Annotated in this window: 43 protein-coding genes and 2 pseudogenes (2 of these 45 running past the window's edge); 21 read left to right on the forward strand and 24 right to left on the reverse strand. The window is 63.2% G+C overall.

The annotated features are described in order from the left end of the window. The 3 genes and pseudogenes from HBO12_RS00255 to HBO12_RS00265 form a co-directional block, all read right to left on the reverse strand. A protein-coding gene (locus HBO12_RS00255) for a GNAT family N-acetyltransferase (protein ID WP_170041593.1) crosses the window boundary here: on the reverse strand, window positions 1-63 show its start. It extends 375 nt beyond the left edge of the window; only the first 63 of its 438 coding nucleotides appear in the window; the start codon lies at window positions 61-63; its stop codon lies beyond the left edge, outside the window. Between the two features lie 117 nt (window positions 64-180). After that, window positions 181-408, reverse strand: a pseudogene (locus HBO12_RS00260) (ASCH domain-containing protein); the annotation flags it as partial. A 28-nt stretch (window positions 409-436) separates the two neighbouring features. Then, a complete protein-coding gene (locus HBO12_RS00265; protein WP_169957117.1) occupies window positions 437-1,039 on the reverse strand; it encodes a LuxR C-terminal-related transcriptional regulator in 603 nt (200 codons plus the stop codon). A 113-nt stretch (window positions 1,040-1,152) separates the two neighbouring features. Here HBO12_RS00265 and HBO12_RS00270 point away from each other — a divergent pair, with 113 nt between their 5' ends. Further along, a complete protein-coding gene (locus HBO12_RS00270) occupies window positions 1,153-2,754 on the forward strand; it encodes an ATP-binding response regulator (RefSeq protein WP_170041034.1) in 1,602 nt (533 codons plus the stop codon). Here the strand turns inward: HBO12_RS00270 and HBO12_RS00275 are convergent. After that, entirely contained in the window at window positions 2,751-3,083 is a 333-nt protein-coding gene (locus HBO12_RS00275) for a hypothetical protein (RefSeq protein ID WP_169957120.1), read from the reverse strand. The two genes, HBO12_RS00270 and HBO12_RS00275, sit on opposite strands and share 4 nt — an antisense overlap. Before the next feature lie 193 nt (window positions 3,084-3,276). Here HBO12_RS00275 and HBO12_RS00280 point away from each other — a divergent pair, with 193 nt between their 5' ends. After that, entirely contained in the window at window positions 3,277-3,747 is a 471-nt protein-coding gene (locus tag HBO12_RS00280) for a GNAT family N-acetyltransferase (RefSeq protein ID WP_169957121.1), read from the forward strand. Here the strand turns inward: HBO12_RS00280 and HBO12_RS00285 are convergent. Then, on the reverse strand, window positions 3,728-4,222 hold the full coding sequence (locus tag HBO12_RS00285) for an HIT family protein (protein ID WP_169957122.1): 495 nt from the start codon (window positions 4,220-4,222) through the stop codon (window positions 3,728-3,730). The genes HBO12_RS00280 and HBO12_RS00285 overlap by 20 nt on opposite strands. Before the next feature lie 49 nt (window positions 4,223-4,271). Here HBO12_RS00285 and HBO12_RS00290 point away from each other — a divergent pair. Then, a pseudogene (locus HBO12_RS00290) lies at window positions 4,272-4,478 on the forward strand (DHCW motif cupin fold protein); the annotation flags it as partial. Between the two features lie 824 nt (window positions 4,479-5,302). Here HBO12_RS00290 and HBO12_RS00295 read toward each other — a convergent pair. Beyond that, window positions 5,303-5,773 (reverse strand): copper chaperone PCu(A)C, encoded by a 471-nt coding sequence (locus HBO12_RS00295; RefSeq protein WP_170041036.1) that lies wholly within the window; start codon window positions 5,771-5,773, stop codon window positions 5,303-5,305. Then, complete coding sequence (locus HBO12_RS00300; RefSeq protein ID WP_169955790.1) at window positions 5,773-6,378, reverse strand: SCO family protein; 606 nt, start codon at window positions 6,376-6,378, stop codon at window positions 5,773-5,775. The genes HBO12_RS00295 and HBO12_RS00300 overlap by 1 nt, the downstream gene beginning before the upstream one ends. A gap of 328 nt (window positions 6,379-6,706) precedes the next feature. On the opposite strand from HBO12_RS00300, the gene HBO12_RS00305 reads away from it, so the two are divergent. From HBO12_RS00305 to hemN, 3 genes are all read left to right on the forward strand, one after another. Next, window positions 6,707-7,150, forward strand: a complete 444-nt coding sequence (locus HBO12_RS00305) for a CopD family copper resistance protein (RefSeq protein WP_169955789.1) — start codon at window positions 6,707-6,709, stop codon at window positions 7,148-7,150. Window positions 7,151-7,232: 82 nt separating this feature from the next. Beyond that, window positions 7,233-8,558: an oxygen-independent coproporphyrinogen III oxidase gene (locus HBO12_RS00310; protein ID WP_169955788.1), complete on the forward strand. Its 1,326-nt coding sequence runs from the start codon at window positions 7,233-7,235 to the stop codon at window positions 8,556-8,558. Then, on the forward strand, window positions 8,545-9,930 hold the full coding sequence (hemN, locus tag HBO12_RS00315) for an oxygen-independent coproporphyrinogen III oxidase (protein WP_463671596.1): 1,386 nt from the start codon (window positions 8,545-8,547) through the stop codon (window positions 9,928-9,930). Before HBO12_RS00310 ends, hemN begins: the two co-directional genes overlap by 14 nt. 44 nt (window positions 9,931-9,974) lie before the next feature. On the opposite strand, the gene HBO12_RS00320 is transcribed toward hemN, so the two are convergent. From HBO12_RS00320 to HBO12_RS00330, 3 genes are read right to left on the reverse strand one after another with little or no spacing between them, the layout of a single operon-like run. Next, complete coding sequence (locus HBO12_RS00320; protein WP_169955795.1) at window positions 9,975-10,814, reverse strand: metal-dependent hydrolase; 840 nt, start codon at window positions 10,812-10,814, stop codon at window positions 9,975-9,977. Then, the gene (locus HBO12_RS00325) at window positions 10,814-11,710 is read right to left on the reverse strand and encodes an SDR family NAD(P)-dependent oxidoreductase (protein WP_170041038.1); all 897 of its coding nucleotides are present in this window, start codon (window positions 11,708-11,710) and stop codon (window positions 10,814-10,816) included. Before HBO12_RS00325 ends, HBO12_RS00320 begins: the two co-directional genes overlap by 1 nt. Further along, the gene (locus tag HBO12_RS00330; RefSeq protein ID WP_170041039.1) at window positions 11,707-13,263 is read right to left on the reverse strand and encodes a flavin-containing monooxygenase; all 1,557 of its coding nucleotides are present in this window, start codon (window positions 13,261-13,263) and stop codon (window positions 11,707-11,709) included. The genes HBO12_RS00325 and HBO12_RS00330 overlap by 4 nt, the downstream gene beginning before the upstream one ends. A 300-nt stretch (window positions 13,264-13,563) precedes the next feature. On the opposite strand from HBO12_RS00330, the gene HBO12_RS00335 reads away from it, so the two are divergent. The 10 genes from HBO12_RS00335 to HBO12_RS00380 all read left to right on the forward strand — a co-directional run bounded on the left by HBO12_RS00335 (window position 13,564) and on the right by HBO12_RS00380 (window position 27,253). Further along, window positions 13,564-14,562, forward strand: a complete 999-nt coding sequence (locus HBO12_RS00335) for an alpha/beta fold hydrolase (RefSeq protein WP_262376859.1) — start codon at window positions 13,564-13,566, stop codon at window positions 14,560-14,562. A gap of 326 nt (window positions 14,563-14,888) precedes the next feature. Beyond that, on the forward strand, window positions 14,889-16,166 hold the full coding sequence (locus tag HBO12_RS00340) for an alkane 1-monooxygenase (protein ID WP_169955783.1): 1,278 nt from the start codon (window positions 14,889-14,891) through the stop codon (window positions 16,164-16,166). Window positions 16,167-16,313: 147 nt separating this feature from the next. Beyond that, entirely contained in the window at window positions 16,314-16,808 is a 495-nt protein-coding gene (gene praA, locus HBO12_RS00345; protein ID WP_170041041.1) for an alkane oxidation protein activator PraA, read from the forward strand. 129 nt (window positions 16,809-16,937) lie between these two features. Beyond that, window positions 16,938-17,444 carry an alkane oxidation protein activator PraB gene (gene praB, locus HBO12_RS00350; protein ID WP_170041042.1) on the forward strand — a complete coding sequence of 169 codons (507 nt, stop codon included), beginning with the start codon at window positions 16,938-16,940 and terminating at the stop codon, window positions 17,442-17,444. 114 nt (window positions 17,445-17,558) lie between these two features. Further along, window positions 17,559-19,004: an outer membrane protein transport protein gene (locus HBO12_RS00355; RefSeq protein ID WP_170041043.1), complete on the forward strand. Its 1,446-nt coding sequence runs from the start codon at window positions 17,559-17,561 to the stop codon at window positions 19,002-19,004. A gap of 305 nt (window positions 19,005-19,309) precedes the next feature. Further along, window positions 19,310-21,835, forward strand: a complete 2,526-nt coding sequence (locus HBO12_RS00360) for an acyl-CoA dehydrogenase (RefSeq protein WP_170041044.1) — start codon at window positions 19,310-19,312, stop codon at window positions 21,833-21,835. Window positions 21,836-21,978: 143 nt separating this feature from the next. Beyond that, entirely contained in the window at window positions 21,979-23,322 is a 1,344-nt protein-coding gene (locus HBO12_RS00365) for a 3-oxoacyl-ACP reductase (protein ID WP_170041045.1), read from the forward strand. Window positions 23,323-23,324: 2 nt separating this feature from the next. Then, window positions 23,325-24,227: a MaoC/PaaZ C-terminal domain-containing protein gene (locus HBO12_RS00370; protein WP_170041046.1), complete on the forward strand. Its 903-nt coding sequence runs from the start codon at window positions 23,325-23,327 to the stop codon at window positions 24,225-24,227. After that, window positions 24,224-25,522 carry an acetyl-CoA C-acetyltransferase gene (locus tag HBO12_RS00375; protein WP_170041048.1) on the forward strand — a complete coding sequence of 433 codons (1,299 nt, stop codon included), beginning with the start codon at window positions 24,224-24,226 and terminating at the stop codon, window positions 25,520-25,522. The genes HBO12_RS00370 and HBO12_RS00375 overlap by 4 nt, the downstream gene beginning before the upstream one ends. Window positions 25,523-25,549: 27 nt before the next feature. After that, window positions 25,550-27,253, forward strand: coding sequence for an AMP-binding protein (locus HBO12_RS00380; protein ID WP_170041049.1), 1,704 nt, complete (start codon window positions 25,550-25,552; stop codon window positions 27,251-27,253). A 122-nt stretch (window positions 27,254-27,375) separates the two neighbouring features. Here the strand turns inward: HBO12_RS00380 and HBO12_RS00385 are convergent, their stop codons facing one another. Then, window positions 27,376-28,491 carry a Gfo/Idh/MocA family protein gene (locus HBO12_RS00385; protein WP_170041051.1) on the reverse strand — a complete coding sequence of 372 codons (1,116 nt, stop codon included), beginning with the start codon at window positions 28,489-28,491 and terminating at the stop codon, window positions 27,376-27,378. Between the two features lie 328 nt (window positions 28,492-28,819). Between HBO12_RS00385 and HBO12_RS00390 the strand changes: the two genes are divergently transcribed. Together HBO12_RS00390 and HBO12_RS00395 are read left to right on the forward strand one after the other, a co-directional pair. After that, window positions 28,820-29,860, forward strand: a complete 1,041-nt coding sequence (locus tag HBO12_RS00390) for a WD40/YVTN/BNR-like repeat-containing protein (protein WP_170041594.1) — start codon at window positions 28,820-28,822, stop codon at window positions 29,858-29,860. A gap of 15 nt (window positions 29,861-29,875) precedes the next feature. Further along, window positions 29,876-32,251: an efflux RND transporter permease subunit gene (locus HBO12_RS00395; protein WP_170041053.1), complete on the forward strand. Its 2,376-nt coding sequence runs from the start codon at window positions 29,876-29,878 to the stop codon at window positions 32,249-32,251. A gap of 65 nt (window positions 32,252-32,316) precedes the next feature. On the opposite strand, the gene HBO12_RS00400 is transcribed toward HBO12_RS00395, so the two are convergent. After that, the gene (locus tag HBO12_RS00400) at window positions 32,317-36,978 is read right to left on the reverse strand and encodes a hypothetical protein (protein ID WP_170041054.1); all 4,662 of its coding nucleotides are present in this window, start codon (window positions 36,976-36,978) and stop codon (window positions 32,317-32,319) included. A gap of 45 nt (window positions 36,979-37,023) precedes the next feature. Beyond that, window positions 37,024-41,877 (reverse strand): DUF6543 domain-containing protein, encoded by a 4,854-nt coding sequence (locus tag HBO12_RS00405; protein WP_170041055.1) that lies wholly within the window; start codon window positions 41,875-41,877, stop codon window positions 37,024-37,026. A 141-nt stretch (window positions 41,878-42,018) separates the two neighbouring features. Between HBO12_RS00405 and HBO12_RS00410 the strand changes: the two genes are divergently transcribed. From HBO12_RS00410 to HBO12_RS00420, 3 genes are all read left to right on the forward strand, one after another. Next, window positions 42,019-42,309, forward strand: a complete 291-nt coding sequence (locus HBO12_RS00410) for a DUF5629 family protein (protein WP_169955770.1) — start codon at window positions 42,019-42,021, stop codon at window positions 42,307-42,309. After that, window positions 42,296-43,471, forward strand: coding sequence for a lactonase family protein (locus tag HBO12_RS00415; protein ID WP_170041056.1), 1,176 nt, complete (start codon window positions 42,296-42,298; stop codon window positions 43,469-43,471). The genes HBO12_RS00410 and HBO12_RS00415 overlap by 14 nt, the downstream gene beginning before the upstream one ends. Before the next feature lie 155 nt (window positions 43,472-43,626). After that, window positions 43,627-43,806, forward strand: coding sequence for a hypothetical protein (locus HBO12_RS00420; protein ID WP_169955768.1), 180 nt, complete (start codon window positions 43,627-43,629; stop codon window positions 43,804-43,806). Between the two features lie 21 nt (window positions 43,807-43,827). On the opposite strand, the gene HBO12_RS00425 is transcribed toward HBO12_RS00420, so the two are convergent. From HBO12_RS00425 to HBO12_RS00475, 11 genes are all read right to left on the reverse strand, one after another. Continuing rightward, window positions 43,828-44,436 (reverse strand): glutathione S-transferase, encoded by a 609-nt coding sequence (locus HBO12_RS00425; protein WP_170041057.1) that lies wholly within the window; start codon window positions 44,434-44,436, stop codon window positions 43,828-43,830. After that, window positions 44,433-48,071 carry an AAA family ATPase gene (locus HBO12_RS00430; protein ID WP_170041059.1) on the reverse strand — a complete coding sequence of 1,213 codons (3,639 nt, stop codon included), beginning with the start codon at window positions 48,069-48,071 and terminating at the stop codon, window positions 44,433-44,435. The genes HBO12_RS00425 and HBO12_RS00430 overlap by 4 nt, the downstream gene beginning before the upstream one ends. After that, window positions 48,068-49,309, reverse strand: a complete 1,242-nt coding sequence (locus HBO12_RS00435) for an exonuclease SbcCD subunit D C-terminal domain-containing protein (protein WP_169955765.1) — start codon at window positions 49,307-49,309, stop codon at window positions 48,068-48,070. Before HBO12_RS00435 ends, HBO12_RS00430 begins: the two co-directional genes overlap by 4 nt. A gap of 209 nt (window positions 49,310-49,518) precedes the next feature. Then, the gene (locus HBO12_RS00440; protein WP_170041060.1) at window positions 49,519-49,818 is read right to left on the reverse strand and encodes a DUF6124 family protein; all 300 of its coding nucleotides are present in this window, start codon (window positions 49,816-49,818) and stop codon (window positions 49,519-49,521) included. A 483-nt stretch (window positions 49,819-50,301) separates the two neighbouring features. After that, complete coding sequence (locus tag HBO12_RS00445; protein WP_170041061.1) at window positions 50,302-51,942, reverse strand: BatD family protein; 1,641 nt, start codon at window positions 51,940-51,942, stop codon at window positions 50,302-50,304. Next, window positions 51,939-53,675: a tetratricopeptide repeat protein gene (locus HBO12_RS00450; RefSeq protein WP_170041065.1), complete on the reverse strand. Its 1,737-nt coding sequence runs from the start codon at window positions 53,673-53,675 to the stop codon at window positions 51,939-51,941. Before HBO12_RS00450 ends, HBO12_RS00445 begins: the two co-directional genes overlap by 4 nt. Continuing rightward, a complete protein-coding gene (locus HBO12_RS00455; RefSeq protein ID WP_170041066.1) occupies window positions 53,672-54,760 on the reverse strand; it encodes a vWA domain-containing protein in 1,089 nt (362 codons plus the stop codon). Before HBO12_RS00455 ends, HBO12_RS00450 begins: the two co-directional genes overlap by 4 nt. Then, a complete protein-coding gene (locus HBO12_RS00460) occupies window positions 54,753-55,247 on the reverse strand; it encodes a DUF4381 domain-containing protein (RefSeq protein WP_169955761.1) in 495 nt (164 codons plus the stop codon). Before HBO12_RS00460 ends, HBO12_RS00455 begins: the two co-directional genes overlap by 8 nt. After that, window positions 55,244-56,176, reverse strand: a complete 933-nt coding sequence (locus HBO12_RS00465) for a DUF58 domain-containing protein (RefSeq protein WP_169955760.1) — start codon at window positions 56,174-56,176, stop codon at window positions 55,244-55,246. The genes HBO12_RS00460 and HBO12_RS00465 overlap by 4 nt, the downstream gene beginning before the upstream one ends. Before the next feature lie 5 nt (window positions 56,177-56,181). Then, complete coding sequence (locus tag HBO12_RS00470; protein WP_003218556.1) at window positions 56,182-57,141, reverse strand: AAA family ATPase; 960 nt, start codon at window positions 57,139-57,141, stop codon at window positions 56,182-56,184. Between the two features lie 245 nt (window positions 57,142-57,386). Further along, on the reverse strand, window positions 57,387-57,671 hold the 3' portion of the coding sequence (locus HBO12_RS00475; protein ID WP_170041068.1) for a hypothetical protein. Its footprint extends 69 nt past the window's final position; the window shows 285 of its 354 coding nt (coding positions 70-354); the start codon falls outside the window, past its right edge; its stop codon occupies window positions 57,387-57,389.

The raw sequence follows: 57,671 nt of genomic DNA on the forward strand, positions 1-57,671 counted from the left end.
GGTGCGAATGTCGAAGATGGCGTTGATGTCTGCCGGGGTAGCGACTCTGATCTGACTGTTCATACAGTTCTCGCGGTTTTCCATGAATTCAACCTCGTAGATCCCCCGTGCCGCCAGGGCGCTAAAGGGGCGTGCGAGCGGCCGTACGTCAGTCAGTTCCCAGGCGAACCAGCCTTCTTCGAAATAGCTGGCGCAGGCTGCTGGCACGTCCTCTGGGGCAAACGCACGCACTGCCTTTACGCGTACGATGGCGACGGCCACACCGGCTTCGTCTTCATCGCCATCGGTATGCAGGAAGCGCCCGTTCTCGACAATCAGCAGGTCCTGGGACGGCTCCAGCTGGGGCTGCCAGCGGCGGATTTCCAAAGTTTTTTCGCCTGCGGCGATCCGGCTGCCGCTGGGGCGCACGATGGAGAGGGCTTTGATGGTGCTGCTCCTACAGGGGTGGGCTGTATTTAACGGCTGCCGCTGCCCGCGATGGCACGTTCAGGCTTCTCAACAACCCCGACACATGGATGCGCACAGTAAACGGCGAAATATCCAGGGCCTTGGCGATTTCCTTGTTGGTCTTGCCTTGGGCGATCAGCCGCAATACCTCCTGCTGGCGTGCAGTCAGGGTGTTGGTGTCCAGGGGCAACAGCCCGGAGGGGGCGAATTTGACCAGCACCTCGCCCTGGCGGATGGCGAGCAGGGCCTGGCCGATTTCTTCGGGGGCGATGTTTTTGCCGATAAAACCGTCGGCCCCCAGCGCCATCACCTGTTCGATCAACAACGGGTCATCGACCATCGACACCACGATCAATGTGGTGCGCCGCAGTTGCTGGCGCAGTTCGCCCAACTGGCTGATGCAGGTCAGGCCGGGGAAGCGCAAATCAAGGATCAGGGTGTCGACTTCGCTGCCGCTCTTGAGCATCTGCAGCACGGTGTCCAGGTCGCCGGCCTGTTCCACGCAGGCCTCGGGCAGCAGGCGTTGCACGGTGCGCAGCATGCCTTCGCGAAACATTGGATGGTCGTCGGCGATGATGATCCGGCATGTCATGGGGTGCTCCTCCCTGGGGCCAGGTTGTCCTGTGGCGTGCTACTTTACCACTCTGTTCACCGCCTGCCTGCCGGGTACACAGATAAGACGATGACCGTACAAGGACGTTGCCCATGAAGTTCGTGAAAGACGCCGAACTGGACCAAGCCAACCTGCGTATTGTGGTGGCCGCCTGCGCCATTGTGTACATCGGCCTGCTGGGCTTTTTGCCGGGGCAGTCGATGGACCGCTATGTGCCGGTGATTATCTACATCTGCGGGTTCCTGCTGGTCTCGATTGCGCTGCGCCAGGTGATTGCACGCTGGCCCGGGCATTATCCGGCGCGGCGGGTCTTCGGGATGATCCACGACTACACCGGCACCTCGTTCGGCCTGGTGGTGGGCGGTGAGGCGGCGTTGCCGCTGTATGCGGTGATGGTCTGGGTCAACCTCGGCAACGGCATGCGCTACGGTTCGCGCTACCTGGCGATTGCCACGGGCCTGGCGTTGCTGGCGCTGCTGATTGTGTATCGGCTGACCCCACTGTGGCAGGCGCAGCCCTTTATGGTGCTGATGCTGATGATCACCAGCACGGTGATCCCGGTCTACGCCCACCTGCTGCTGGAGCGCACGCGCAAGGCGTCCGAAGAAGCCATCGCCGCCAACCTGGAAAAATCGCGCTTCCTCGCCCAGGCCAGCCATGATCTGCGCCAGCCCATCCACTCCATCGGCCTGTTTACCGCCTGCCTGCGTGAAGCGCGCTTGGGCGATGAAGAACGGCGGCTGGTGGACAATATCGACCGTTCGCTGCTGAACGTGTCGCAATTGTTCCGCTCCATTCTCGACCTCTACACCTTGGACAACGGCCGGCTGCTGCCCAAATACCAGGTGGTGCACCTCGGTGAGTGGCTGGCCGACCTGCTGCGGCAAAACGCTGAAGCCGCCCGCTGGGCTGGGGTAGAACTGCGCCTGCGCCCCTGCGCCCACTGGGTACGGGTGGATCCTGCGCTGTTGGCAACCATGGTGCAGAACGTGCTCTCCAACTGTTTCAAATACGGCGGCCAGCGCCCGGTGCTGATCGGCGTGCGCCAGCGTGGCGGCGAGGTGATGGTGGAAATTCACGACCAGGGGCGGGGGATTGCCGAGGAACATCTGCCCCGGGTGTTCGAGGAGTTCTATCGTGTGCGCCAGTTGCGCGACAAAGACGTTGAAGGCGTCGGCCTGGGCTTGTCCATCGTCAAGCGCCTGGGGCTGTTGATGGGCATGGACGTGGCGCTGCGCTCACGGGTGGGCCGGGGCACCTCGGTCAGCTTGCGCGGCTTGCCCCTGGCGACCGCGACCCATCAACCGGTGGTGCGTGACGATGCGCGCCAGGCAGGGCTGCTGACCGGGTTGAAGGTGTGCCTGGTGGAAGATGACCACAACGTGCTGCTGGCCACCCAGGCGTTGCTAGAGCGTTGGGGCTGTGAGGTGCAGGCCGAATCGAGCGGGCATGGCCTGGTCAGCGATTGCGACATCATCGTCGCCGACTATGACCTGGGCAACCACGCCACCGGCATCGAGTGCATCGACCACCTGCGCGCGCAGCGCGGGGTGGCGGTGCCGGCGCTGATTCTGACCGGGCATGACGTGGAGAAGATCCAGGCGGCGCTGCACGACCGGCAGATCGCCATTTTGTCCAAGCCAGTGCGCCCCGCTGAACTACGGGGCACCCTGCGCGACCTCAGCCAGGGTTAGTTAAACGGCGTCAACGCGTTACCCCGGGCACCCTTGGGTTGGCAGTAGGCAGCGGGTTTCATCAGGCCGAAGCTGGCCACGGCAAACATCCCGCCGCTGGCACCGCTGGGCACGGAGCAGTTGTAGTCACCGGAAGCGGTGCTGGCGATGTAATAGGTGGTCATGGAGTCGCTGCGTACGTTGGAAACACGCTTGACCGGCTCGCCGAGGTTGGTTTCCGAGAGGGTCTTGAGATGATCTTCGGTGGGTTTGATATTGCTGCAACCGGCAACACCGATCATCAGGGCACCCAGCAGCGCCAGGCGGGTAACAGGGGAGTGCAGTTTCATGGTGTGTCTTCCTTGGGGTTGTTTTGGTGTTTTCAACGCACAACGATCCCTTGCACGGCGGGTTCGACGTGCTGGCGGGGAGCGTTGGGGGTGCCGGCGAATATAGCGCCGGGTGCCTGCGGGGTCGATTAGCACAAGTGTGCTAATGGCACCTTGAGGTCACGGCAAACACAGTTAATTCAGGGAGATTCGAATGCTGCAAATCAGACGCGCCACCCACGACGACGGCCCCATCGCCTTCGACATCCGCCTGCAGGCGATCCGCAGCCAATGCATCGGCGCCTACACCGCCGAGCAGATGCTGACCTGGACCCGTGGCGCCGCCGAGGACGGTTACACCGCGCTGATGGCCAAGCCGTTCTACCTGGGTTGCGTCGATGGCGAGCCGGTCGCCACCGGCATGCTCGACCCGGATCATCGAGAAGTCGGCGCGCTGTTTGTGCTGCCCGGTTTTATCGGGCGCGGGTTTGGCGGGCAGATGCTCGAGCACCTGGAGCAGGTGGCGCTGGAGCTGGGGATTGAGGAGGTGGTGCTGGACGCGACGTTGAATGCTGCAGATTTCTATCGTAGCCGCGGATACGAAGGCGGCGAGCAGTCGATCTATCATTCGCCTACGGGGCTGGAGCTGGCGTGTGTGCCGATGGTCAAGCGTCTGACTGTTTGAACGCGGCGCGCAGGCGCTCGATCACGCCCGGCACCGTGAGCCCGGCCGTCGCGGGTGGCGTCGGGTTCTCACCGAACTCGCGCCAGATAAACAGGGTGAGTTCGGCCCCATCCGTCGCCGCTTGCCCGTTGCTGCCAGCGCCGAAGTCTTGCAGCACCCGGTAGCGCTCATCCTCCCAGAACAGCGTTTCGACCCAGTCATAGACCGGGATCAAATGAAAGTGCAGCGGGAAGCCGGGCATATGCCCAAAGCGGCTGATGTATAGCCACTTGGGTTGGAGCTGTACTTCCATCACCTTCTGGGTTTTCGCCAGTAGGCCACCCATTTGCGCCAGGGCCGCGTCGGGTAGGTCAGCCAACGAGCTGATTGGCGTCTTGGCCCCCAGCATCAAATAACCGGGCAGGGCCGAGGCCAGGTGATGGTTGAGCAGCCAGTGTTCGGTTTCGTGGAGGATATGGGACGGAGCAATGTGCATGGCCGGGCACCTAGGTCGGGCCGGCAGGATACCAAAGGCAACTCCCTGTATGGTGGAATACAGCCCTGGCTACCTGGCTGACCACGGGTGTTGGCGCGGGCATGTGTTGTTGTGCCTGGAGGGGGAGTTGCAGACCGAACTGGAGGATGGCCGCCAGTTCACCCTGACGGCGGGGATGAGTTATCAGGTGGGCAATGACAGGGACGGGCACCGGTCGAGCACAGCAACCGGGGCCAGGCTGTTTATTGTGGATTGATTTGTCGTCCATCGGCCGAGACGGATCCATCGTGGGGTTTTCAGAGTTCGGTGCCCCACCACTCGGTGCCTCGCCTAGGCTCGGCATGCCCGCAGTCAGGCATTGCTCCGTGGGCCCGCCGCGATCGGCCATCCCTGGCCGTGTCGCGGCTACCCCGGCATCCATGCCGGGGTGCCCACTGCGCAATACCTGCCTGCGGCCAGCGTGGTTTAACGGGGCGCCTAAGATCAAAAGCCAGATCAAAAGCAGAGCAACAGCAACAGCAAAACCAGAGCGCGAAGCTGCATTCCCCTGTAGGAGCTGGCTTGCCTGCGATGACGCCCGAAAGAACACATCAGAGTATCTGGTATTCATTCGTCATGGTTAACGACCATCGCAGGCAAGCCAGCTCCTACAGGGGTACGCGTACGCTTCGATGATCAGGTCGGCTGTCAGGCCGCCTCGCTTTGCTTGTGATTTTGATCTTAGGCGCCCCGTTAAACCACGCTGGCCTTCATCCGATATTGATTTGGGGGGTAAACCGGCAGGACGCCGGTTTAGCCGCGCTGGGCCATGGATGGCCCATCGCGGCGGCCCCCCAAATCAATGTCGGATGACGGGCACACCGAGCCTGGGCGAGGTGCCGAGTGGTGGGGCAAGAGCCCTTTTGGTTACTTTTGGCTGGGCCGGCACTCCGGGCTCTTTTCCAAAAGTGAGCCGCCGTAAGGGCGGAACCCTAAGTGGCCGTGACCGCAGCAATGGATATGTACACAACCCCAAGAACCACGAAAGAGATGTGTAAATACCTATGGCCACCGCGAGCAAGCCAGCTCCCACCCTCAGGATCAATGGTTCATATGATGGCCGTCAGTACTGCCCAGGCTGCGGGCCGGCGCCTGGATTTCGAGGGTCTGCTTGTCACCCTTGGCATCTTCCACCGTCAGGGTCAGCGGCACTTGGTCGCCTTCCTTGATCTGGCCCGTCAGGCCCATCAGCATCACGTGATAGCCCTCGGGATCGAGCTTCACCGCCTGGCCGGCCGGGAGTGCCACGGCGTCCACCGGGCCCATGCGCATGACGTCGTCTTTCATGCTCATCTCATGAATCTGCACATCCTTGGCCACCGGCGACTTGACGCTAAGTAGTTTGCTGTCGCTGTCGGCGGTGAGGGTCATGAAGGCCCCGCTCGAATGCTGCCCCGGCACGGTGGCGCGAGCCCAGGCGTCGCTGACCTGCACCTGGGCGCTGGCGTGGGCGGCCAGACCCAGCAGGGAAAGACCGAGGGCGATGCGCTTGAGGGTATGGACAGCAGTCATTAGCAGACCTCCATGACGGTGAGCAGGTCTTCTGCGCACTCTTTGGCGTTAAGGGATGCCGACAGGCCCAGGCGCAGGTTGCCGCGGGTGTCGAACACAAAACTGGTGGCGGTGTGGGACAGGGTGTAGGTGTCGCCGGCGGGGATCTTTTCATAAAAGATCCCGAATTCCTTGGCGGCCACGGCGATTTCTTCCGGCGTGCCGTAGAGCGCTTCGAAGCTGGGGTCGAAGGCCTTGACGTAGGCGTCGAGCACCTGGGGCGTGTCGCGTTCCGGGTCCAGGGTGATAAAGATCACCTGCATGATTTCGCCGTCGCGGCCCATCATCTTCTTGGCCTGCGCCATGCGCGCAAGCGTGGTGGGGCACACGGCCGGGCACTGGGTGAAACCGAAGAACACCACCGGCATCAGGCCGCGGAACGAACTCAGGGTGACGGTCTCGCCGTCGGTGTTCTTGAGCTTGAACGTGCGGCCCATGATCTTGTCGCTCAGGTCCTTGCCGTACTTGAAGTTCAGCTTGGGGCCGGTGTCACAGCCGCTCAACAGGCCCAGGCCCAGCAGGCCCATACCGGTGAGGACCTTGCGACGGGTGAATAACGTACTCATGAAATGGGCGTCCCGTGAAGCGCCTGACGGCTGCGCATAACAGGTCAGTCAGGCTTTGAAAAGCGGTGAACAGTAAGGCTGGGTAGTCTACCGGCCTTGATCACGCTTGATAATCTGCGACGTTCTGCCACAGGGGCGGTGGCCACCTTACCAGCCAGGGCGCTGATTGAGTCTGTGGCACACTGTCGCAGAGACCGCCAAAGGCCCACCGCACAAGGCGTTGGGCAAATGTTTCAACGATTATCAGGGCCCTTGACCGGCATCAAGGCGCCGCTCGTCCGCACTGGGGCACAGTCACGGTACAAGGACCGGCCACCGTGAGGCTCTGATGCTCTATCTCCTGTTCCTGCTGGCCCACCTGTTCGCGGCGCTGATGTTTATCGGCACGGTGTTCTTTGAAGTGTTGATCCTTGCCAGTGTGCACAAGCAACTGCCGGCCCGCGTGATGTTGCTGGTGGAGCAGGGCATCGGCCGCCGCGCCAGGGCCTTGATGCCGTGGGTGCTGCTGGTGTTGTTTGGCGCCGGGATCGGCATGGTCTGGTTGCGCTATCTGCCAGTGCTGGCGGCGCCATCGAGCTCGGCATTCGGTGCCTTGCTGACCCTCAAGCTGATCCTCGCCGCCAGCGTGCTGATGCATTTTTTGCTGACGGTGTGGTTGATGCGCCGTGGGCGGGTCAGCGCGGCCTATTTGCGCTTCGTCCATCTGAGCCTGTTCTGCCATATGGTTGCCATTGTGTTGCTGGCCAAGAGCATGTTCTACATCACCTGGTAAACGTCGGCGCTTGATGCATATCAAGGTGCGCTGCCCGGTCGCACCGCACAATGACCCACCGTAGCCAGACCCGGAGGCCGTCATGCTCACTGTCATTCATCCCGCCCGCGAGTGGCGCCTGCGCCGTGACCAAAGCGTGTTGGACCAGGGCCAGGTCGACATCGGCAAATTCCATCCGGGCATCGGCTCCCTCGACCTGCTGCGCGCCTTGCGCAGCAGCCGTCAGCGCCAACGCCCGCTGGCGCTGAACCTGCAGTGGCCGGCAGGCCTGGTGGCGGATGACTACCTGGGCGCTTTGGAGCAGGAAATCCACCTGGTCGGTTGCCACGTGGGCGGCCGGCAACCGGTGGACCAATTCCATCTGGGCGGCGCCACCCCGGCGATCGCCGACCTGCAACGCTTGATGGCGCACCTGCGCAGCCGCCTGCATTTTCTTGAGCATGACCAGGGTGACTACAGCCTCGACCTCGACCCGCTGCACACCGACTGGGCAACCATGGGCCTGTTGCGCGACCTGGGGTTCAACCACATCAATATCGGCGTGCCGGATGCCAGTGCCGAGGCCACGCCGTCGGTGGCCGGCTATCAGGACCCGGCCCCGATCCAGTCGCTGATCGACGCGGCGCGCACCTTCGGCTTTCGTTCGGTGAATGTCGACCTCGGCTACGGCCATGCCTGGCAGACCTGCGACAGCTTTGCCGCCAAGCTGGCCAGCCTGATCGCCCTGGAGCCGGACCGCCTGCAAGTGTTCGACTATGCCCAGGCGCCACGGCGTTACCAGCAGCAGCCACGGCGTGCGCTGTCGTCGAATGTCGACAAGTGTGGCATGCGCCGCATCGCCTTCCAGCGCCTGGAGGCCGCCGGTTATCACTACATCGGGCTGGGCCAGTTCGTACGCCCCGACGACGACCTGGCACTGGCCCAGGAGCGTGGGCACCTGAGCCGCAATTGCCAGGGTTTTACCCGGCACGGCTACTGTGACCATATCGGCTTTGGCCTGGGCGCCATCAGCCAGCTCGACACCCTGTATGCGCAAAACACCGAAGACCTGGCGCGCTATCGCCAGCAACTGGACAGCGACCTGCTGCCCACCGCCCGCGGTTGGCGCTGCGAGGCCGGCGACCAGATCCGCCAGCATGTGATGGAGCGCCTGGCCTGTGACCTGGAGTTGGATATCCAGGCCCTGGAGCGCCGCTATGGGGTGATTTTTTCCCGCTATTTCTCGGCGATCTGGCCGCTGCTGGAGCATCTGCACCAGGACGGCCTGATCGACCTGTCCGAGCGCTTCCTCTGTGTGCTGCCAGCGGGCCGGCAGCGGGTCGAAGCTCTATGCGCACTGTTTGACCGGGCAGGCAGCGCGGTTCCCCCTTGCTCCAACGATGAGACCATCGATCATGAAAGCGTTTGAGTTCAACCGCGCCCTGGTGCAGAAATACGACCGCCCGGGGCCGCGCTACACCTCGTACCCGACCGCGCCGCAGTTTCACTCAGCCTTTGCCCTGGACGATTACCAGCAGGCGGTAGCGGCCAGCAACCAGGCGTTGGCACCCAAGGCGCTGTCGGTGTACATCCATATCCCGTTCTGCCAGAGCCTTTGCTACTACTGCGGTTGCCACAAGATCATCACGCGCAAGACCCATCGCGCCGTGGAGTACCTGGGCTACCTCAAGCGCGAAATCCAGATGCAGGCGGCGCTGTTCGACCGCGCGCGGCCCCTGACCCAGTTGCACCTGGGCGGCGGTACGCCGACCTACCTCGACGATGCACAACTGGCCGAATTGATGGACTGCCTGGCGCAGGGCTTCAGCCTGGATACCAGTGACAATCATGAGTTTTCCATTGAAGTGGACCCGCGCACCATCAGCGTCGAACGGATCCACAACCTACGCGGGCTGGGCTTCAATCGCCTGAGCTTCGGCGTGCAGGACTTTGATGCCGATGTGCAGGCGGCGGTCAATCGCGTGCAGAGCGAAGAGCAGATTGTGCAATTGGTCTTGGCAGCCCGGCAGGCAAGGTTCAAGTCGATCAGTGTGGATTTGATCTACGGCCTGCCGTTGCAGACCGTGGCCAGCTTCGACGTGACCCTGGGCAAGCTGATTGCCCTGCGCCCGGACCGCGTGGCGGCCTACAGCTACGCGCATTTGCCCACGCAAATCCGTGCCCAGCGCATGATCCGCCCCGAAGACATGCCCCCGCCGGAGCGCAAGCTGGAACTGCTTGAATTGACCATTCGCCGGCTGACCGAGGCGGGCTATGTGTATATCGGCATGGACCACTTTGCCTTGCCCGACGACGAACTGGCCCTGGCCCGGGCCAATGGCACCTTGCAGCGCAACTTCCAGGGCTACTCGACCCATGCCGATTGCGACCTGATCGGCCTGGGCGTGTCGGCCATCGGCAAGGTGGGCGACAGCTACAGCCAGAGCGTCAAGGAGTTGTCCCAGTACTACGCGCGGATCGACGCCGGGCTGTTGCCGGTGCAGCGCGGCTACCGCCTGAACGCCGATGACGTGCTGCGCCGCGACGTGATCAACGGCCTGATGTGCCACGGGCGCATCGACTTTGCCGGGGTCGAGGCCGGGCATGCGATCCGTTTTACCGAATACTTTGCCCACGCGTTGTCGCGGTTGGATGAGCAAGTGGCGGATGGCTTGCTGTACATCGAGGACGATGCCGTGCAGCTGTTGCCCCAGGGGCAATTGATGGTGCGCAGCGTGGCGATGGCCTTTGATGCGTACCTGGGCGGGCAGCAAAAGGGCCAGTTTTCGCGCACGGTCTGAGCCGTTGGCGTACTGCAGGAGCCGGCCAGCCGGCTCCTGCAAGGCTACATTCCGGCAACCGAGTTGGTGCGCTCGACTTCTTCCACCAGCTTATCGATCCCTTCCAGTCGCACCCGATTGTCGTGATCCCACGGATGAAACCCCGGCTTGAAGTAATGCAGCCACGGCCGCGCCATGCGCGGGAACACGCCCTTGGGGCCGTAGAGAAACTTCAGCATCCGCCAGAACCCCTTCAGATGCCCGCCCGCGCGGCGATCGGCGATCAACAGGCGCAGGTGGAAATCAAACACCACCAGCCAGAAAAACACCGTGGTGAACAGCATGGTCCCGGTGCGCAGCAAGTAACGCTTGGGCCCCGGCTTGATCACGCTGTTCCACACATCGAAGGCCACGGCCTTGTGCTCGGTTTCTTCAAGGGCGTGCCAGTACCACATTTGCTGGTAGCCCTTGAGCGAATCACCAAAACGCGTGGGGTCGCTGAGCAGGATCTCCGCGAGCATCGCCGTGTAGTGTTCCAGGGCGATGGTCACCGCCAGGTTGAAGGACGGCGGCAAGTGCTTCTTTTGCAGGTCGAGCATAAATTTCAAGCGCCGGTCGAGCAGATGGGCCGGCAGGCCGGCGGCTTGCAGCAGGTCGTTGTAGGCCACGTGTTCGCGGCTGTGCATGGCCTCCTGGCCGATAAAACCCTGGATCTCCTTTTTCAACGCCGGGTCGTCGATGCGCTGGCGATAGTGGCGCACGCTGTCCATGAAGAACAGTTCGCCCTGGGGAAACAGCAGCGACAGGGCATTGAAAAAATGCGTGATGAACGGGCCTTGCTCATGCCAGTCCTTGATGCGTTCGGCGGGCAGGACGAAATGCAGGTCGCGGCGAATGGGCAGCATCATGGCGACTCCTGTTCAGTGATGGGGTTGGGCAGCGGTGGCTTGCGTTTTTTTGGTGCCATGCGCCGGCTGGCAAACACCACCAGTGCCTGGTAGGCCGCTGGCACGCAGCGCGCGAGCAGGTCCAGGGCGTAGGCGTCGCGGCCGATCAGCACACGGCGTTTGTTCTTGCGCACGCCTTGCAGGATCACCTTGGCGGCCTGGTCGGCGTCGGTGATAAACAGTTTTTCGAAGTCGGCGCGGGCCTGTTGTTCGCTGTGGATCAGGAACCCGGTCATGTTCGCGTCGATCCGGCTGCTGCGGCAGATGTCGGTACGGATCCCGCCGGGATGCACGCAGGTGGCCGAGACGCCGCTGCGTTGCAAATCGAGCTCCTGGCGCAGGGCTTCGGTGAAGCCGCGCACCGCGAACTTGGTGGCGTTGTAGCCGCTCATGCCGGGCTGGGCGAACAGGCCGAACACGCTGGAGGTGTTGACCACATGCCCGTCGCCACTGGCCTTGAGGTACGGCAGGAAGGCCTTGGTGCCGTACACCACACCCCAGAAGTTAATGCCGACGATCCACTCCAGGTCGGCGTAGTCCACACCTTCCACGGTGCTCGACAGGGCCACCCCGGCATTGTTGAAAATCAAATTGACCTGGCCGTGTTCTGCCGCGCAACTGGCGGCCCAATCCTCCATGGCCTGGCGGTCGGCAACATCCACCTCCCGCGAGGTCACGCGGATCGGCGCCAGGGTGCTGCGCTGGACCAGCTCCACGGTTTGTTGCAGCCCGGCCTGGTTCTTGTCTGCCAGGGCCAGGTGGCAACCCTCGCGGGCCAGGGCCAGGGCCAAGGCGCGGCCCATGCCGGACGCGGCACCGGTGATGGCCGCCACACGGCCATTGAATGACTTCATGACAGGCTTCCTTCTGCGGTGGCATGGGGTGGCGCGACGGGGCGCGACGGGGCGCCGGTCACTAATGGCGTGACTTGATAATCGCGCAGGGCGAACTGGCGGGTGACCTGCTTGAAACGCCAGGTCGAACCGGGCCACAACGTCGTATTTTTGCCGGTGCGCGGGTCGAGGTACCAACTGCGGCAGCCGCCGGTGTTCCAGATGGTGCGCTGCAGCTTTGCCTGGATTTGCTGGTTGTAGGCGCTTTCTACGGCGGGCTTGACCTCGACCGTGGCAATTTGCTGGCGGCGCATCTGTTGCAGGGCATCGAGGATGTAGGTGACTTGCGCCTCGATCATCAGAATCATCGAGTTGTGGCCCAGCCCGGTGTTGGGCCCGACGATCAGGAACAGGTTCGGATAGCCCGGTACGGTGGTGCCCTTGTATGCGTGGGCGCCATCGCGCCAGGCCTCCATCAGGTCGACGCCACCGCGCCCGATGATGCAGCCGCGGGGCAGGGGATCGGTGGCCTGGAACCCGGTGCCGAAGATCAGGCAGTCAGCCGGGTGCTTGATGCCATCGGCGGTGATGACCCCGTCGGCTTCGATCCGCAGCACCGTCTCGGTGACCACTTCGACATTGCTGCGTGACAGCGCCGGGTAGTAGTCGTTGGAGATCAGCACGCGCTTGCAGCCGATGGTGTAGTCCGGCCGCAGGACCTTGCGCAGGGAAGGGCGCGCCACCTGTTTGTGCAGGTGACGCAGGGCGATTTTCTGCACCACTTTCATCAGGCGCGGGTGCAGCGCAAACCCCACCACCCGACCTTCCAGGGCCCAGTAGAAGGCCCCGCGCACCAGGCGCTGGGTGAACGGCAGATGCTTGAACAGCCAGCGCTCAAAGCGTGAGATGGGGCGGTCCGGCTTGGGCATGATCCACGGCGCGGTGCGCTGGAACAGGTCCAGGTGCGCCACTTGCGGGGCAATACGCGGCACGAACTGGATGGCACTGGCGCCGGTGCCAATCACTGCCACGCGCTTGCCCTTGAGTGAATAGTCGTGGTCCCAGTGCTGGGAGTGAAAGCGTTTGCCCTTGAAGCTGTCCAACCCCGCAATATCCGGCAGCGCCGGGCGGGACAGGCCGCCCATGCCCGACACCAGCACCCGCGCACTGACACGGCGGCCATTGCTGAACTGCAGTTGCCAGCGTTGCAACTGCTCATCGAACACCGCCCGTTGCAGGCCCATGCCAAAACGCAGGTACGGTGCCAGTTCAAAGCGCTGCGCGCAGTGCTCCAGGTAGGCACGGATTTCCGCCTGGGGGGCAAACTGCCGGGTCCAGTCGGGGTTGGGCGCAAAGGAAAACGAATAGACGTGGGATTGCACGTCACAGGCGCAGCCCGGGTAGTGGTTGTCGCGCCAGGTGCCGCCCAGGGAGTCGGCCTGTTCGGCAATGAAGAAGTCGTCGAGCCCGGCTTGCTTGAGTTTGATCGCCATGCACAGGCCGGCAAAGCCTGAGCCAATGATGGCGATATCAACGCAATCTGCCGGGCCGCTCGGCGGGGTAGAGGCATTCATAGGGTGTCCCTCGTGGGCTGTGGGCGCCTTACGGGTTTTGACATCGGATGTGCTCCTTTTTTGTTTTTGGCTTTTTAGATAGAACACCATTGCAAAGAAAAATTGTATTTATTATTTTAAAAAAGATTTTAAATAATCTACCTGAAAATATCGCCTACGCTACAACCTTGTCCTTTATGTGCGATTTGTCCGACGGACGAACCTTTACGCACGCAGTTGAAGTCCAGGGTGTGGACGATGGCTGAGGTCTTGACCAATACCGGTCGGATCGCCAGCAGCAGGGAAGCAGAGGACCGAGCTATGGCTGTCGAATGGGTTGTCGCTGCGGGTGTGTTTATGGCTGCCAGTGCGGCGTTATGGGGCTTGAGTGCCTGGATGACGCGCCGTATCGAAGCGGCTGTTCCAAGCAACGGGCGCTTTGTGGAGATCGATGGCGAGCGCTTTCATTATGTAGACGAGGGCAAGGGCCCGCCGCTGGTGATGATCCACGGCCTGATGGGCAGCAGTCGCAACCTGACCTATGCCTTGTCCGCGCAATTGCGCGAGCACTTTCGGGTGATCACCCTGGACCGCCCCGGCTCAGGCTATTCCACCCGGCACAAAGGCACCGGCGCCGACCTGCCAAGCCAGGCCCGGCAAGTGGCGACCTTTATCCAGACCCTGGACCTGGGCCAGCCCCTGGTGCTGGGGCATTCCCTGGGCGGGGCGATTTCCCTGGCCCTGGCCCTGGACCATCCCCATGCGGTGTCCGGGCTGGTGCTGGTGGCCCCGCTGACCCATCCCCAGCGCATGATCCCCCTGGTGTTTCTGTCGCTGGCGGTGCGCCCTGGCTGGCTGCGGCGCTGGGTGTCGCGCACGCTGACCGTGCCCATCGGCATGCTCACCAGTGGCGCGGTGGTCAAGGGCGTATTCGCTCCCGACCCGGCACCGGCCGACTTCGCCACCCGTGGCGGCGGCCTGCTGGGGATGCGTCCCGATAACTTCTATGCCGCCTCCACCGAAATCGGCCTGGTCAACGATTACCTGCCCGATATGGTCAAGCGCTACGCCCAGTTGCGCCTGCCCATCGGCCTGATCTATGGCTCGCGGGACAAGGTGCTGGACTTTCGCATGCACGGCCAGGCCCTGGCGGACAAGGTGCCAGGGCTCAAGCTGCAGCTGGTCGAAGGCCGTGGCCATATGTTGCCCATCACCGCTACCGAGCGGGTGGCAGCATTGGTCGAGCAGGTGGCCAAGCGCAGCAGGCCGCTGGAAACAGCCACAGTCCTGCACCCGCCCTTTGCGTTGGCGAGCAAATAATCATGAACCCCACGGTGCGGTCGAAAGTCGCTAACGCTTGCCCTAGACACCTGACCGAACGGCTGAAAAAGAGACTGCCCGGTCACGTAAAAAAGGCCTCGAAAAAGTAGTTGACGACCTATCGGTTCCGCGCTATTTATTTAAAAAAATATTTCAATATTTATTTTGAAATGATTTTTGAAATGCCTAAGAGCGAATAAAATAATGAAAAAAACGCCTTTTATCGCATGGTTGATTTCAAGTGGCCTTCAGTGCCGCCTGAACCTGTTTCCTGTCTCTTTTGCTTCGCTCTCCCTCCCTGCCGCGCAGTGCGTCCGGAGGTTGCCATGAATCAGACCCTGGCTGCCCCGCACGTTTGGACCGACGGCAAGCGCCACCTGTGGTGGCTGGGCATCATGCCTCTGGCGACCCCGCTGCTGTCGGGCGCCCTGGCTATTACTACGGGTGTACAAGAGCTGTGGTGGGTCGGTGTGCTGGTGATTTTCGGGCTGATCCCGTTGATCGACGGCCTGCTTGGGGAAGACGTCAGCAACCCGCCAGAATCCGCTGTCAGCGGCCTTGAGTCGCAGAAGTACTACCGCTGGATCGTCTACACCGGGGTGTTGTTGGTTATTTCATCCCTGGTGATGACCGGTTGGCTGGCGGTCAGCGGCATCGACTGGATGATCAACGGCGGCCTGCTGCAACTCACGGCGTCCATGGACCCATCGAGCTGGATGGCGCAAACCGCCAGCTTCCTGACCGCCCGGGTGCAACTGCATGGCGAGGTGAGTTGGTTCACCTACCTGGGCATGGCCATGTCCACCGGCGCCGCCACTGGCATCGCGATCAACACCGCGCATGAACTGGGGCACAAGCCGCGCCTGCTGGAGATTGTGCTGGCGAAGATCACCCTGGCGCCGACCTTCTACGGGCACTTCTACACCGAACACAACCGTGGCCATCACGTGCGCGTCGCCACTCCGGAAGATCCGGCCAGCTCGCGGCTGGGGGAGAGCTTCTGGGCCTTCCTGCCGCGCTCGGTGTGGTTCAGTGCGCGCTCGGCCTGGAACCTGGAACGCGAACGCCTGCGCAAGCTCGGCCTGCCAGCCTGGCACTGGAAGAACGGCGTACTCAGCGCCTGGATGTACAGCGTGGTGTTGTGGGGCGCGATGATCGCCTGGCTGGGTGCGGCGGTGATTCCCTTCCTGTTGATCCAGGGCATCTACGGCTTCTCGTTGCTGGAAGTAGTGAACTATGTCGAGCACTACGGGCTTAAACGCCAGAAGTTGCCCAATGGCCGTTATGAGCGGTGTTCGCCGCGCCACTCGTGGAACAGTAACCGTATTGTCACCAATATCTTTCTGTTCCAGTTGCAGCGCCACTCCGATCATCACGCCAACCCGACTCGCAGTTATCAGTCGTTGCGCCACTTTGATGAATCGCCGCAACTGCCGTATGGCTACGCCAGCATGATTGTCTGGGCCTATATCCCTTACTTGTGGCGCCGGCGTATGGATCACCGGGTACTACGGCATTATTCGGGGGATGTCACCCTGGCCAATATCCAGCCATCCAAACGCTTGAAGATACTGGAGAAGTACGGCAAGACCAGCACCTTCTAATGTGAATCAACTGTTGTAGGGCGCACTCGGGGTCTGTGTATCGCGCAGGTTTTCATCGCCCACGGTTTGCCGGATTCGAGTGCTGCTTAAGTTGCAAGAAAGTTGTTTGACCCTAACAAAAATAAAATCAAGGGAAGGACGTACACCATGCAAACACCTGCCAAGTTCACCACCCATATCGTGCTCGCTGCGCTGGGCCTTATCGCCTATCACCAGGCCCAGGCCGCACGCATCGAACCTGCCGGCAGCGCCTTCACTGCCCAGGGCCCCATCAGCTTTTCCAAGGGCGCGCTGATCAGCGCCGACTGCACCATCAAGGTGGCCGGCAAGGTCGCGGCCGATGGCTCGCAAGTCAATGTCGACAAGGTCGAGTTCGACGGTGGCCTCAAGTGCAGCCGCGTCGAAGCCATCAACCTGCCGTGGATTTTAGTGGCCAAGGATGCCAAGAGCGGCTCCATGTCGAAGATCAGCGTCGATGTGCACGCCTTTGGCCTGGGCGGCAAGTGCGGCCCATCCACTGCCGAAGGCACCTGGGATAACGCCACCGGCAAGTTGGAGGCGGCCAATGTGCCGATTGGCGAAGACTGCAAGATCAAGACGGTGTCGATCAAGATGCCGCCGACGTTCAAAGTCGTCGAGTAAACCCCCGAATTTGTAGCGGTAAATGAATTGAAATTTGGCTGGAAAGGGAAGTTCTGCTGTTTCTCCGTGACCTCTCGATCATGGCCATTACCCCGGCGAAATGACTCGCCATACATGTGAGGAAAAATAATGAAAAGTTTGAAAACCCTCGTTTGTGTAAGTTCGTTTGCTCTGTGCTTTGGCGCGGCTTCGATGGCCAGTGCGGCATCGATCACGCCTGATGGCCCATTTACCACTAACTCGGGCACTCTCGTGGTGAAAACGCCTTCTGCACCTGGCGATATCACTTGCAATGTGACCTTCGGTGGGAACGTTTCCGGCGGGGTTGCCACCATTACGTCGGCGCAGCTTTCGGGCAACGTGCTCTGCAGCCTGCCAACGTTGAAGAACATTCCTTCCCCAGGTTGGGTACTGACTGCAAACACCTTTGACCCGGGTACCCAAACCGGTACTGGCACCGTGACTGGCGTGGGCTGGACCATCACCTTCCCAGCGTCCAACTGCGGCCCCGGCCCACTCAACGTAGTGTGGGACGAAGCAACCAAAACCCTGTCGACTACTGGCAGCCAATCGCTGTCCGGTAACTGCTTCGTCAGGTCGCTGAACGTCAAGGCCCCAACCCTGAAGTTGCAATAAGAGCAAAGGGCTGATCACCCCTGAGAGAAGCAGGTGCCTCGTTAGAGGCACCTGTTGAGGCAAAGCGGCTCGGTTGTACCGGTTGTGATGAATAAAAATAATAAGGAGTGGCGCATGAATAACAAGAAACAGCAGGCCCAGGCGTTATTAGGCCTGGCATTGTTGGGCGGGCTGATCGCCTCGGCAGGAACCGTTCAGGCGGGTGGCTTCATGACGCCAACTGCGAATACTGCTGGCTGGGGCCGGGCATTTGGTGGCGGTTCAATGTTCAAGAACGATCCTTCAGCGGCCTACAACAACCCGGCTGCAATGGCTTTCATTGATAAAACCATTTCGCAGTTCACCATCAACTACGCAAATATCGATATCAAATACAAAGGCTCGGCGTATGACTACGCTGGCAATCCGACGTCCAACACGGTCATGGATCCCACGACTGGGGAACTCGTCTCGTCGACCCCGCGCACCGGTAACGGCGGCCAGGGTGGGTTCGAAGCATGGGTGCCTACCGGCTTTATGGTGATTCCGATCAACGACCGTTTTGCCTTTGGTTTGAGCCAAGTGGTTCCCATGGGCGCGCGCACAACCTGGGATGAGGATTGGAAAGGTCGCGACTTTGCGGTGGATACCCGCATTGAAACCGTTGGCCTGACCGGCTCGCTGTCGTTCAAGGTCAATGATGAGTTTTCCATCGGTGGTGGTGCGATTCTCCAGCACACCAAAGGCTTTGTGAGCCAGAACGTCGATCTGTATGCCGCTGCTGCGCAGTCGCCGGACTTCGGGATGATTCCGTTCCCGGCCGGCCAGGGCTTCGCCTTGATGCGGGTCAAGGTCGACAACAACTCCCTGGGTTGGTTTGCGGGGATGACCTGGAAGCCCACGGCGCAGGACACCCTGGGCTTGAACTACCACGCCAAGATCAAGAACAAGCTGGAAGGCAAGTACAACATGTACGCTGACCCGACCTCGGAGGGGCTGATGACCATTCCTGTGGTCGACGGTAAAACCCTGGTCGAGTTGGCTTACCCTGGGCTGAAGCTGTATCCGGGTGGTGCCAATGCCTCCACGCAACTGGATATCCCTGCCAACGCGTCCCTGGACTGGGTACACGACTTCTCTGACCGCCTGACCCTGGGCGCCAGTGTGACCTGGACCCAATGGTCCTCCTTCGAGGCGCTGACCTTGAAGTCCAATGGCAGCACCATCGTGTCGATCCCGTACAAGTACAAGAACACCTGGATGTATTCGTTCGGTGGCGACTACAAACTCACGGATGACTTTACCGTGCGTGCCGGTGTGGCCTTCGACCAGACCCCAACCCGCAACTCCACCCGTGACCCACGTATCCCGGATGGTGACCGCACTTTTGCCTCCCTGGGCTTTGGCTACAACATCCGCGCCATTCCTGGCCTGAGCATCGACGGCGCGTATTCCCGCCAGTTCGTGGAAACCGTCAAGCTCAAGACCAAGAACGTTGATCGTCTGGGCGCGGCGTCGCTGGATGGCAAATCCGAGGCCAAGGGCGAAGTGGTCAGCCTCTCGGCTACCTACGCCTTCTGACCTGAGGTTGGATCTGCGTAGTGCCTGGGTAAACGCGTAGTCAGCGCATCTTTCTACTGCGTTTACCCGGTGCTGCACCCATGGGTCGCCCACGCGACCCTTGGTGATTTCCTTCTCCCTTCAACACTTCGGCTGACACGTTCGGCCGAGAATTATTTCGCAAACAGATTAAATAAAAATTTCAAAACAAAATTTGAATTTGTCTTTTCAAGTTTGTAGTGTGGTGATCGGTCGCAGGCCATACCGACCTGCTGACATGCGTGCCGTGCCCTGAATAGTTGCCCTGATCAAGTAGAGGTATCTCCATGGTTATCTGGTTATTGGCGGGACTCGCTGCGGCGACTGCCCTGGCGTATCGACAAGCGGCAGCCACCCTGTGGCTGGGGGCTGGCCTGGCCTGGTTGGCGGGTGGCTACCTGTTCAATGTGGTCGCTGGGTTTGGCCTGAGTGTGGCGACGCTTTTGGTGGTGGCGCCGGCGCTGCTGCTGAGCATCAAGCCGCTGCGCCGCGCACTGTTGACCAGCAAGGCCCTGGGCCTGTTTCGTACGATCATGCCGGCCATGTCCGACACTGAGCGCGCGGCTATCGAGTCCGGCACCGTGTGGTGGGACGCCGAGTTGTTCAGCGGCAAACCCAATTGGCAGCGCTTGCTGCAAGCCGCTCCGGCACGCTTGAGCGCCGAAGAGCAGGCGTTCCTCGACAACGAAGTGGAAACCCTCTGCGACATGGCCAATGACTGGGAAACCACCCAGGTCTGGCAGGACCTGTCGCCCGAAGGCTGGCAGTACACCAAGGACGCCGGCTTCCTCGGCATGATCATTCCCAAGCAATATGGCGGCAAGGGCTTCTCCCACTATGCCCATTCGCAAGTGGTGATGAAGCTGTCGACCCGTTGCTCGGCGGCGGCGATTTCGGTGATGGTCCCCAACTCCCTGGGGCCTGCCGAACTGCTGCTGCATTACGGCACCGACGCCCAGCGCAATTACTACCTGCCGCGCCTGGCCCGGGGCGAAGACATCCCGTGCTTTGCCCTGACCAGCCCCTATGCCGGCTCCGACGCCGGGGCGATTCCCGACCTGGGCATCGTCTGCAAGGGCATGCATGAAGGCCAGCAAGTGCTGGGTTTCAGCGTGACCTGGGACAAGCGCTATATCACCCTCGGCCCCATCGCCACGGTGCTGGGCCTGGCCTTTCGCGCCGAAGACCCGGACGGCCTGCTGGGCCAGCCTGGTTCGCTGGGCATCACCTGCGCGTTGATCCCCACGTCCCATCCCGGGGTGAACAGTGGTCGCCGTCATTGGCCCCTCAATGCGGTGTTCCAGAACGGCCCGACCACCGGCAAGGACGTGTTTATCCCCCTGGAGTGGGTGATCGGCGGCCGCGAGCAAGTGGGCAACGGCTGGCGCATGTTGATGGAATGCCTGGCCGCCGGGCGCGCGATTTCCCTGCCGTCGGCCAACGTTGGCCTGGGCAAGGTGGCGGTACGCGGTACCACGGCCTATGCCGCGATGCGCAAGCAGTTCGGCCTGCCGATTGGCAAGTTTGAAGGGGTGCAGGCGCCGTTGGCGCGCATGGCCGGGCACCTGTATGCCTGCGATGCGGTGCGCAAGGTGTCGGTGGCGTCGTTGGATGCTGGCGAGAAACCCTCGGTTATCTCGGCAATTGCCAAATACCACGTCACCGAGCGTGCGCGGATCATCGTCAACGATGGCATGGACATCGTCGCCGGCAAGGGCATCTGCATGGGGCCCAACAACTTCCTGGCCCGTGCCTATCAACAAAGCCCCATCGCGATCACGGTGGAAGGCGCGAACATCATGACCCGCTGCCTGATCATCTACGGCCAGGGCCTGATCCGGTGCCATCCTTATGTGTTTCGCGAGATGGAAGCGGCGCGCAACACCGATAGTCGCCAGGCGCTGCTGGCGTTCGACAGTGCCATGTTCGGTCACCTGAGCTTTGTGCTGGCCAATACCGTACGTGCGGCGGTGCATTCTCTTACAGGCGGGCGGCTGATTGCCGTGCCGGCCAAGACCGACCCTTCGCTTGCGTCCTACTACCGCCAGGCCAATCGGCTGTCGGTGGTGCTGGCATTGATTTCCGATATTTCCATGGGCGTGCTGGGCGGGGCGCTCAAGCGCAAGGAAAGCATCACCGGGCGCCTGGGCGATATGCTGTCCCAGCTCTACATCTTGTCCTGCGTGCTCAAGCGTTTTGAAGACGATGGCCGGCCCCAGGCGGATCTGCCGCTGGTGCATTGGTCGGCCCAGGACGCCCTGTTGCGGGCCCATGAAGCCCTGGCCGAGGTGCTCGACAATTATCCTTCGAAGCCGGCTGCGGCAGTGATTCGTGGCTTGAGCTTCCCGTTCGGCATTCCCCAGCGCAAGCCGTCAGACCGCTTGCTGGCCCAGGTGGCCGAACTGGTGCAGACCCCGGGCGAAAGCCGCGACCGTTTGCTGGCCAACTCCTACATCCCGCGTCCGGAAGTCGACAAGTTGGCCTACGGCGAGTTGGCGTTCCGCCTGCTGCCCCAGGTGGAGTTGATCGAAGGGCGACTCAAGGCGGCCGTCAAGCAAGGCACCCTCGACCCGATGCCGATCAGCAGCACGGCGTTTACCGCCTGGCGCATCAAGGCCCGCGCCCTGGATCTGATCAGCGCCGACGAAGACGCCTTGCTGGCGCGCTATGTGGAGTACGCCGACCACGGCATCCAGGTGGACGACTTCCCGCAGGACTTCGGGTTGCTGGAGGCACTGCAAAAGCGTCAACAGGCGTTGGAGCAAGTGGCCAAACCCAGCAGCAAAAAACGTGAAAACGCCCCGGTGAACTAAACACCAACACGCGCCCTGTAGGAGCTGGCTTGCCTGCGATAGCGGTGTGTCTGTGCCAAAGATGCAATCTGACACACCGCCATCGCAGGCAAGCCAGCTCCTACAGGAGATTGGGTTTGCAGGTCAGGAAAACGGATCGATTTATGAGCGACAGCTATCTCTCTTTTGTGAACTCTGCCTGGGGCCGTCGCCTGGCCCAGACTATCGGCTTGCCACAACCCTTGCCCCTGCAACGTCATCGCAGCGGCCAGCAAGGCTTGGCCAACCCGGTGATCATCGCCGGGGCAGGGCGCCTGGCGGACGAGGTGCGGCGCATCTTCAAGGCCACCGACACCGTGCCGGCCCAGGCCGCCACGCTCAAGGCGCCGTCTACGGTCAAGGTCCAGGGCGCGGTGTTCGATGCCAGTGCCGTGCTCGACCTCAAGCAACTGGACGAACTCTACGAATTCTTCCACGCCAACGCCCGGCGCCTGGGGCAGCACGCCCGCGTGGTGGTGTTGGGCACCGCGCCCGAACACTGCCAGGACTTGCCCCAGGCCATCGCCCAGCGTGCCCTGGAAGGCCTGGTGCGGTCCCTGGCCAAGGAGCTGCGGCGGGCGATCACGGTGCAACTGATCTATGTCGCGCCGGGTGCCGAGCAGGCCCTGGAAAGCAGCCTGCGCTTTTTCCTGTCGCGGCGTTCGGCCTATGTCTCGGGGCAGGTGGTGCGCCTGGAACAACCGGTCGATGCCGCCCCCGCCATCAACTGGGACAAGCCCTTAAGCGGCCGCCGCGCCTTGGTCACCGGCGCCTCCCGTGGCATTGGCCTGGCTATCGCCCAGGTCCTGGCCCGTGACGGCGCGCACGTGGTGTGCGTGGATGTGCCGCAAGCGTTGCCCTCCCTGGAACAGGCGGCCAGCAGCGTCGGCGGCCACGCCTGGGCGCTGGACATCACCGCCGCCGATGCGGTGCAGCAGTTGCAGGCTTATGTGGCCGAGCACGGCGCGTTTGATGTGGTGGTGCATAACGCCGGGATCACGCGCGACAAGACCATCGCGAAAATGACCGAAACCGCCTGGCGCAGTGTGCTGGCGGTCAACCTCGAAGCGCCGTTGCACTTGAGTCAAGCCTTGCTGCAGGGGCAGGGGCTCAATGCCGGTGGGCGGGTGGTCTGTGTGTCGTCGATCTCCGGGATCGCCGGCAACCTGGGGCAGAGCAACTACGCCACCTCCAAGGCCGGGGTGATTGGCCTGGTGCAGGGCCTGGCGCCCGTGGCGGCGGCGCGGCAGGTCACGGTCAATGGCGTGGCGCCGGGGTTTATCGAGACCCAGATGACCGCGAAAATCCCGCTGATGATTCGCGAAGCGGGGCGGCGCATGAACTCCCTGTCCCAGGGCGGGCAACCCATCGACGTCGCCGAAACCATTGCCTGGCTGGCGCATCCGGCCTCGGGCGGGGTCAACGGCCAGGTGGTGCGCGTGTGCGGCCAAAGCCTGTTGGGAGCCTGAGCATGGACTACGTGACGCAGATTATCGATCCGCCTCCATCGCGCAATCGCCTGTTGCTCGATGGCCTGTTGGCGCTGCGCAAACCCAAGCTTGAGGGGGCGCCGGCCTTGCCCAGGGAGCGCCTGGTGCGCTCGGCGGTGGAGTTGAGTGCCAGGGATATTGCCGCCTATGGCCGGGCCTGTGGTTTCCAGCGTGAGCAAGGGGTGCCGCTGTCCTATCCCCATGTGCTGGCGTTCCCTTTGCACTTGATGCTGCTGACGCGCCCGAGTTTTCCGTACCCCGCCAGTGGCATGGTGCATCTGGCCAACCGCATCCGCCAGCATCGGCGCCTGCAGGAAGGCCAGGCCCTGCGCCTGGAAGTGTTTGCCGAGCGCTGGGTGGCCCATGCCAGGGGCCAGGCCTTGAGCATCGCCACCCATGCCTACAGCGCCGGCGAGTTGGTGTGGCAGAGCGAAAGCCTGTACCTGCGCCGGGATGTCGCCAACCCGCTGGGCGAACCCTGGGGGCACAGCCTGCAATTACCCGAAGAGGACCTGCGGCGGACCCAGCGCTGGGTGCTGCCGGCGGACCTGGGGCGGCGTTTTGCCAAGGTGTCGGGGGATTTCAACCCGATCCATACCTCGCTGATCGGCGCGCGCCTGTTCGGTTTTCGCCGGGCCATTGCCCATGGCATGTGGACCCTGGGCCGCGCCCTGGCCGCCCAGCAACCCCCGGGCGGGCTGGATGTGGCCGAGGCCCATTGCGAGTTCAAGTTGCCGATCTTCCTGCCCGGCCAGGTCGCCCTGTGGAATGCCCCGGCAGACGGCCCGCACCGCGCGTTCGAGGTGCGCAACCCGGCCGGCGACAAACCCCATATGCGCGGCCTGTTTATCTGGCACCCACGTTTTGATGAGAGTCGTCCATGAGTGACTACAGCTTCAACCCCGCCCCGACGCGCCGTGTGGCGATTGTTGGTGGCAACCGCATTCCGTTTGCCCGCTCCAACACGGTGTACGCCCACGACAGCAACCAGGATTTGCTGGTGGCTGCGCTGCAAGGCCTGGTGGACCGCTACAACCTCCACGGCCTGCGCCTGGGCGAGTTTGCCGCTGGCGCGGTGATCAAGCATTCGCGGGATTTCAACCTGGCCCGAGAATCGTTGCTGTCCACCACCCTGTCCCCCGAAACCCCCGCCTACGACCTGCAACAAGCCTGCGGCACGGGCCTTGAGGCGGCGTTGCTGGTGGCCAATAAAATCGCGCTTGGGCAGATTGAAGTGGGGATTGCCGGGGGCGCCGATACCACCTCCGACGCGCCCATCGGCATCAACGAGTCCCTGCGCCGCACACTGCTGGCGGCCAACCGCGCCAAGGGCGCCGGCAACAAGTTGCGCAGCCTGTTGGCGGTGCGTCCCTCGATGTTTTTCAAGCCTTTGCTGCCACGCAATGGCGAGCCGCGTACCGGCTTGTCCATGGGCGAACACTGCGAAGAAATGGCCAAGCGCTGGCAGATCAAGCGCCTGGCCCAGGACGAACTGACCCTGACCAGCCACCAGCGCCTCGACGCGGCCTATAACAACGGCTTCTTCGACGACCTGATCAGCCCCTATCGCGGCCTGTCCCGCGACAACAACCTGCGCGCCGACGCCAGCCTGGAGAAGCTCGCCAGCCTGTCCCCGGCCTATGACCGGCAGAACGGCACCCTCACGGCCGGCAACTCCACGCCGCTGACCGACGGCGCTTCGGTGGTGCTGCTGGCCAGCGAGGAATGGGCCGCCGCCCGCGGCCTGCCGGTGCTGGCCTACCTGCGTACCGGCGAGACCGCGGCGGTGAACTTCGTCGATGGCAGTGAGGGCCTGCTGATGGCACCGGCCTACGCCGTGCCACGCATGCTTGCGCGCGAAGGCCTGGGTTTTGCCGACTTTGATTTGTTCGAGATCCACGAAGCCTTTGCCGCCCAGGCGCTGTGCACCCTCAAGGCCTGGGAAGACGCCGATTACTGCCGTGAGCGCCTGGGGCTGGACGCGCCGCTGGGGCCTATCGACCGCGCCAAGATGAACGTCAACGGCGGCTCGCTCGGTTGCGGTCATCCCTTTGCCGCCACCGGTGGCCGTCAGTTGGCGGCGCTGGCCAAGGCCATCCACCAGCGTGGTGGCGGGCGCGGCTTGATTTCCATCTGTGCCGCCGGCGGCCTGGGCATTACCGCCATCGTTGAAAAGTAGCCCTACAACAACAATAAGGAGACTGCGATGAATGCTGTAAGCCTGGACCAAACCGAACGTATCTGGCTGAACGCCTACCTGCCCGGCGTGCCCAGCGACATCGATGCCGGCATCGAGGACTACCCGTCGTTGCGCGAGGTGTTTCTCGAGCATTTGCACAAATACCGCGACCGCGTGGCCTACGTCAGCATCGGCACCGAAATGACCTACGCCACTTGGCAGGCCCAGGGCATCGCCTTTGCCGCCTGGCTGCAAGCCCAGGGCGTGCGCAAGGGCGATCGCGTGGCATTGATGATGCCCAACTGCCTGCAGTACCCGATCTGCCTGCTGGGCACCATCCTCGCCGGTGCGGTGGTGGTCAACGTCAACCCGTTGTACACCTCCCACGAACTCAAGCACCTGCTCAAGGACAGCGGCGCCGAGACCGTGGTGATCTTCGAGAACTTCGCGCACACCCTGGAAAAAGTCGTGGCCGGCAGCACGATCAAACGCGTGGTCATCGCGGCCATTGGCGACCTGCTCGGCACCTTCAAGGGCGCGGCGATGAACTTCATCCTGCGCCGTGTGCAAAAACAGGTGCCCGCTTTCAATCTGCCGGGTGCGCTGCGTTTCAACCAGACGCTCAAACAGGGCCGGGGCCTGACCCACACCCCGGTGCCGCTGGCGCGTGAAGAACTGGCGTTCCTGCAATACACCGGCGGCACCACCGGCGATGCCAAGGGCGTGATGCTCAGCCACCGCAATATCATCGCCAACCTGTTGCAGGCCAAGGCCTGGGTGGGCGATCAACTGGACCAGGACCAGCAGGAAACCAACGTCACCCTGTTGCCGCTTTATCACATCTTTTCCCTGACCGTCAATTGCCTGATGTTCATGTGCCTGGGCGGGCGCAATATCCTGATCGCCAACCCTCGGGACGTGAAGCGGGTGCAGATGATCCTGCGCAAGGAGCGTTTCAACGGCATTGCCGGGGTCAACACGTTGTTCAACGGCTTGCTGGAGAACGCAGAGTTCCGCGCCCGGGACTTTTCCGACCTGCGCCTGGTCATCGCTGGCGGCATGGCCACGCACACCGCGGTGGCCAAGCGCTGGAAAGAAGTCACCGGGCTGCCGATCATCGAGGGTTACGGCCTGACGGAGTGCTCGCCGGTGGTGAGCATCAGCCCCATCGATATCTCACGCATGCGCGACATGGAATTTACCGGCAGCATCGGCGTGCCATTGCCGTCGACCTGGGTGCGCTTCATCCGCGAGGACGGTGAAGTGGCTGACATCGGCGAGCAGGGCGAATTGCAGGTACGCGGCCCACAGGTAATGCAGGGCTACTGGCAGCGCCCCAAGGAAACCGCCGAGGTACTGGACGCCGAGGGCTGGCTGTCGACCGGGGATATCGGGGTGATGAACGAACAGGGCTTCATCCGCCTGGTGGATCGCAAGAAGGACATGATCCTGGTGTCGGGTTTCAACGTGTACCCCAATGAAATCGAAGACGTGGTGGCGTTGCATCCGGGGGTTGCGGAAGTGGCGGCGATTGGCGTGGAGGATGGGGTGACCGGGGAGAAGGTAAAGATTGTCGTGGTGCGCCGCGACCCCAGCCTGACTCAGGAGCAGCTGTTGGCCCATTGCCGGGAATATCTGACGGGTTACAAGGTGCCCAAGTTTGTCGAGTTCCGCGTCGAAGAGTTGCCCAAGACCACGGTGGGCAAGGTCCTGCGCCGCGCATTGCGCTGACTTGATGCGGTCTAATGTGGGAGCGGGCTTGGCCGCGATGACAGAGTGTCAGTCAATAAATGTGCTGACTGACAGCCCGCCATCGCGGCCAAGCCCACTCCCACATTGATCGGTGCAGGTCTTTAAATTTCGCTCACGTTGACCCACCGCTCTTCCCGCACCGCCAGCCGAAGCGCTGTCGCCAACCGCTCCACCTCCCATGCCGCGTCAAAATCAGTACCCGCTGCACCTTGCCCGGCCAGTGCCATGATCAACTCCTGCACCTCCAGGGTCTTCAGTTCGTTGTACCCCAACTGATGGCCCGCCGCCGGGCTGAACGCGGCATAGCCGGGCAGGGCGGGGCCTGCCAGCAGGCGCTGGAAACCCTGGTCACCGGCGCGAAACAGGCGCAGCTCATTCAACCGCTCCTGATCGAACGCCAGGGTGCCGCGTGTACCGCTGATCTCGAAACTCAGGTGATTCTTGTAGCCGTGCTTGAGCCAACTGCTGCTGACAGTGCCGTGTGCGCCATTGGCAAAACGCAGCAGGGCATGTACCTGGTCGTCCACCGCAATTGAGCGCAATTGGGTGCTGCCAGGGCTGGCCGGGCGTTGGGCGTGGACGGTCTGGCTGTCGGCGCACACCTTGCTCACATCGCCCACCAGGTAACGCGCCATGGCCAGCAGATGACTGCCCAGGTCCGCCAGGGCGCCGCCGGCATGCTCTACTTCACAGCGCCAGGACCAGGGCGACGCCGGGTCGGCCATGAAGTCTTCGCTGAACTCGCCCTGGAAACTGATGATCTGCCCCAGCTCGCCCGCCTCGATCATCTGCCGCGCCAGGACGATCATCGGGTTGTGCTGGTAGTTGTAGCCGACTCGCGTCACCACCCCGGCGTCGCGGGCGGCGCGGCGCATGGCGTCGGCTTGCTGCAGGCTGGTCGCCAGGGGTTTTTCGCAATACACCGCCTTGCCCGCCGCCAGTGCCGCCATGGCCATGGGGTAGTGCAGGTGGTTGGGGGTGGTGATGGCCACCAGGTCCACTTGCGGATCCTCGATCAGTTGTTGCCAGTCGCCGTGTGCCTGGGCAAACCCCCAGGCACTGGCACAGCGCTGCGCACGCTCGGTGTCGGCATCGGCCAGGGCCGCCAGTGTCAGGTTGAAGGGCAAGTCAAACACCGCACGGGCGTTATTGAACGCCAGTGCGTGGGCACGGCCCATGAAGCCTGTACCGATCAGGCCGATTCCAAGTGCGCGCATGGCGGTGGTCCTTTTGATTATTGTTTTCAGGAGGGCAATTAATAGAATAAAAATTCCCTACAATCAATATGTGGAATAAAAATACCGCCAGCTGGCTGCGGGCAAGTCATCATTCCAGCGAATGCGGCTATATTCAGCGCGAAGGCAAAAGGCCTCTAGTTAACAAAAGATAACGTAGCGCCGATTGTCAGACGATTCCAAAGCCCGATAGGATGGCCCCTGCTTCCTCAAGGGGCTCTAGATTGCAGGTTTGCGCACTGCGAACACCCTGCAAGGTGTTACGACCTAACAATAATAAATGGGAGAAAGGTCTATGAGTGAGCCTGTCATGGGTGTGGGTTTTTGCCGCCCGCTCGCGTCGCGCAAGGTCGCGGTGCTGGCTACAGCGCTCTCGCTGCTGGGGGTTGTCGCGTTGTCGACGGCTGCCCAGGCTGCAACCGACGCCGCAGAACCTGCGGCATTTGCCATTGAATCGCCGAAGGCCGAAAAAGGCCTGATGATCGACGTCGTGCACGCCGGCAAGCGCCTGGTGGCGGTCGGTGATCGCGGGCATATCCTCTATTCCGATGATCAGGGCGCGACCTGGGTGCAGGCCAAGGTGCCGACCCGGCAGTTGCTCACGGCGGTGTTTTTCATCGACGAGCAGCATGGTTGGGCGGTGGGGCATGACGCCAAGATCCTCGCCAGCAGCGATGCCGGGGCTACCTGGACCGAGCAGTTCAAGGACCTCAGCCGTGAAGCGCCTCTGCTGGACGTGCTGTTCAACGACCCCAACCACGGCTTTGCGGTGGGCGCCTACGGTGCGCTGATCGAGACCACCGACGCGGGCAAGACCTGGGAGGATGTCAGCGACCGCCTGGACAACGAAGACCAGTACCACCTCAACGCCATCGCCCAGGTCAAGGACGCCGGCCTGTTTATCGTTGGCGAGCAGGGCAGCATGTTCCGCTCCAGCGACGCGGGCCAGACCTGGGAAAAACTCGAAGGCCCCTATGAGGGCTCGCTGTTTGGCGTGATCGGCACCGCCCAGCCCAAGACCCTGTTGGCCTATGGCTTGCGTGGCAACCTGTTCCGCTCCACCGATTTTGGCGACACCTGGATGCCGGTAGAGCTCAAGGCCGCCCGTGGCGCCCTGGAGTTTGGCCTGTCGGGTGCGACCCTGCTCGACGACGGCACCCTGGTGGTGGTTGGCAACGGCGGCAGCGTGGTGGTCAGCCACGACGATGGCCTGACGTTCAGCGTATTCAACCGCCCGGACCGCATTTCACTCTCGGCGGTGACGGCGGCGGGCAATGGCGACTTGATTCTGGTGGGGCAGGGTGGCGTGCGCGTCGCCGAGCCAACCGGCGCCGAACGCAAAAAACAATAAGAAGGCGGGGATAGAATGAGCAGTCATCACAACGATAAAGCGACCTTTCTTGAGCGCCTGATCTTCAATAACCGCCCGGCAGTGATCGTGATCTGCCTGCTGGTGAGCATCTTCCTGTTCTGGCAGGCGACGTTGATTCGCCCGTCCACCAGCTTCGAAAAAATGATCCCCCTGCAACACCCCTTCATCGAAAAGATGATGGAGCACCGCAACGACCTGGCGAACCTGGGCAACACCGTGCGTATCTCGGTGGAGGCCAAGGACGGTGACATCTTCTCCAAGGAGTACATGGAGACCCTGCGCCAGATCAACGACGAAGTGTTCTACATTTCCGGCGTCGACCGCTCCGGCCTCAAGTCCCTGTGGAGCCCCAGCGTGCGCTGGACCGAAGTGACCGAGGAGGGCTTCGCCGGCGGCGAAGTGATCCCGCAGAGCTACAACGGCTCGCCGGAAAGCCTCGACCAGTTGCGCAACAACGTGCTCAAGTCCGGGCAGGTGGGGCGCCTGGTGGCCAACGACTTCAAGTCGAGCATCGTCGATATCCCGCTGCTGGAGTCCTACCCGGACCCGCAGGACCAGGGCAAATTGCTGGCCCTGGACTACCAGAAGTTCTCCCACGAACTGGAAGACAAGATCCGCACCAAGTTCCAGGAGCAGAACCCCAACGTCCAGATCCATATCGTCGGGTTCGCCAAGAAAGTGGGCGACCTGATCGACGGCCTGATCATGGTGGTGCTGTTCTTCGGCGTTGCGTTCGTGATCACCCTGGTGCTGCTGCTGTGGTTCACCAACTGCGTGCGCAGCACCATCGCGGTGTTGAGTACCACGCTGGTAGCGGTGGTCTGGCAACTGGGCCTGATGCACTTTTTCGGGTTCGGCCTGGATCCGTACTCGATGCTGGTGCCGTTCCTGATCTTTGCCATCGGCATCTCCCACGGTGTGCAGAAAATCAACGGCATCGCCCTGCAATCCAGTGAGGCCGACAACGCCCTGACGGCGGCCCGCCGTACGTTCCGGCAACTGTTCCTGCCAGGGATGATCGCGATTCTTGCGGACGCGGTGGGCTTTATCACCCTGCTGATCATCGATATCGGCGTGATCCGCGAACTGGCCATCGGCGCCTCCATCGGCGTGGCGGTGATCGTGTTCACCAACCTGATCCTGCTGCCGGTCGCGATCTCCTATGTGGGTATCAGCAAACGTGCGATTGCCAAGAGCAAAAAGGACGCCAACCGCGATCATCCGTTCTGGCGCCTGCTGTCGAACTTTGCCAGCCCGAAAGTCGCGCCCATCTCCATTGCGCTGGCCGTGGTCGCCTTCGGTGGCGGCCTGTGGTACAGCCAGAACCTGAAGATCGGCGACCTCGACCAGGGTGCCCCGGAGCTGCGCCCGGACTCGCGCTACAACAAAGACAACAACTTCATCATCAACAACTACTCCACCAGCTCCGATGTGCTGGTGGTGATGGTCAAGACCCGCGCCGAAGGCTGCTCGCGCTACGAAGCCATGGCGCCCATCGACCAGTTGATGTGGAAAATGCAGAACACCGAGGGCGTGCAGTCGGCGATCTCCCTGGTGACCGTGTCCAAGCAGATGATCAAGGGCATGAACGAGGGCAACCTGAAATGGGAAACCCTGTCCCGTAACCCGGATGTGTTGAACAACTCCATCGCCCGTGCCGATGGCCTGTACAACAACAATTGCTCCCTGGCGCCGGTGCTGGTGTTCCTCAACGACCACAAGGCCGAGACCCTCGACCGCGCGGTGCATGCGGTGCAGGACTTCGCCAAGGAAAACAACAAGGAAGGCCTGGAGTTCATCCTCGCCGCGGGCAACGCCGGGATCGAAGCGGCTACCAACGAGGTGATCAAGGAAGCCGAGCTGACCATCCTGATCCTGGTCTACCTGTGCGTGGCGACCATGTGCATGATCACCTTCCGTTCCTGGGCCGCGACCCTGTGCATCGTATTGCCGCTGGTGCTGACCTCGGTGCTGGGCAACGCGCTGATGGCGTTCATGGGCATCGGCGTCAAGGTCGCGACCTTGCCGGTGGTGGCACTGGGCGTGGGGATTGGCGTGGACTACGGCATCTATATCTACAGCCGCCTGGAAAGCTTCCTGCGCGCCGGTTTGCCGTTGCAGGAAGCCTATTACCAGACCCTCAAATCCACCGGTAAAGCCGTACTGTTCACCGGCCTGTGCCTGGCGATCGGCGTGTGCACCTGGATCTTCTCGGCCATCAAGTTCCAGGCCGACATGGGCCTGATGCTGACCTTCATGCTGCTGTGGAACATGTTCGGTGCACTGTGGCTGCTGCCGGCCCTGGCGCGGTTCCTGATCAAGCCGGAGAAACTGGCGGGGCAGAAGGGCAATTCGCTGTTTGCCCACTGAGCCTTACCGCAGGCAAGGCCCTTGTCCCCAGGGGCCTGTTGTCACCCGCGAGCGTGTGTGCCCTGTCAGGTGGCCAATGGCAGGAACCACCGCTCGGCCAACGCCTTGCCAATCAAACCACGGTGTACATCCACGACCGCCTGGGGGCTTTGTGCCCTGGCCAGTTGCGAGTAGTAGCCGACCCGGCGTTGCTCGCGTGTCTTGAGGTGGGCGGCGGTGTAGTGTTCCTTGGGCGTATCGGCTGCCGGGTAGTGGAAGTGGGCGTACCACAACGGGTAACCGAGCGGGTCGTTGACGGCATACTCCTGGACGAAGTCCCGGCGCTCGCCGCTTAACTGGATACGCTCGCCCAGCAACGCCATATTGGCGTGTTTCTGCTCGATCAGGTATTCCAGGTTGCCGTGGGTTGGCGGCAGTTCCAGGCACAGTTGGATGCGTAGCGCCTGGCCACGCTCACTCAGGCGGGCCGCGGCCTGGCGCATGTCGTTTTCCAGGGTCTGGTCAGCCGGTGTGCGGGCTTCGACGGGCTGGGCCTGGATCGCCTGGTGCAGCTCGGTGGCCAGCTTGTCATAGCGCGTCGACTCATACTGCAGCACCTCCTGGACCTCTTCCGGGTGCCGGGAAATCTTCTTGTATTGCTCGCCACGCTTGAGGTGCTCTTCAAGCATGGCCAGCAGTTTGCGGGCCTCACCCTTGACCAGGTTCAGCGCGCGCGGTGCCGCCGGAGAGCGCGGGGGCGATGCTTCTTTGTATGCGATCCATTGCTCGCCCCGCTGTGAATACAGGCCCAGCAGCTCGTCATTGACCTGGGAGCGAACTTCGACGGTTTCCACGCTGCCCACGGGTTTGACCTCACCGATAAACGTGCCTTTTTTCGGGGTGCGGATGACTTTTTTCAGCGGCTTGCCGGCCACCGCCGGGTTGCGCCGGCTCGGGCGCCTGGGTGGCTGGGCGACGGGTTTGATTTCGCTGGCCAGTTGCTGGGCCGCGTCCTGGTACAGCCCCTCCACCAGCTTGAGCAATTTGGCAAAATGCTCGCTGTCCAGCTCATCGGCTTTGACGATGCCGACCCCCTGCAACGAATCCAGGCCCCGGCCATAGTGCTCCACCAGGCTTTCCAGCACGCTGACGCGGTCCTCGGCCGTCAGTTCCAGATCGTTCAGCTCACTGTGGGTACGCAAGTGTTCCTGCAGGGGTTCAAGGATGTCGATCAGTACATTGACCAGTGGATGATCCGGGTGGTTGTGGGTCATCAGTGCGTAGTTGCGTATCAGCAAGTCCTTGACGGCCAGGGCGCTGATTTCCTGGGGACGCTCCCAGGTCAGGCGGCGGTAGTGTTCGCTGCCGGCGTTGCCCAGGTTGAACAGTTGGTCCAGGTAACGATCACGCTGCTCCAGCCAGTGGATCGAACGCTCATTGATGACAATCATTTCCCGGATGAACCGCCGGTAAGCTGCAAAGTTACCGAACACAGCCTCGGCCAGGCGTTCTCCTCGGAACGTGAAGTGTCTGTTGTTGCGGTACAGCGCGTCGCGATCTTTCTTGGCCACCACCACATGCTTGCGCGTGTTGTTGACGATATTTTCCAGCAAGCTCGCCACCGACTCGGGTGGCAAGGCAATCCCCAGCTCGCTGCGTTCTTTGAGGCTGTCCAACTGCTGCTGGTATTCCAATGTCTGTTCCTGCAGGGCCGTATCGAAGCGTTGGCGACTGTCAGCCTGTTGCGCTTCGCCAAAGCGTGGGTCTTCGGCGGTGCTGGTCATCACTCCCAGGATAATCTCGATCCGTTTTTGCCGGGCCACCTGCCCCTGGATGAACTGTTCGTAAGAACGCGTCAGTTGGCTGATCCGCTCAGCCCGTCGCTGACGTTCGGCGGCGATCCGCCTGGGGGGCATGCCACCTCGCAGGCGCAGGCGGGTATCTACCGACCACACGCCGTTGGCATCGCTGCGCAGGCAAGGGCCGCTGCGGGTGGTATCGCCAGGGGCGACGACCCTGATGTCGCCCTCCGGCCCCAGGGTCACTTGCAACCATTCGCCATTCGCCTCGGCGTGCCAAATGTTTTCAACCAGGTACAGCCCCTTGCGTGGCCCATTCAGCACGGGGCGCGGCAGGGGCGTCGGCCGGATGGCCTTGAAACTGCTCAGCCGCACGCGCTGGGCAGGCGTCAGGCGTTGACGGGTCTGCGCGAAACTGAAGTCCAACACATTGCGGCTGGTGTCCGGCAACATGCCCGGCAGGGTCACGGCTCCCTCGCGAATCGTCGGAGCCAGGGGCACCGGCCATTGTTCGGCAATACGCGGGGCGAGCGCCGAAGGCAGTGCACGCGCCTTGAGCCCGGCAGCCAGGGGCGGGTAAGACGCCGTCACCTCTGGAGCCGCCTCGAACAGCAGCAGGCCGAGATTGAGCAGCAGATCAACCGCTGCCAGCTCGCGCTGCTGCTGATCCTCGGCGGCCAGTGCCGCAATGTCCTGGCCCAGGCTGGCCATCAGGCCCAGCAGCCAGCCAGTGAGCATCGCCGGCCCGCGCAACAATGGCAGCAACAGATTGCCGAACAACAGGCTGCTACCCTCCAGCAGTACCTGCCAGCGGCTCTCGCTGTTGGACACCGACTCGCGGTCGGCCTGTTGCACCAGTGAGCGGGCATGGTCGCTGAACAGGTAGCTCATCAGGCGCCCGGTGGCCAGGCATTGTTGCAATTCCTCGTTGATGCCATCGCGGGACAGGGTCGCCGGCACCGGCTTGCTCAAGGGCGCAAATTCATCGCCCTGGCCGAAGCGCAGGTAGTGCGGCTCACGGAACCCGCCGTGGGCATAAATCGGCCGGGCGCTGTCACTTAGCCAGGTCAGCACACTGTCCTGTAGCTCGCCGGGCTGGGCGATGGCCTCGAACAGCGTCTGGCGGCTGGCGAATTCCTGAAGCGCTTGGGCATACAACGGGCGATACAGCAGATGAGGGCCGACATCGGCGTTCAACGCTTCGATCAGGTACATGTTGCAGACGCTGTCGGCAGGGGCGCCAGGGGCCCGTACCAACGCCAAATGGCGGATCACCACCTGGCGGTTGTCGACCTGCTGCTCGGCAACATTGCCCTGCATCAGCGCGGCCACCAGGCGTGCGCCCTGGCGGCTCACGCCGGCCTGTTGTTTGAGGCACAACTCCAGCGCCAGCAACGGCAATTGCGCGGCCTGCTGATCGGCAAACAACGTTTCACGCTGCTGCGCCTCGGGGCTGTCGCCCAACAGGTGCTGCTCCAGCAGGCGCGGGTAGTGCTGACCGATATCGACCTTTTCAATGAGGCCACCGGCGCCCATCAAATAGTCGGCGGTCAGCCAGGACGGCAGCGCCAGGCCATGGCGATTGCTCAAGGTCACGGTGCCGCTGGGGCGGCTGGCCAGGTTGTCGATGGCCATGTCCGTAAGGCTCATGCGCTCGTGGCGGATAATTCCGACGGTGCCAGGATAGCCCGAGGTGACAGTGAAGGTCAGTTGCAGGTCGTCGGGGTGCAGGGCGGCGACAGACGGTGGCGTAGGCAACAGGGAGTCGAAGGTCACCGCGTCGTGTTGCAGGGCTTGCAGCAGGGCCTTGACGGTGAAGGTGCGGATATCGTCCAGATCACTGAGAAAGTGGCGCCCGCCGCCGCGCTGTTTGGCGCTGGCCAGTGCCAGGGCATACCGCCGGTAAGTCGCGCGGTCGTCGACGCTGGCCTGTAGCAGCCAGCTCGGCAGGTGTTGGCGCAGGGTGTCCAGGGCCTGGAGTGGGGCGGCCGGTGAGTCGCGCAAAAACCGCCCGGGATCGGTGAGTTCAGCATACAGCGCCTGCCAGGCGCTGAAGGGCTGGGCCGTGGGCAGGCGCAGGTTGCCCAGGTCTGCCAGTTGGCGATTGAGGATCATCGCTGCCTGGTGCTCGAAGATATCGCCGTCGGGCTCGTAGCGCTGGATGAGGATATCGTCGACCTGATATTGACTACCCAGGCGCTGGCCGTAGGCCTGGACCAACGCATCCATGGAGGCAAACGCTTCAATGCCACCGCCGGGGCTGCACAGCAGCGCCGGCGTGTTGCCTTGCACGGTACGGATCAACACCAGTTCCGGGCTCAGCAGGTGGCTGCTCTGTCCCGCGCTTTTGAGGGTGACTTCCAGGCCATAGGCGAACACCACACCTTGGCCATGGCGGGCGATCCGCGCTTCACGGTCGGGGAGGGTGACCAGTTGGTCGACCGCCTCCTGCGCCTGTGCATCCAGGCTTGTGTGACGCAGGGCGCAAACGCGCAAGGTGTCCATCAGTACGTGCGCAAGCCAGCGCCAATGACCGGCGTCCCAATAGTCGGCCAAGGCATTTTGCAGGGCGATGGGCAGGGTCTGGGGCAGTTCGCCAATCAGGCTGGCGATGACCTGCATATCGAGGTTTTCCCGGCTCAAACCGGGCAGTTTCAGGCGTTTTGGCGGCTCGTCCGAGAGGTACCAGGGCACGTTGTCCACGTCGCTGAAGTCCAGCGCGATGCCACTGGCCAGCGCATCCTGAACCACTGCCATAAATGGCTGTAACAGCCAACTGCGGCGTTGCGGCCGGGCCAGGCGAGTGCGGCTCAGGTCTATCGTCAACGTGGGGTATTTGGCGCCGATGGCCGACGCGAGTTGTTGGCGGATTACCGTTTCCAGTGTCGGGCGATCAGCAAATTGAGCGCTCACGGCATGGGCGATAGAGGAGGGGGTGAGGGTTTGCATAAACATCCTTTTTTATTGGCAGTCGTTGCCCTTCATGGCCGGGTTCTAGGCGGGCACCAGGCTGAGGAACAGGCGTTGGTCAAGCGGCGCGGTGATCGGGTGGTACAGGTCTCGCACGATGGCCTGGCTGTCTGCACCGGCCTGGGCGATCAGGTCCCGCAGGGTCAAAAAGCGCTGTTCGGGGCGCTTGAGGTGCGCGGCGGTGTAGGCGCCTGGCACGCTGTCGGCCTGGGGGTAGTGAAAGTGGGCATACCACAGCACCGTAAGGCGGTTCTTCTCGCGCACGGCGAACTCCGACACGTAGTCCTTGGCCGCGGTGCGTTGCGGGCCGTGGACCAGGCCGATGTCGATCGCGGCGTGGGCGCGCAGGAATTCGATATTTTCCTGGCGCGGGCGTTGCGCCTTGTAGCCCTCGATGCAGTGTTGTGTGCCTTGTGCGCGCAGTTCGACGGCCCGCAGGCGCAGGCGCTCTACGGTCTGGAGCATGTCGGGCTTGTCCCCGTGGTGCTGGGCCAGCCCGGCCGCCACCGTTTCCAGGCGTTCGGCCTGGTGCACGAGCATGTCGCGCCAGTCCTGGGGGTTGAGTTCATCGCGGCGCGAAGGGTCGCTGAGTTTCTTTTTCTGGAACTCGATGGAGCGCTCGATAGCCGGCACTTCCTCCAGCAGCCGTTGCGCCTGGCTGCGCAAGGTCGCCAGCGCCGGCACCTGGGCGGGCTTGGCGGGTGGGGTGGGCCTGGCCTCGATGATCTCCACCCAGCCTTCCTGGGGCTGCTCCATGAAACGCCCACTGATCTGCTGGGTGATGGGATTGCGGGTCACGATGGTGGGGAAGGGTAGGTCGCGTTGGGCCGGTTCCAGATCGCCCACCAGGGCCCCCTTGTCCCGTGACTTGAACACGCGCTTGGTCCTTGACGGTGCCCGTACCGGCTTGAAGGCGCCCGGTTGGGGCGGGAGGAACTCATCTTCACGCAACAACGCAGCCAGATCAGCCACGGCGCTGTCACGCACGGTGTACAACCGCTCGATCAATAGCGGCATATACCGTGGGTGGGCCAGGGGCGAGTCGAGCTCCAGCAGGCTCTGATAAATCTGCAGGCGCCGGTTGTAGTGCTGGATCAGGTTGGTCAACACCTCCTTGCGCTCGGTGGAGGTGAACCCCTCGGTGGTCAGCAGGTCCAGGTGCGAGTCTTCCAGGGACGACAACGAGGATTGCAAGTGGTCATGGCGCTCCAGGAAGTACTGTTCCTGGGGCGTGGTGGCCGCAACCGTCTGGTCAATGCTCAAATCGGTCAGCACATCCAGGGATTCGAGGGTGGCGTTGAGGCGGTTGTAGAAGCGGCGCTTGGGATGACCATTGAGGTATTTGAGGCGTTGCGCAGGGCCGGTCTTCAAGCGCGCGGCCATCTCCTCCAGGGTGTTCTCGATGGCAAGCATTGCCTGGGCATGACGCTCGGAAACCGCAAAATTAGTCTCCAGCAGGTCTTTGACATAGTGCACCGCCGCCGTATCGTGCGCCGTGCCTTGCAGTTCGATCAGCGATTCGCCGTGCTCGGAGACAAAGCTTGCCAGATACAGGGAGGCCAGTTGGCTGACGCGTATCTCATCGGTGGCCAGCATCGACTGGTATTGCTCCACGCACTGGCCCTCATAGTCGAAGTGGCTGTCAACGGCCTTCATCTGCCCGTAGGCCTCGATCAGCAGGCGTCGTTGTTGCAGCAACTGGGCGGCGGCCTGGTCAAAGCGCTCCTGAAAGGCCTGGAACCCGGTCCTGGCCCAGGAGCGTTGGGCCACGCTGTTGCGGTGTTCGGCCACCCGCGCCGGGTCGTCAGGGGCACTGCGCAAGCGGTTGCGGGCCTCGCCCAGGGCATTGTGGGCGGTCTCGAACTTCAGTCGGGCAGCCTCCAGCACCCGGTCGATGGGTTGCAGGCGTTTGATCAGGGCGCTGACCTCGTCACTGATGCGATTGATCTCATCCGAGGCCTGGGTGCGTTGCTGAGCGATTTGCGCCAGCTTGGCCTTGAACCGGTTCTTCGGCCCACCACCGCGCAGTTTCAGGCCCAGATCCAGGACCCAGTGGCCTTGGGCATTGCGCGTGAGCGCGAACCCAGGATGTTGCGGTTTTTGCGGATGGATCAGGGACACTTCGCCCAGGTCCGGCACGATATTCACCCGAAACAGCAGGCCGGCCACCGAGGCGTGCCACTGTTGACCGATGCGGTACAACCCTTTGAAATCACCGATCTCCAGGGGCAACGGGGCCGGCACCGGCCAGGGTACATGCAGCTCGCGCAAGGCATCGAGCAGGCGGCGGCGGCTGCTGTCGCGCGCGTTGGAGTGGACAAAATCCACCAGGGTCTGGTCGCCGGCCGGTGGTTCGGCGGGCAGGCCCACCGGGCCCAGCTCGATCGGGATGGCCGGCTGGGTCGCGCCCGCCGGGCGGCGTAGCGCTGCGAGGGTCAGCGGCAAGGGCGGCTCGCTGTCGTGCGCCAGCCATTCAGGGGGGCGGGAGGCTACATGCAACAGAATCAGGCCGATATTGAGCAGCACATCGACCCAGGCCAGCTCCCTCGCGGCGTCATCCTCGCCTTGCAGGGCCGCGATATCGTGCCGCAGGCTGACCGCCAGTTGCACCATCCAGCCTGCAACCATCGCCGGCCCGCGCAGCAGCGGCAACAGCAAGGCGTTGAACAGCAGCCAGCCACCTTCGAGCAGCACTGCCCAGCGACTTTCGGTATTGGATACCGCGTCCCGGTCGGCCAGGTCCACCAGTGCCCGGGCATTGCTGCCGTACAGGTACTGGGTCAGGTTGCCGGTGGCCAGGGACTGGGCCAGGGACCCGGGAATTTGCCCACCGTTGGTGTCCTGCGCCAACTGTGCCGGGGGCGGCGCGGGCCACTGCACGGTGTCGTCGCCCTGGCCGAAACGCAGGATATGCGGGCTATGGAAACCGCCGTGGCTGTAGATCGGCCGGGCCTGGTCCGACATCCAGGCCAGCACGCTGTCTTGCAAGGCCCCGGGCGCGGCGATGGCATCGAACAGGGCCGCGCGCTGGCTGAATTGCTGCAACGCGTCCTGGTACAGCGGGCGGTAGAGAATCGCCGGCCCGGCGTCGATATCCCGGGGCTCGATGATAAATATATTGCTGACGATATCCGGCAGCGCCCCGGGTTTGCGGGCGAAGGCCAGCGGGCGGATCACGATGTCCTGGGCATCCACCTCCCGCTGCGGCGCGCTGCGGTGCAGCACGGCTTTGACGTAGCGATAACCGAGGAAGGTGAACCCCTGTTGCCCGCGTATTGCCAGTTCCAGGGCCTGGCGTGGCAGTTGCACGGCCAGTTCGTCGCCGAACAGCACCTCGCGCCGGCGTATCCCGGGGCTGTCCCCCAGCAGCAGCTCGCGGATTTTCTGCGGATAGTGTTGGCCAACGTCCACCTGGCGGATCAGCCCGGGGGTGCTATGGAACAGGCCTTTTTCCCCGAGTATGTAGTCCTCGGTCAGCCAGTCCGGGACGGCCGCCCCCGATGTGTCCCGAAGGGTTAGCCGGCCCTGTGGCGCCGCAGCCAGGTTGTTGATGGCCAGTGCTGTCAGGCTCATGCGCACCGGGGCCAGGTAGCCGCTGTGGATGTCACCGACCGGGACATGGAAGGTCAGTTCCAGGTTGTCCGGTTCCACGCTGGACTCGGGGTGGTCACGGCGCATCTGCTCGCGCAGGGTGCGGGTGGTAAAGGCCTGCAGGTTCTCGACGCCGTCCAGAAAGGACGCACCTTCGGTTTTGCGTTGCAGGCGCGCCTGTTCCAGCAGCTCTTGGCGATAGGCAAAGCGCTGTTCGGCGCTGGCCGCCTGCAGCCAGGACGGCAACGCTGCCTGGAGAGCGGGTTGGTGCGTCGGGTCTGGCGCGGGGGCGGCGCGCAAGGCGAGTGCCGGGTCGGTGGCCTCGGTGAACTGCTGCTCCAGGGCGCGTACGCCCTCGGCGGCCGGCAGTTGGATGGCTTGGAGGTCGTCCAATTGCTGGTTGAGCAGCAGGGCGGCCTGGGTATCGAAGAGATTGCCATCGGGTTCGTAGCGCTTGACCACGACTTTGTCGACCTGCAAGCGGCTGGCCAGGCGTTGGCCCCAGGCCTGGGTGAAAGCCTCCAATGAAGCATACGGCTCCACATTGCCCGAGGCCTGGCACAGCAGGATCCGAGGGCCTTGTACCAACAGCAGGTCGGTGCTCAACAGGCGGGCATCGCTGCCGGGGCTGACGACGCAAGCCTCCAGGCAGTAGGCGTACACGATGCCCGCAGGCCCGGCCAGGCGCTCGCGCCGGTCAGGTTGGCGGGTCAGGTCAAACAGCATGTCCCGGGTTGGACCTGCCGGCAGCAGGCTTGCGGTGCTTTTCAGGTTATCGGCCAACAGGTCGCCGAGCCATTGCCAGCGGCTGGCGCGGGTGTCTGCGCTGAGGTTCCAGTAGTTCGTCAGGGCCTGCTGGAAAGCGATCGGCAGGGTAAAGGGCAGGTCCACGATCAACCGTTCAATGACCGTCATGTCCGGTTCGCGCGGGCCATTGGCTTCATAGGTCAGGCGTGAGGGTGGCTGCTGGGAGAGAAAGCAGCGGCGTTCGTCGATGACCTGGGTCAGGTTCAGGGGCGTGCCATTGCCCAGGTGGTCGAGGACCACATCGCTCAAGCGCCTGAGGTCCCAGCCGCGTTTTTGGTTGGGGGTCGCCAGCTTGACGGTGGACAGGTCCAGGGCCAGCGCCGGGAACTGTTCCAGCAGGCGTTCCTGCAGGTGGTGTTCGACCACCTGACGCAAGGTCGGGCGATCGGCGAATTGGCGGGCGACGGCCAGGGCCGGGGTGTTGCTGCGGTGAGTGAACAGCAATGGGCCAGGGGGTGGGGCGGGTAAAGTGTCGGGCATAAGAGGTTCCGTTCTGCGCGATGGGGTTCTCCCGCAGAATGGCAAGCCGCTGGGGCCGCAGTGTGGTAGCCGGTTATCGCGACACGACGGCGACCACGGTTTGGCCTATCATCAACGTTTTTCCACTGATGAATGATCCTGATGACTGCTGCTACCCTGGCCACTGAACTTGCAACCAGCGACATGCTCGTAATCGATGGGCTGCATGCCTTTGATTTCACCTTCGATGATCGGCAGTTACTGATCAAGAGCATGGACGGTCGGGCCGAGAAACGCTGGACGTTCAGCATCGCCCAGGTGCAGGCCGCGACGTTCGATGAAACCTTGCAAAGCTGGACCCTCAGCGGTGACTCGGGCGAGCACCGCCTGGTGTGCCTGAGCGCCATCACTGGCAGCAACGAAGACGAGGACGACGAACATGCTGATGCGTAAATTCTGGCCCCTGCTGATGGCCGGCAGTGTCGGCGCGATGTCGGCCCAGGCCGCGCCGCTCGAGACCTTTGCACTGCTGGTGGGCAGCTACACGGCAGGTACCAGCGAAGGTATCTACCGCCTGCAGTTCGACAGCCGTACCGGCCAGTTCAGCGGCGCGCCGGTGCTGGCGGCCAAGGCGCAGAACCCGTCCTGGCTGACCCTGTCCCAGGACCAGCAACACCTGTTCGTGGTCAATGAAAACGGCCCCGGCCAACAAGACCCGGTGGGGCGCGTGAGCAGCTACCGCATTGACCCGGCCAACCAGCAACTGACCCTGGTCAACCAGGTGCAGAGCCTGGGCAACGAACCCACCCATTCCAGCCTGGCCGCCGATGGGCGCTACCTGTTTGTCGCCAACTATTCGGTGTTGGAAGATCCGGGCGGCAGCCTGGCCGTCCTGCCGGTGGATGCCGCAGGCAAGCTGTCGCCGCCGGTGCAACTGAGCGCGCACCCGGCCAGCCGGGTCAACCCTGAGCGCCAGGCGTCCAACCACGTGCATTCAGTGGTGTCGTCACCCGATGGCAAGTACGTGTTTGTGCAGGACCTGGGGGCGGACAAGGTCTTTGCCTACCGCTACGACCCCAAGGCCAACCACGAACAGCCGCTGACCCCGGCTGATCCGGCTTTCGTGCAGTTACCGCCGGGCAGTGGCCCGCGCCACCTGTTGTTCAGCGCCGATGGCAAGCATGCCTGGCTGACCACCGAGATGAGCGCGCAGGTTGCGGTGTACGACTACCAGGACGGCATGCTGACCCAGCGCCAATTGGTGGACTTTGCCGCTGGGCAGCCGCTGTCGGACAAGGCTGGCGCTGCGCTGCACGCTTCCAGCGATGGCAGGTTCCTCTACGTCAGCAACCGTGGCACCGCCAACCAGATCGTGGTGTTTGCCATTGATCCTGCCACCGCGCAGCTCACAGAGATCCAGCGCCGCACGGTGGAAGGCGACCATCCCCGTGAGTTCAGCCTCGACCCGAGCGGCAAGTTCTTGCTGATTGCCAACCAGAAGAGCAACCAGATTGTGGTGATCGCGCGTGACACCCAGACCGGTCAACTGGGCAAAACCGTACAAAAACTGCCGATTGATGCCCCCAGCGACCTCAAGTTCCTGGTGCGTCAATAAGCCACAGGCCCCGCCGTGCGGGGCCTGACTCCTTGTATCAATCCCAGTGATAACGGCTACTGTTTCAAAGCATTTCAGCCAGCCGGAACCCAGGCGTAAGTTTGCTCCAAGGCCTTCACAAGCCATCCAGCCAACTGAACACAAGGGTTACCGCCATGAACTTCAATCTATTCTCGATCATCGCCGCCTCCGCTGTTTCCGCCACCGTGGCCTTGCCAGCCAGCGCCAGCGTGGAGATCAGCAGCAAAAAATCCAGCACCAGCGCCTACACCCAGAAATACCTGCAACAGAGCGCCAACTTCTATGCCGCCCTGGATCACAAGACCCAAGGCTGACACGCCAAGGCTGCACCGTGGCTACGGGTTTTTGGCCATGGATTGGACAAACAGCGGCGACGCCAAAAACCGCTCCAGCCACTGCTGCAAGTGCACATAAGGCGTCGTTGCAAACCACTCCCGGTCCACATGGGCAAACTGGCGCACAAACGGCGCCAGTGCCACATCCGCCAGGCTCAGGTGATCGGCCAGCAGGTAGTCGCGCTGCGTCAGCAATCCTTCAAGCTTGCGCAAAAACACCTCGCCCTCGCCCCGATAGTGTTCCATCGGCTGCTCCGGGTAGCGCTCGGCGTATTTGTAGCGATTCAAATGCTCCTTGAAGGCCTGGTCATTCTCTGCAATCAACGCTGCCATCAGCCCCTGCGCCGCCGGATCCTCCTTGAGCAGCCAATCTTCGGGATCATGCTGCGCCAATGCCCAGCCCATGATCGCCAGGCTCTCGTCGAGCACCTGGCCGCCCACACTCAACACCGGCACCGTGCCCTTGGGCGAAAGCGCTAACATCTGCGCCGGCTTGGCCTTGAGGCTGACTTCGACCACCTGCACCGCCACCGCGCAATAGCGCAAGGCCATCCGCGCGCGCATGGCGTAGGGGCAGCGGCGAAACGAATACAACACCCCTTCGCTCATTTCACCTCCAGGGTGCTCAACCCATTGCCCTGGCGCTTGACCTGGATCTGCACCGGAATTCGTTCGTGCATTTCCTGTACGTGGGAAATCACCGCCACCTTGCGCCCCTGGGCCTGCAAGCCGTCGAGGGCGTCCATGGCCAATTGCAGGGATTCGGGGTCCAGGCTGCCGAAGCCTTCATCGATAAACAACGACTCGATCTTCAGCGTGCTGGAGGCCATCGACGCCAGCCCCAGGGCCAGTGCCAGGGAGACGAGGAACGTCTCGCCGCCGGACAGCGAATGCACCGAGCGCAGTTCATCGCCCATTTCCGTGTCCAGTACCAGCAGGCCCAGCATGCTGCCGCCGCGCTTGAGGCGGTAGCGGCGCACCAGTTGGCGCAGTTGCACGTTGGCGTGGTGTACCAGCAGGTCGAGGTTGTAGGCCTGGGCGAACTTGCGGAACTTGTCGCCGGTGGCCGAGCCGATCAGTGCATCGAGCCGCGCCCAGCGCTGCCACTCCTCATACGCCTTGGCGGTGGTGAGCGCCAGGCTCTGGTTGGCGTCCTGGCGCCGCTGGTCTTCGGCTTGTTGCGCGCGCAGTTCGGCGCAGTGTTTTTCGCCGCCAAGCAGTTGCTGGTTCAGCTCGGCCAGGGCGCTGTCCAGCTGTTCGGCGTCAAGGTTGCCGTTGTGCAGGGCCTGGTGGTCCTTGAGGCGTTGCTCGCGTTCTTGCAGCAGGACCTTGGCCTGTTCGATGGCTTTTTCGCTGTGCTGTACCTGCTGGCGCAGTTCGCTGATCCCAGCCTCGTCGAAGGCCAGCAGATGTGCCAGGCCTGCGTCGTCGAGCTGCGGATGCTGGGCGCGCCACTCGCTGATACGGCTGTGCAACGCCTGGAGTTCGCTGTCCAGGGCTTGCTGGCGCTCCTGGCGGGCCTTGAGGTCGGCGGCCAGTTGGATCAGTTCGCTGCGGGTGTCCTGCAACTGTTGATTGGCCTGGGTCTCGCTGTGACGGGCCTGTTCCACGGCCTGTTCGAGCTGCTGCTGCCAGTGCTCGGCGCTGGCATGTGTGCCCAGCAGGGCGCTGAGTTTTTCCTGGGTGGCCTGCTGTTGCTGGGTCAACTCGGCCAACTGCTGGTGCTGCACGGCCAATTGTTGCTGGCGATGCTGCTGGCGGTCCTGTTCTTTTTCGATGGCTTGCTGGCGCTGTTGCTGCTCGGCCAGTTCATCCTTCTGGTAGCCAAGCTGCTCCAGGCGCTGGCTGATCTGCTGGTCCAGCAGCATGAACGTCGCCGCCGGCTGCGTGCGCAGGCCTTCGAGGGTCTCGGCCGGGAGCAGGCTGGCGAAAGCATTGAGCTCTTCGTCCAGGCGCTCGCGGTCGCTGGCCAGTTCCCGTTGCTGGTCGATCAACTGCTGGCGGGCTTGCTGGCTGGCATCCTGGGCGGCTTGCAGCTGTTGCTGCAGGCGCCCGGCATTTTGTTGCAGGTTGAGCAGGGCGCCCTGGCGCTGTTCGTCCTGGGTGATGCTCTGGCTGAGCTGGCCCAACTGCTGCGCCAGCCAGGCGCTGCGTTTGCCGCTGTCCTGGTTGAACAGCGCGGCGCTCAGCGGGTGGGCCTCGAGGCTCGGCGCCAGGCCCTGGAGCTGGGTCGCCAACTGCTCTTGCTGTTGCAGGAATTCTTTTTGCTGGGCGATCAAGCCGCCGACTGCAGCGCGCAGTTCGGTGAGCGTTTCCTTGAGGGTGTCGACCGCTTTCTGCGCATTGGCTTCTTCGCTTTCATCATGGCGCGTGAGGCTGTGCAACAGGGCTTCGGGCTGGTGATACGGATGCTCGACGCTGCCGCACACCGGGCAGGGTTGCTCATCCTGCAATTGCCCACGCAGCTCCTCGACACTGGCGCTGCGTGCCAGCCGCTGGCGTTCCAGTAACTGCTTGGTCACGCTCAGGGTCTGCTCGGCCACTGTCAGCTCGGCCTTGGCTTGCAGGCCGGTCTGGTTCAGTTGCTCGCGCTGTTGCTGGGCGCTGGCCTGTCTTTGGGCCAGCTCCTGTTGCTGTTGGTCCAATTGCTGCTGGCTGTCCCACAGCCGCGTCAGGTCCTCGAAGGCCCGTTGCTGCTTGCGATTGTCCTTGAGCAGGCTATCGAGCAACTGGATCTGCTCGGCCACCGCATGGGGCTCGGCCCCGGCTTCCTGATACAGCAACTCCAGGGCCGTGCGTTGCTGGGTCCATTGCTCGCTGGCGCGGTTGGCGCGTTCTTCCAGTTGCGGCAGTTCGGCCTGGCCCTTGTTCAGGCGATTGCCGATCAGCATCAGTTGTTGCAGACGGTCGCGGTAGGCGTTCCAGGCGTCACTCAAGGGCGCGAGGGTGGCGCTGCGTTCCAGTTGCGCCGCCAGTTGTTGCAGGCGGCTGGCAACCTGTTGCTGCTGGGTATGCAACGTATCGAGCGCGGCCTGGCCTTCGGTGCAGGCGGCTTGCCCCAGTTGTTGCTGTTCACTGCTTTGGGCCAGCTCGCGGGTCAGGCGGGCGAGGCTGCTTTGTTCCTCGAACGCCAGGCGCAGCAACGGCACGGCTTCGGTCTGCTGTTGCAAGGCGGCGGCCAAGGCGCTGTGTGCGCTGGCTTGCTGCTGTTGCAGTTGCTCCTGGCGTGCGTGCAGGGCGGTTTGTTGCTCAAGGTGCTGGCGGATCTGCGCGGCCAGGGGCTCCAATTGGCCGTTCAGTTCGTTATGCCGCGCAAAATGATGACGCTGCGGCGCCAGTTGCTCCAGGCGGCTCAAGTCCAGGCGTTGCGGGCCCTGGGTGTGCCATGCCTGCTCGGCCTGTTGCAATTGCTCGGCCGCACTGTGTTGGCGCTCCTGCCACTCGCGCAGCTCCTTGAGCCAGGTGTGTTGCAGTTCCAGTTGCTTGAGCTGGGCCTGCTGGGTCTTGAGTTGCTGCTGGGCCGCGCTCAATTGTTGATCCAGCTCGGCGCGGGCCTCGGCCGGCAACGGCGTGACGCCAGTGGCCTGGTCTTGCAGCAGCTTGTGGGCTTCCTTGGCCTCCCGCGCCTTGATGAACGCGCGCTGGCCCAACTGGGTGTAGAGCGCGGTGTCGGTGAGCTTTTCCAGCAGCTCGCTGCGCTCGTTATCGTTGGCCTTGAGAAAGGCGCTGAACTCACTTTGCGCCAGCAGCACCGCACGGGTGAACTGTTCAAAGTTCAAGCCCAGGGCCAGCTCCAGTTGCGTCTTGTATTCGGTCTTCTGGCTGGCCAGCAGTTGCTCGCTGTCCAGGTCGACCAGGCTTTGCCGGCTGTTCTGCAGCTTGCCGCTGGCCTTGTCGCGGGCGCGATTGGCCTCCCAGCGCGCGCGGTAGCGCCGGCCGCTGACGCCGACAAAGTCCACTTCGGCATACCCGCCGCCGGTACCGCGGCGGATCAGGGTGCGCGGGTCGCCGATGGAGATATCGGTATCGGCATCGGGCATTTTTGCCTGGCCGGTGTCGCCCAGGCGTGGCACGGCGCCAAACAGCGCCAGGCACAAGGCATCGAGCAAGGTACTTTTGCCGGCGCCGGTGGGCCCGGTGATCGCAAACAACCCGGCGCTGGCCAGGGGCTCGGCGGTAAAGTCGATTTCGAACGGCCCGGCCAGCGACGCGAGGTTTTTCAGGCGGATGGCGAGGATCTTCATGGCTGTTGCTCCTCGTGTTGTACGTCCTGGAGCAGCACGGCGAAATCCTTGAGGGTCTGTTCGTCCACGTCACTGCCATAGCTTTCCTGCCAGGCGCGGCTGAACAATTCCTGGGGCGTGAGCTGGTCGAGTTCGATCAACGGCTCATCGCCTTGGTCCTGACGCGCGCCGCTGCCGGCGTACTCGGCGGCGATGCGCACCAGGCGCACGGCCTTGCCCAGCAGGGCGTTTTCCACTTGCTGGCGCAGGTCGGGCTGGGGTTCGTCGAGGCGCACGCGCACCTCCAGCCAGGGCTGGCGCTGGGTGTCGGCCAGCAGATCGACGTCGGGCAACTGCGCCAGTTGCTTGAGGATCTCGGCCAGGGGCGCGGCGTCCAGGCGTTGCAGATGCACGGCGCGGGGGATCAGGCGCGGTTCGACGCTGACCAGGGTTGCACCGTCCAGTTGCACGTCGAGGATCTGGTGTTGATAGCCGATTTCGGAAAACGACAGCGGGATCGGCGAGCCGCAATAACGGATGCGTTCCTCGCCATTGACCCGCTGGGGCTTGTGCAAGTGGCCGAGGGCGACATAGCTGACACTGGCATCGAACAGACTGGCCGGCAGCGCTTCGGCATTGCCGATGATCAGGCTGCGCTCGGAGTCTTCCGACACCGAGCCACCGGCCATATGTGCGTGGCTGATGGCAACCAGCGCCTGGCCCGGCTGGCGCTTGGCGTTGGCTGCGGCGATCAGGCGCTCATGCACCTGGCCGATGCCCTTGAGGTAATCGTCGCCCAACAGCGCACCGGTGACTTCGGCCGGGCGCAGGAACGGCAGCGCCAGGCACCAGCCGGCCACGGCGCCGGTTTTGTCCGGCAGGGCAATCAGCAAGCGCTCCACATCCAGTTGCCCGTCATCCAGCCACAGCACCCGGCCCAGGGCATGGGTACGCAAACGCCGCATCAATGGCGCCGGCAGCTCAATGCGCGAGCCGGAGTCGTGGTTGCCGGCGATCATCACAACGGTCAGGTCGGGGTTCTGTTCATGGGCGTTGATGATGAAGTCATACAGACGCTCCTGGGCCTTGAGGGGCGGGTTGACCGTATCGAAGATATCGCCAGCGATCAGCAGCACATCGGGGCCGTGCAGCTTGATCTGGCCCAGCAGCCAGTCGAGGAAACAAGCGTGCTCGAAGTCGCGTTCCTGGCCGTGGAGGTTTTGGCCCAGGTGCCAGTCGGAGGTGTGAAACAGACGCAAGGCGAACTCCGTGGGGGAATAGGTAAAGGAGCGGAGTTTACCTGTAATGGTAACGAGGCGCCCAAGATCAAGAACCGAGCGCGAAGCTGCATCCTTTGTAGGAGCTGGCTTGCCGGCGATGGCGATGGGTCAGCCAAGACATTTATCGGCTGATACACCGCCATCTCTAACGCATGGCCTTCGCATCCACGCAGGCTGCGTGTGGAAGGTCAATGGGGTTTGAGGCAGTCGAGCGCACGGTCGGCCAGGATTTTCGCCTTGTCTATCAAATGCTCGGTGGCGCCTGCCATGTGCCGTTGATTGCCGGTCAGCCCTTGGGTGGTGCCGGCTGCGGTGGCGGCTGCGCAGCGCAGCAGGTCGCTGATTTGGGCAAGGGCGTCTTCAAAACTGAGGTCTTGATGCACGGTGAAGGAAGGGGGCGAGGCGGGTTGTAGGTAGTGGCTCAGGGCGCGGTCAAATATTTCGCGGTCGGGGGTGAAGCGGGGTGGGTCGGGGACGATTTTGTTCATGCATAAGCTCCTACTGAAAAGGGAGCCATCCCGATGTCGGTCTCACTCGACAAAAAGGTGGCAGCTATGTGCAGGGTGAGAATACCGGACAGTAGGACTCCGGCCAGACCGAAGTCTGCCCGCACACAGCCGCCATAGAACATGGTAATGACGGTAGTGGCGCTTGGCGCCTACTGGTTGGCAGGTTCTCACACCCGATCGCTGATGCTCAGCGAAGGAGCGAAGGCTAGCCAGTGGACTGTGCAGGCGCAAGGCCGAAGGATTGTCTAGGAAACGTCCTGCAAATTAAAGGGATATGGATTGCTGGCCTTTAACAATCTGTGACGAGCCCTCCAACGCCAGAGCGCGAAGCTGCATTCCCCTGTGGGAGCTGGCTTGCCTGCGATGGCGCTGGGTCAGCCAACACATTTATCGACTAATACACCGCCATCGCAGGCGAGCCAGCTCCTACAGCTGAGTTCACCGTCGGTACAGCGTGGGCGGTTACTTGGGATACAGCGGCGGCAAGCTGGTGCTGTCGGTCACCGGGGCCTGTTCGCGTTCGGCCATGGGAATGGCCTTGACTGCCCGCCACAACTCTTCGCCCTGCCAATACTGGCCGCTTTCGCTATAGAGCGCGCCGTTCAACCCATCCAGGGCATCGGACAGCGGCACAAACCGCGCCGCCATCTCTGCCAGGGTTTCCGGTTGCTGGCGTGCCCAGGCGTCCAGCGCCTGGCGCGTGGCCTGGGGGTCGTTGGCTTGGCTCGCACGCCGCAGGTCGTCGAGCAAGGTGCGGGGGCTGGGCCCGGTCTGGGCGGCGCGTTGGATCGCCGGGCGCGAGCGGGCGCGCCACCACAGGCCGAAGCCGAGCAGGGTGGTGCAGGCGAGGAACAGGCTGGTGAGCTGCCAGATCCACAGGCGGCCATCGTCCGGTGCGGTGATCACGGTGGGGGTGGCCGGGGTGTCGACCACCAGGCTCGGGTTGACCGCCACCTGCAGGGTGCGGGCCGGCAGGCTGGTGCGCTCAAGGTGGTCTTCGTGGGTGTTCCACCACACCACTTCCACGGCGGGCAATTCCAGGGCGCCTGCGCGGTTGGGTACCAGGGCTTCGCGGTCTTCACGGCTGCCGATCACCCCGCGCTCGCTGTTCTGGTTGCTCAGCACCGGCTGGTCGGGGTAGCGCCGCAGGCCGGCGATTTCGGTGCTGGGCAGCGCGGGCAACTGGGCGCTGGCCAGGCCTTCGGCCTTGAGGGTAAGGATGCGGGTCAGGGAGTCGCCGACCTGCACGTTTGCAGGTTCCGGGTTCCAGCTTTCGCCCAGGCTCAGGCTGCGCGCCGGCAGCCAGGGGGCGTCCGCTGGATAGAGCGCAGGCTTGGGCTTGACCGTCAGGGGGATCTCGGTGGAATTGACATGCAACAGCTTGCCGGGCCTGGGCGCCTGGGGCGCGGTGCCCTGGGCAGGGCGTGGTTCGACCATGGTGGCGCTGAACATTTGCGCGGGGATCAGCAGTTGCCCGCTGTGCTGCGGGTAGATCCCATAACGCATTTCGATCACGCCATGGCGCACGCCGTTGATGACTTTTTCATAGGTGCGGGAATCACCCACTGGCTCGACGCGCGCGTCAGACAACTGCAAGGGCGTAAGGACGCTGTCGTCATACAGCGCCACCGAATGGTAGATACGCACGGTCAGCAGGGCCTGGGCCTGCACATATACGCTGTCCTCATCGAGGCTGGCTTCGATGAATACTGGTTCGAGCTGGTTGTCGCTGTCCTGGCCGAGGGTTTCGTCCACTTGCAGGCTGATCGGCTGGGTCTTGAATTCGCCCAGTTGCAGCGCTGGGATCACCACAGTGCCGGTGGTCTTGGGCTGCAAGGTGATGATCCAGCGGGTGGTGGCGTGGTTGCTGCCGTCGAGGGTGGTGAGCTGGTTGATCTGGCGGGTGCCGCGTACGTCGAACAGCGGGTCGAGGGGCGACAGGTCCGGCTTGCCGAACTGGGTAACGTCATCGGACTCGATTGTCAGCTCCACCGTTTCCCCGGAATTGACGCGGCTGCGGTCGATACTGGCGGCCAGGTCGGCCGCCTGGGCGTGACCGGCCCACAGCGCTAGCGATAAGACAAATGGGGTGCAGCGGCTCATCGAGTCTTGTCCTGATGTTGTTGCTGTTCGTACCAGAATTTGCGTCGCAACAACTCTCCGGGGTTGTCCGGGATCTGTCGCAGCCATTGTTCCAGGGCCTGGCGGTGCTCCTCGTCGAGGTTGGCATCGGCCGGGCGCAAGGGGGGCGTGGTGGTCTGTTCGTCGCCCAGTTCGCTGCCGGGTACTTCGTTGTTGCCCGCGGTGGGCGGGGTGCCGGTTTGTGTCTCGCCGGTGCCCGCCTGGCCTGCGCCCTGGGGCGATTGCTCGCCGCCGTTGGTTTGCTGGCTGTTGTCGCCTGGTTGCGCAGTTTGGCCGGGTTGGGGGGATTCGTCATCCTCGTTTTTTTCGGGTGCTGGCGGCTCGGGCTCCGGTTCTTCAAGGAGCAGGCGTTCCACCAGGGCTTTGTTTTTCAGGGCCGGCTGCAGGTCGGGCTGGGCTTCCAGGGCCTGTTCATAGGCGTCTATCGCGGCTTCCAGCTCGCCGGCGCGGGCCAGGGCGTTGCCTCGATTGTAGTGGGAGTAGGCGTCACTGCCCTCGGCAAAGCGCCGGGCCGCCTCGGCGTAGTTGCCCGCTTCATACAGGGCCACACCTTGCCATTGTGGGTTCTCAAAGTGTTCGGCGGCTTCGGCCGGGCGTTTGTGCTTGAGCAGGTACTGGCCCTGTTGGTCGGGGCGCAGCCACAGGTCATCAAAGCTGAACGCATAGCTTGGTTGCGGCGCCGCCAGCAGTAGCAGCGGCAGGCAGAACAGCCAGCCACGGCGCCCGGCGCAGGCGGCGAGCAGCAGCAGGGGCAGCAAAAACCAGTAACCCTGGTCGGCCCAGGTGTCCAGTTGCAGGCGCTGGCCGTCGTCGCGCAGGTTTTGCGGGCCGTCCATCAGGCCCAGGCTGCGCAGGTCTTTGTCGTCCAGGCGGGCCTGGCGATAGCGGCCGCCCATTTCACTGGCGAAGGCCTTGAGCGTCGGGCTGTCCAGGCGCGGGATGAGGATCGCGCCTTGTTCGTCCTTGAGGAACTCGCCGCTTTCCTGAGTCACCGGCGTGCCTTCACGGCTGCCAATGCCCAGGATCGACAGGCTCGGTGCCTGCCCTTGCAGCAGCAGGCGAATGCCCTGGCGCTCCTGCTTGGACAGCGACGAGCCAATCAACAACAGGCGACCCTGGCCCAGGCCGCCGTGCTTGAGCAGGCCCAGGGCTTTTTCCACAGCGAGGTCAGCGCGATGGCCGGCCTCGGGCATGATCGACGGGCGCAGGGCTTCCAGCAGGTTGCGGCTGGTGGCCAGGTCGTCGGACAGCGGCACCAGTGTGTGGGCGCTACCGGCATACACGACGATGGCGGTCTGCGCGTCACTGCGCGCCTGCAGCAGGTCCACCAGCTTGCGCCGTGCCTGCTCCAGGCGGTTGGGCGGGCTGTCGGTGGCGAGCATCTCGGGGGTCAGTTCCAGCAACACCACCAGCGGGTCGGCGGGTTTCTGGCTGATCTGCTCGACCCGTTGCCAGCCTGGGCCGAGCAAGGCCAGCAGGGCCAGCAGCCAGGCCAGGCCCAGCAGCAGCCACGGCGATTTGCTCTCCCGGCCATTGCCGCCACTGAGCAGGGCCGCGTGGAAGGCCGGCGGCAGGATCATCTGCCAGCGCCCGGCGCGTTTTTGCCGATGCCACAGTTGCCACAGCAACCAACCGAGCACGGGCAGTAGCAACAACCACCAGGGACGGAACCAGTGCGGCCATAAAGCGATCATCGACGCCTCCGCAAACGCAGGCGTTGAAGGCGTTGGCGCCATTGTGGGTGCTGTTGCAGGAAATGGCCCTTGGTCGAGAGTTTATTAAGCAGCCGTTGCAAGGCGTTATCCGGCCAGCGTTCCTGGATCACCAACAGCAGGCTGAGAAACAGCGCCAGCGCCAGGGGCCCGCTATACAACGCCTGGGCCGGGCGGGCCTGGGTCGGCTGTTGCGCCACCGGCTCCAACTGGTCGAGGGTTTGCTTGATCGCTTGCAGCTCGGCACCGTCATGGGCGCGGAAATATTGCCCGCCGGTCGCCGCGGCGATGGCCTTGAGCGCCGGCTCGTCCAGATCCAGGCTGGGATTGAGGCCGAACATGCCCAGGGTCCCGGTCTGTTCGGGGTTGGCGCCAATGCCGATGGGGTAGATCTTCACGCCTTCTTCGGCGGCCAGGCGGGCGGCGGTCAGTGGGTCGATTTCGCCGCCGTTGTTGGCGCCGTCGGTGACCAGGATCAACACCCGGCTTTGTGCCGGGCGTTGCCGCAGGCGCTTGAGGGCCAGGCCGATGGCGTCGCCAATCGCGGTATTTTTTCCGGCAATGCCGATGCGCGCCTCGTCCAGCCAGGTGCGCACGGTACGCCGGTCGAAGGTCAGCGGCGCTTGCAGGTAGGCCTGGCTGCCAAACAGGATCAGGCCCACGCGATCGCCTTCGCGGCTTTCGAGAAAGTCCCCCAGCAGGTGCTTGACCAGGCTCAGGCGGCTGACGTCTTCGTCCTGCCATTGCATATCGGGGAAGTCCATGGAGCCCGACACATCCACCGCCACCAGCAGGTCGCGGCCGCTGGCGGCAATCGGCAGCGGCTCGCCGAGCCATTCCGGGCGCGCGGCGGCGGTCAGCAGCAACAGCCACAGCACCACGAACGGCGCTTGTTGGCGCCAACCCGGCAGATTGATGCGCGCACGGCGCCGGGCCAGGCCTTCGAGATCGCCGAGGAAACTGACCTTCAACGCCGGCTCGCCGCTGTCGGCCACTGGCAGGATCAGGCGCATCACCCACGGCAAGGGCAACAGGGCAAAGACCCACGGCCAGGCGAACTCAAACATGTTTGCGAATCCAGGTGTCGACCGCTTGCGTGAGGCCGGCGATGGCCTTGTCGTCGAGTTTGCATTCGGGTTTGTAGGCGCCTTCCACCAGGACCATCCAGCGCGTCAGGCCGGCCGCCGGGCAGCGGTTGTCAAGAAAGGCCAGCCATTTGCGCCCGTTGAGGGTGTGGCTCTGGCTGTAGGGGTAGTCGTTGCGGCACAGGCGTTTGAGCAGGCCATTGAGCTGCTGCAGCCAGGCGCCGGCCGGTGCGCCATCGTAGGGTTTGGGCATCAGCGCCAGCTCCGCGAGGGCGGCGATACGCAGAGGGTCCAGCGGTTGCTCGGCCCGGGCCAGCGGGCGTTTGCCGGGCAGAAAGCGCCGCAGCCACCATACGCCCCAGCCCGCCAGGGGGATCAGCACCAGCAACAGCCACCAGCCCGGTGCCGGTGGCCAGAAACCAATGGCCGGCGGGGCGATCAGCGGTTGCAACGAGTCCAGGCTGCTCATGGCTTTTTCACCGGGCGCTGCGGGTTGAGGTATTCACGTAGTTGCTCGACCATTTCGCTCTGGGTACTCAATGGCATCAGCAGCACCCGCAGCTTCTGCGCGAGCAGTTCCCAACGGGCGATGCGGGCTTCGGCCTGGGCCTTGTAGGCCTGGCGCAGCTCGAAGTTCAAGGTGTCGATTTCCAGTTGTGCGCCGCGCTCGGCAAAACGCAGCAGGCCGGCGGCGGGGAGGGCGTGGTCCAGCGGATCTGAGACCGGCAGCAGCAGCAGGTCGCAATGGCGCGACAGCAGGCTCAGTTGCTGCTCGGCGCCTTCGGTCAGGGCGCGTTCATCGCAGATCACGATAACCAGGCTGCCGGGGCGCAGTACCTCGCGGCCACGGCGCAGGGCCATGCCCAGGGCATCGGCTTCGGGGCGGCTCTCGGTGTTCAGGCTCTGGTTGACCCGCACCAGGCGGTTGAGCAGTTGCAGCAGGCTTTGTTTGCTGCGCCGGGGCTTGATCTCGTAGTGCTCGTTATCCCCGAACACCAGGCCGCCGACCCGGTCGTTGTGCCCCAGCGCGGCCCAGCCGATCAGGCTCGCGGCCTGGGCGGCGAGGACCGACTTGAACATCAGCCCGGAGCCGAAAAACAGCCGGCAGCTTTGCTCGACCATGATAAAGATCGGCCGCTCCCGCTCTTCATGGAACAGCTTGGTGTGCGGCTCCTGGGTGCGGGCGGTGACGCGCCAGTCGATGGTGCGCACATCGTCGCCGGCCTGGTACACCCGCACCTGGTCGAAGTCGACGCCGCGCCCGCGCAATTTGGAATGGTGCAGGCCGATCAGCGGGCTGCGTTGGCTCGGCGTGGAAAACAGTTGCACCTCCCGCACGCGATGCCGCATCTCGATCAATTCGCTGAGGGAAACACGGATTCCATCGCCGGCGTTCATGGGGATCAAGCGACGGCAACGACGTCGAGAATGCGTTGCACCACGCGGTCCTGGTCGATGCCGGCCGCTTCGGCTTCAAAGGACAGGATGATGCGGTGGCGCAGCACGTCGAACAGCACCGCCTGGATATCTTCCGGGCTGACAAAGTCGCGCCCGGCCAGCCAGGCGTGTGCGCGGGCGCAGCGGTCGAGGGCGATCGAGCCCCGGGGGCTGGCGCCGTAGGCAATCCACTCGGCCATTTCCGGGTCGAACTTGGCTGGCGTGCGCGTGGCCATGACCAGTTGCACCAGGTATTCCTCCACGGCATCGGCCATGTACAGGCCGAGGATTTCCTTGCGCGCGGCAAAGATCGCCTGCTGGCTGACCCGCCGTTCGGGCTTGGTCTCGCCGTTGAGCGCTTCGCCACGGGCCTGTTGCAGGATGCGCCGCTCCACGGCGGCATCGGGGAAGCCGATCTTGACGTGCATCAGGAAGCGATCGAGCTGGGCTTCGGGCAGGGGATAGGTGCCTTCCTGCTCGATGGGGTTTTGCGTGGCCATCACCAAGAACAGCGGCGACAGCTCGTAGGTACTGCGCCCGACACTGACCTGGCGCTCGGCCATGGCTTCGAGCAGCGCCGACTGCACCTTGGCCGGGGCGCGGTTGATTTCGTCCGCCAGCACCAGGTTGTGGAAGATCGGCCCTTGCTGGAACACGAAGCTGCCGGTTTCCGGGCGATAGATCTCGGTGCCGGTGATGTCGGCGGGCAACAGGTCGGGGGTGAACTGGATACGATGGAACTGTGCTTCGATCCCTTCGGCAAGCTCCTTGATGGCCTTGGTCTTGGCCAGGCCGGGAGCGCCTTCTACCAGCATATGGCCGTCGGCGAGCAGGGCAATGAGCAAGCGCTCGATGAGTTTTTCCTGGCCGAGAATCTGCGTAGAAAGAAAGGTTCGCAGCGCGAGCAGCGCTTCACGATGTTCCATCGATGACGGTTCCTGGAAAGATGAGCCTGGGGATTGTGAAAAACGCCAAGGCCTGGGGCGCTTACTTTAATGCATTGGAGGGGCTGGCGACTAACGAACCGGGGGGTATTTTTTGCGGCTTACAGCAAAGGCCTGAGGTTTTTGGCGTTGATGAGGGCTCCATCGCGGGCAAGCCCGGCTCCCACAGGTGGAAGCGGGCTTGTCAGGTCGCCCCATCGCTGCGATGGCGATTTAGCAGCCGCCAGTCAAAGCGTGCGGATGTAGGTGCCAGTGCCCTTGAGAATGTTCTGCAAGGTTTCTTCTACCTCGGCCAGGTCCGACTCGGCGGTGGCGTGGTTGATCTGCAGGTGATCACTGCCGCCCAGCGCATCCTTGTCTGCCGCTCCGATCTCCACCAGCAGGGTGGTCGCGCTCAAGGTGATCTTCAAGCCATCCAGGGTCGAAGGCTCGTAGTCCCAGGTCAGCTCCACCTCGTCCTCATCCGGATAACGGGACAGCATGAACATCTCGCCCTGAGTGCCGTGGCAGCA

Source organism: Pseudomonas sp. WS 5059, assembly GCF_012985525.1.
Lineage (GTDB): Bacteria > Pseudomonadota > Gammaproteobacteria > Pseudomonadales > Pseudomonadaceae > Aquipseudomonas.

Bases quoted from the DNA above. Each gene is read 5' to 3' on its own strand.
- HBO12_RS00365 (WP_170041045.1), top strand. From the start codon at position 21,979: ATGAGCGACAGCTATCTCTCTTTTGTGAACTCTGCCTGGGGCCGTCGC.
- praB (WP_170041042.1), top strand. From the start codon at position 16,938: ATGAAAAGTTTGAAAACCCTCGTTTGTGTAAGTTCGTTTGCTCTGTGC.
- HBO12_RS00425 (WP_170041057.1), bottom strand. From the start codon at position 44,436: ATGAGCGAAGGGGTGTTGTATTCGTTTCGCCGCTGCCCCTACGCCATG.
- praA (WP_170041041.1), top strand. From the start codon at position 16,314: ATGCAAACACCTGCCAAGTTCACCACCCATATCGTGCTCGCTGCGCTG.
- HBO12_RS00325 (WP_170041038.1), bottom strand. From the start codon at position 11,710: ATGAAGTCATTCAATGGCCGTGTGGCGGCCATCACCGGTGCCGCGTCC.
- HBO12_RS00355 (WP_170041043.1), top strand. From the start codon at position 17,559: ATGAATAACAAGAAACAGCAGGCCCAGGCGTTATTAGGCCTGGCATTG.
- HBO12_RS00420 (WP_169955768.1), top strand. From the start codon at position 43,627: ATGAACTTCAATCTATTCTCGATCATCGCCGCCTCCGCTGTTTCCGCC.
- HBO12_RS00360 (WP_170041044.1), top strand. From the start codon at position 19,310: ATGGTTATCTGGTTATTGGCGGGACTCGCTGCGGCGACTGCCCTGGCG.
- HBO12_RS00400 (WP_170041054.1), bottom strand. From the start codon at position 36,978: ATGCAAACCCTCACCCCCTCCTCTATCGCCCATGCCGTGAGCGCTCAA.
- HBO12_RS00380 (WP_170041049.1), top strand. From the start codon at position 25,550: ATGAATGCTGTAAGCCTGGACCAAACCGAACGTATCTGGCTGAACGCC.
- HBO12_RS00455 (WP_170041066.1), bottom strand. From the start codon at position 54,760: ATGTTTGAGTTCGCCTGGCCGTGGGTCTTTGCCCTGTTGCCCTTGCCG.
- HBO12_RS00405 (WP_170041055.1), bottom strand. From the start codon at position 41,877: ATGCCCGACACTTTACCCGCCCCACCCCCTGGCCCATTGCTGTTCACT.
- HBO12_RS00415 (WP_170041056.1), top strand. From the start codon at position 42,296: ATGCTGATGCGTAAATTCTGGCCCCTGCTGATGGCCGGCAGTGTCGGC.
- HBO12_RS00270 (WP_170041034.1), top strand. From the start codon at position 1,153: ATGAAGTTCGTGAAAGACGCCGAACTGGACCAAGCCAACCTGCGTATT.
- HBO12_RS00280 (WP_169957121.1), top strand. From the start codon at position 3,277: ATGCTGCAAATCAGACGCGCCACCCACGACGACGGCCCCATCGCCTTC.
- HBO12_RS00450 (WP_170041065.1), bottom strand. From the start codon at position 53,675: ATGATCGCTTTATGGCCGCACTGGTTCCGTCCCTGGTGGTTGTTGCTA.
- HBO12_RS00470 (WP_003218556.1), bottom strand. From the start codon at position 57,141: ATGGAACATCGTGAAGCGCTGCTCGCGCTGCGAACCTTTCTTTCTACG.
- HBO12_RS00440 (WP_170041060.1), bottom strand. From the start codon at position 49,818: ATGAACAAAATCGTCCCCGACCCACCCCGCTTCACCCCCGACCGCGAA.
- HBO12_RS00305 (WP_169955789.1), top strand. From the start codon at position 6,707: ATGCTCTATCTCCTGTTCCTGCTGGCCCACCTGTTCGCGGCGCTGATG.
- HBO12_RS00445 (WP_170041061.1), bottom strand. From the start codon at position 51,942: ATGAGCCGCTGCACCCCATTTGTCTTATCGCTAGCGCTGTGGGCCGGT.
- HBO12_RS00265 (WP_169957117.1), bottom strand. From the start codon at position 1,039: ATGACATGCCGGATCATCATCGCCGACGACCATCCAATGTTTCGCGAA.
- HBO12_RS00375 (WP_170041048.1), top strand. From the start codon at position 24,224: ATGAGTGACTACAGCTTCAACCCCGCCCCGACGCGCCGTGTGGCGATT.
- HBO12_RS00465 (WP_169955760.1), bottom strand. From the start codon at position 56,176: ATGAACGCCGGCGATGGAATCCGTGTTTCCCTCAGCGAATTGATCGAG.
- HBO12_RS00395 (WP_170041053.1), top strand. From the start codon at position 29,876: ATGAGCAGTCATCACAACGATAAAGCGACCTTTCTTGAGCGCCTGATC.
- hemN (WP_463671596.1), top strand. From the start codon at position 8,545: ATGAAAGCGTTTGAGTTCAACCGCGCCCTGGTGCAGAAATACGACCGC.
- HBO12_RS00410 (WP_169955770.1), top strand. From the start codon at position 42,019: ATGACTGCTGCTACCCTGGCCACTGAACTTGCAACCAGCGACATGCTC.
- HBO12_RS00370 (WP_170041046.1), top strand. From the start codon at position 23,325: ATGGACTACGTGACGCAGATTATCGATCCGCCTCCATCGCGCAATCGC.
- HBO12_RS00285 (WP_169957122.1), bottom strand. From the start codon at position 4,222: ATGCACATTGCTCCGTCCCATATCCTCCACGAAACCGAACACTGGCTG.
- HBO12_RS00275 (WP_169957120.1), bottom strand. From the start codon at position 3,083: ATGAAACTGCACTCCCCTGTTACCCGCCTGGCGCTGCTGGGTGCCCTG.
- HBO12_RS00300 (WP_169955790.1), bottom strand. From the start codon at position 6,378: ATGAGTACGTTATTCACCCGTCGCAAGGTCCTCACCGGTATGGGCCTG.
- HBO12_RS00330 (WP_170041039.1), bottom strand. From the start codon at position 13,263: ATGAATGCCTCTACCCCGCCGAGCGGCCCGGCAGATTGCGTTGATATC.
- HBO12_RS00430 (WP_170041059.1), bottom strand. From the start codon at position 48,071: ATGAAGATCCTCGCCATCCGCCTGAAAAACCTCGCGTCGCTGGCCGGG.
- HBO12_RS00340 (WP_169955783.1), top strand. From the start codon at position 14,889: ATGAATCAGACCCTGGCTGCCCCGCACGTTTGGACCGACGGCAAGCGC.
- HBO12_RS00390 (WP_170041594.1), top strand. From the start codon at position 28,820: ATGGGTGTGGGTTTTTGCCGCCCGCTCGCGTCGCGCAAGGTCGCGGTG.
- HBO12_RS00295 (WP_170041036.1), bottom strand. From the start codon at position 5,773: ATGACTGCTGTCCATACCCTCAAGCGCATCGCCCTCGGTCTTTCCCTG.
- HBO12_RS00460 (WP_169955761.1), bottom strand. From the start codon at position 55,247: ATGAGCAGCCTGGACTCGTTGCAACCGCTGATCGCCCCGCCGGCCATT.
- HBO12_RS00335 (WP_262376859.1), top strand. From the start codon at position 13,564: ATGGCTGTCGAATGGGTTGTCGCTGCGGGTGTGTTTATGGCTGCCAGT.
- HBO12_RS00310 (WP_169955788.1), top strand. From the start codon at position 7,233: ATGCTCACTGTCATTCATCCCGCCCGCGAGTGGCGCCTGCGCCGTGAC.
- HBO12_RS00385 (WP_170041051.1), bottom strand. From the start codon at position 28,491: ATGCGCGCACTTGGAATCGGCCTGATCGGTACAGGCTTCATGGGCCGT.
- HBO12_RS00320 (WP_169955795.1), bottom strand. From the start codon at position 10,814: ATGCTGCCCATTCGCCGCGACCTGCATTTCGTCCTGCCCGCCGAACGC.